Genomic DNA, 57,671 nt, shown 5'->3' on the forward strand with positions numbered 1-57,671 from the left:
AGAATCAGATCTTACCATACTTCGAAACATAATTGCAAGCTTTAATTTCAACTTGTTTTTCGTTTCGACCACCGTGTTTCGCGTTGCTCTCAGCGGCGGAATTAGAATATAACATGATTGTCTACACCGTTGCAACAGGTATTATTTTACATTTGGTATAAACCACAGAAAACACGCGCCTGCATGAACAAGCGCGCATCATCCACGGCTTTCAATCCTGCATTATTTCCATTCTTCGCTGCCTTGAAACGGCATATGACGAGCTTCATCAAATTTCGGGAACGGCAGGTAATCATTAATACCAGGGACAGCTTTGCCGCGCAGCAAGAAAGCCGAAGGCCACTGAGGCACCTTAATTAACGTGCTGGTTGGGATGTAGCGAATCGTCAGGCCGCAGCGGCGCAGCGGGGAGTGATTGGCTTCCGATCCGTGAATGATGCTTGGGTGATGGACGGAAACGCCGCCAGCACGCAAGATGAGATCCACTGCCTTCTCTTCTTCAACCAAAGCAGGATCCACTTCGGATTCCAGCACATTGGCCGTTGTCGTGTTGGCTTTCATTTCTTGAAGCTCCATCGTTTGTGTGCCCGGGATAACTCGCAGACAGCCGTTCTCAGGCAGGGAGTCATCGACTGCAAGCCACAATGTGACGACATTCATCGGTTCAAGCGGCCAATAGCTGCCGTCTTGATGCCAGAGAACAGGGCGGCCATCGAATGGCGGTTTACTAATATAGTGGGAAGCGAACAAAGCGATATCCGGACCAATGTACTGCTCTGCGATATCGAGCAGGCGATCATCGCTGACTAGGCGAAGCCAGAACGGATCATCCGCGAGCAGCGTATGGCCCAGATTCTCCGGGCGAAGCCCTGGATTCTTCTCCATCAGCCACTCCACATGCTGCTTGGCTTCTTGAATCAGCGATGCATCGAGAACTTCCGGATAGACGGCATAACCGTCACGATCGAATTTTTCTTTAGCCAGCTTTAACTGTTCTTGGGACATTGTTGAATCCTCCTCATGAATTTGAGAATAACTACGTGGATCAAGCTTCTTGTACAGCCTCCAGATAAATTCGCTTGTTAAACCCGCCGCGCTTTGCGGATTTCTCCGCTCTTATCGTTTCCAACTGCTCGGCATTGAAGCCATGAACATGTGATAGCGCATGAAGGAGTTCAAGGATATCAGCCAGCTCTTCTAGGGCGCTCGTGTTATCTTCCGTCTCCAAATACTCGCCTAGCTCCTCCGATAATTTAAGGCGCAGTTCTGCGTGATACGATGCTTCATCCAGAATACGAGTCGTGCATGTTTTGCCGTTGTTTGCGATGATTTCCGGAATACGGTCGCGTACAAGCTTATTGTATGTAGGCATACAACGACTCCTTCGTTAGTAAGTAATCATGGTAAGTAATCCTCACTTCGAGCCTATTATACCGTGATGAGGACACAGAATAAAACAGCTCCCGGATAAAAAACAAAGAATCGCAAGGCTTGTGCCCCATGCGGTTTTCCCGATCACTGCGTACGATAAAACATCGGGATTCCATCGCGGGAGGAACAGGCGCATGAAAGTGGTTGTAACAGGAGGGGCGGGTTTTATCGGCTCGCATCTCGTAAAAGGTTTAATTGAACGCGGAGCGGACGTACATGTCATCGACAACCTCTCGTCAGGTTCGGTGGAACGAGTAGATCCGAAAGCAATCCTTCATATAGAGGATGTTCGATTTGCAAGAGCAAAACGAATCATATCGTCCGTCAAACCGGATGTCATCTATCATCTCGCCGCACAAGCAGATGTACAGCGCTCTATCGCGCATCCAAGCAGAGATGCCTCTATAAATGTCGGAGGTACTATTAATATGCTTGAAGCCTGTATACTTGCCGGCGTTCGCAAATTGATTTTCGCCTCCACATCAGGGGTATACGGCAATTTAGAAAGGGATCGCATCACCGAACAAGATCCCACGGATCCGATTTCGTTCTACGCGATGTCCAAGCTGACTGCCGAGCGGTATATTCGCCTCTATAGCCGTTTCTATGGGCTGGGGTATACAATTCTTCGCTACGGCAACGTATACGGACCAGGTCAAACTGCAAAAGGCGAAGGTGGTGTCATCGCGAATTTCATAGAAAGAACGGTGAAGGGTCTGCCGCTTATCATCAACGGAGAAGGTCTCCAGACACGAGATTTCATCTATGTAGGGGACATCGTCTCGGCCAATCTGGCTGCTGCGACGCTCGGAGATCATGAAACTCTTCATGTAAGCACGGGGCTCCGAACTTCTATTAACCACTTAGCAGAGCTGCTTCAAGACCTGCACCCCAATGAAATCGAGGTGCTCTATCGTCCTGCGAAACCGGGTGATATTATGCATAGCTGTTTGTCATGTGAGCGAACAAAGCACACGCTTCAATGGGAGCCGATTACCAGCATAGAACGAGGAGTCGGTGAAACGTACCGATTCTGGACGGAGTCATGAATCATGAAGCAGAACCAAGCAGCCGCGGCAAAACAAAACAACAACAGCCTCGTTCTCAGCTCTGAAGGCATTCTGAGCAAAGAACGGGGCTGTATCATTTTCACGGTGCATAAACGAATCCTTGAAGGGTGTACGGACCTGTAATCCGCGCACGCGCATCATTCGAACGGACGGTCAAATAGTAGCGCCGCTCCGGAACGGTTCCAACGAAGGTCTGCTGTTCTTTTGATCTCCCTTTCGCAAAACAGGATTCCATATTCCAATAGACAACCAATCCATCCGGACTGTCCTCTCGCAGCAAGATCTCCATCTCACCTGAGTCCCATTTGACGATATCCGGATTCTCCCATCCCACCTCAAACTTCAGTACCAGTCGGTCGCCAGGCGAAATGGAAGCAAGTAATAGTGAAGTAAGTACAATCTGCTCTGGACCGATTAGGATAGGCTCGAAGCTGCCGGCATCCGCCATTGCTTTATCCGAGTATTTCATACAGAACCTTCCTTTCCTATTCGTTAAATCGTTTGCAGCATCTGCAAGAAATGTTGACCATATTTTCGAGGAGAAAATTCGACTTGCACGCAGTGCATCGCTTCATTGCGTATTCGTTCACGCAGCTCGAGGTTCTCCATCAGTTCACGCGCTTCCCTTAATGCTTCCGGCACATCGCCTAACGTATAATACTTCCCCGTACGATTATGCGTGATCGAGGTGGATACGCCATCCGAATCCGTCGTCAGCACCGGGCATCGACAGCTCATAGCTTCCAATACCGCATATGGCGCACCTTCTACCTTGGAAGTCGCACATAGGAACCCTCCTGAATCTCCGATCATCGAGAAGCAGTCCGGCATTTCAATATGCGGAACATTAGATCTAATGGTCAGCCGATTGAAAAGTCCAAGTTCACGTACGATCCTTTCGAATGACAGCTGCTCTTCGGGATCGGCTAAATGAGGGTCATGAAACATCCACATTCGCAGACTCCGGTACGTACGGGAAAGTTGATAGCCAATTTGCAGAAACTCTCGCCAATTCTTGTTGTCTTCGAGTCGGCCCAGCCACGCTATAATTGGGAACATAGGTTTTGTCAGCGTGGGACGATAGTAGAACGCAGCTGCGTCAAAGCAATTATTGAAGTGAAACTGCGGCTTATTCGGAAACAAGTCATGAAATATCGAGGCAATATGCGGTGTGCGTGGATTAAGTAGCGCTGAAGCATGGGAATCAATGACCGGCGAAGCCGCCGTAAGCGCCTGCCTTGCATCCTCCTTCGGACCATAGCCTTGAATCTCATAAATGAGCTTCCCATGATAGCCTAACATTCGGAAACGCCGGAGGCTCTTATGGTCAGTCGTGACGATAATGGCTTCATAGCCGCCAGCATCGATCAACTGCTTGATTGCGATGTCGCTATCCGTAATATGCACTTCTGAGGAATCACTCCGATTTTGCAAACCGGCCCCCCACTTGTAGTACAGGCAATGCCCGTACACCCCGAATTCCTGCAGTGCCTTGCACCTTATTCGATTCAGCGTGTCCATGCCTCCGCTTGGCAGGTAGTAGACAAACAGCACCTTCAATCGCTTTCTCCCTCCTCCAGCGGTAATCCAAACCACGATACCTCCCCCTTAATCCAGTCGATCGAAGTCCTTCTCCGTTAATGTCGCAATCACGGTGCCATTATTACGAAGTACCGCTTCAATTCTCATCGGCTTATGAGTCGAATAGTTCGTAACAATCAGCAGACTGAAAGGCGCATAGCTCGGTGTTACAGGGGGTAATTCAATTTGTTTTCGCGATCCCATCTCCTGCAGAGTCTCGTAGAATAAAGTCCCGTTATTATAGACGTGCACGAGACAATCGAATACTTCCTCGCCGGCATTGACTATGGACCACGATATAGATTCAACATACCGGCAATCGATTCTCGCGAAAGCAGCGGCATCCAGCCGGAATATAGCCATGTATTCCCTCCTCCGCACGTCTTCCTTCTACTATCGTATGAGAAGCAGAGACAAACGTAAGGGCCAAACCGCCCCGGACAGTCACCCAAAAACAAAAGTCACTCATCCATTTGTCCAAGCGGAATCCCTATCTCTAGCATTAAATAAATAGAGTCTATCTACGAAAGGAAGGATGTGTGGACGATGCAACTCGTAGACTTGAAGGGGAGCTACGACGCCATCTACAGCCTCGGTGATCTTTGTCTGCCGGCAATCCAAATGGAGCTTAATGAGATCAGGCCATTCGCAGGTCCGCTGGACTGGATGCAATCGCAGAACCTCTCCGATGTCACCAGACTGCTTCGAAACCGTTTCGCCCGCTTCATGGATTACAGCCATTTGGAAGTCATTAGCAAAGCAAACGAGAAGCTGTATTATGTCAAAGAGACCGAATACAACGTGTACTCGAATCATGACTTCTACACACACAACAATTTCCCGCCGCAACTGAACGCTTATCCCGAAGTAAAAGCCAAGTACGACCGAAGGGTCGCCCGCTTCCTGGAAAAGGCCGCGCTGAGCGAACGCATTTTATTCATCCGTACAGAAGCTACAATAGAAGAAACGAAAGAACTGACTGACGTTCTCTCGGCTATGGTAGCAGGCAGTTATCATTTGTTGGTCGTCAACCATGCACCTGTGGACGGCATCGTAGAACAGCACTGGCCTTTGCCGCATGTATGTGCCATTCAACTGCCGAATGAGGAAATATGGCATGGGAACGACCTGCTGTGGAAAGAGATTTTCCAAGGCATCATGCTGCGTGAGGACTAACAAGGTGAAACGGATGCCTTGGTCCTCTGTGCGTAGAAGCGCGCGAGAAAAGGGCATCCTTATCGGATTGCCCTTTTGTTGTTTCGATTATGGCTTCTGCTGCTGGTTATCGACCATCGTTGAAAGTACAGGCCAATCCGGCAGCTTATAGCCGCTGGCGATTCGAAGCCCGGCTAATATTCGGTTCCACACCTCATAGTCAACCATGACCTCGGGATCTGGCGTTTGATCGGCAAAAATACGGTTGTACAAATCGCCCTTCACCATGAATCTCTCATTCGGCATGGATTCCCACCACCTCGCTTCACCCTATTTCTTCTTGATAACCGATTGATACACGTCCAGTACCCGCTCCATCATCCGATCCATCGACCATTGGACGGTTCCCCATGCTTTCGCGTTTCGTCCAAGCTGTTCTCGGAGACTGTCATTGGCAAGCAGCAGCCCCAGCTGTTCCGCAAGCTTAACCGAATCCCGCACAGGGGAGATCAGACCCGTCACTTCATGCTCGACCATTTCAGGCAATCCGCCTGCCGTCGACACTAAGGAAGGAAGCCCTGCCACCTGCGCCTCCATTAAGGAGAAGGGCTGATTATCTTGAATGCAGGAATGAACGAAAATATCGGACATGCGAAGCAATCCGGGAATATCGTCTCGTACTCCTAGAAACAACACATCCTGCTGGAGATGATGAGCGGCCGTTAGCTGTTCAAGCTCAGCCCGCTGCTCCCCATCCCCAACGATCCAGCACACCCAGTCCTGCCGTGTCCATCTGAGCGTGCCAAGTGCGGCGATGAGGATATCAATGCCTTTGACGAAAGAAAGACGGGCAGGGCATATAATGATTTTCTTACCCAGCGGGCGCTGCATCGTCGTTCCTTGGCTCGCCTGCCGCTCGAATGCGTCGATATCGAGGCCATATGGAAACACTTTTATTCGTGATTCAGGAACCCCGAAAGTGCTCATTAGCAGCTGCTTCTGCCAATTGTTCGCCGTCACCGTTACATCGCCTGAAGTAGCACCGTAATGCTCGATGCCGTTAAAATAATTCCACGCCGGCGAGTTCTCCACTACGCCTAACTGGGGATTCAATCGATAATTCATCGTCACTTCAACCGCCACTGAACCATGAACATGCGCAACAAGTGCCGTTCTGGGAGACTTCACCCTTCCGAGCGCCCTGGCAGCGAAAATATCATGGGTATGAATGATGTCATATTGCTCGAGCCCGAAATAGGCGGCTGCCAGCTCCAAATAATAGCGCTCAAACTCGCAATGCATCACATAGGGGTCTACGTGGATCTGAGGAATACGGGACGCACTCAGCTTGGCGGAGATCAAAGGTCGCAGCGCTTCTTTGGCAATCTCCTTGTTCAATCCTGGCATATGCACTTTATCGGGAGCGTTGCCGAGCAGGTCCACTTGATGTCCCATCAGCTCGAGCCGCTCTTTCAGCTGCGTCATATACTTCCAAACGCCGCCGACATGCGGAACTTGCCAAAAGGTTGCCAACAATATTCTCATACTGCCCTCTCTCCCTGCATTCGTCATCTGCCGGGACAGCTGCTCCGGCGCGGAAGTGGTCATACTTTGTCGTAGTACCATCATATTAACGCAGCATTTAAAGAGGCACGACGGTTGAACCCCGCCAATTATCCAAATCAGTGGGTTTGAGTGGAGATCTAGAGAGCATTTGCATATAAAAAAACCTGCTCCCCATTAATTGGGAAGCAGGTTTCTTCAATAGAGAAGCTTATGCCTCAAGCAGCTTGTAAATCACTTTGGCGCTTTCTGCGCGGGTTGCATGTCCTTGCGGCTCGAAGCTGCCTCCGTTCTTGCCCTCGAGGAGGCCAAGCTCCTTCGCTGCTCCGATCGATGCTGCAGCCCAACTGCTGATTGCATTCGCATCAGAGAAGTTCTTCAGCTCGGCAGCGTGATCAGCCGTTAGCTTGCCATGCTTCACTTCATAAGCACGCATTAGCATAACCGCCATCTCTTCGCGCGTAATCGTGCCGTTCGGAGCAAAAGTCGACACGCTGCGGCCGTGCACGATTCCAGCTTCTGCAGCAGCAGCCACGAATGGAGCATACCAAGCGTTTGCAGATACGTCTGCGAAAGCAGCAGGCTTAGTCGCTTGTAGCTCCAGCGCACGAACGAGCAATGCAGCGAACTCGGCGCGGGTAATGCTGCGACTTGGCTCGAAATGATCCGCACTCGTGCCGTTCATGATATGCTTCGCTGTCAGTTCACTAATCATCGATGCTGCCCAGTGCGCAGCGGACACATCAGCGAAGTGCTTAGTAAACTCCAGAACAGCGTAGCTGGAGAAATGAGAAATCAGAACGGTCATCGTTCCGTCTTCATTCAGCTTACCGCCAACAAACTCGAGTTGACCGTTATCTGCGATATAGTAGACGCCGATCCGTTTCGTGTTGGCATTGCTGTTCACTTTGAAGGTAAGAGTGAGCGGTTCTGCAAACTTGCTCAATACGGCCGTTTCCTTGCCAGCTGCATCTACAAGCGCCAGACGGAAATCGTAAATGGCAGAAGCCGCGCTCAGCTCCGCTGTACCTTCTTGCTCGGCTTTAGCCAAGAGTGCTTGCTTAGCTTCCTCATTCAGCGGCTGCAGATGGAGCGCAATTTGCCCACCTTTGCCGGTCGAGCCGTCGCCTTGCTTGGTCAGTTCATTTAGCACGCCTGTCGGAACACCAACTACAACGCCACCTTGGTTCACTTCCAGCGACTTGTCGCCAAGAAGTTCCGCCGTATTAAGCGGCAGGACCAGTTGGCTCTTGCCTTCCGTGTTGATGGTTACTTTGGCGCCTGTTGCTTTGCTGATGGCATCCTTCAGTTGTGGTGCTGAGAATGTTTGGATATCTTCTTCTGTTACAGTGACCGATCCTCCAGACGTAGCAGGCGGTGGCGTAACATCGCCTTCTCTTGTGATCGTAAGCTCAAGCGTCTTCGTTGCTTGGCTCGCACGTCCTGCATCGGTGTACCACGGCAATGCCAGTGTTTCAGCACTTGGCTCAATATGCAGCGTGAAGTGGTTGATTCCCACTGCAAGCGGCAGTTTCTCGACCAACACATTACCTGCCGCATCCATTTCCGATGCAGCAATAGGCTCGTCGTTGATGGTGAAGTTAACGCCATATGGCACGTTTGCTTTTAGCGTAAATTCTTCCTCGGACGTTGTGAATGCAATATCATCTCCATACGAGATGCGCGGCATGGTCACAATCATCGGCATATCGACCCAGCGCAGCACGTAGTCGTCCACGACCATTGTGTTGCCGCCTTGATTCTTGATCGTCAGCTGCATGTTCGTATCCGTCGAGGAGTAGGCGTAGTTGCCGGCATCCTCGGTGTCATTGGCCTTACGAGTATGCGAAGTCAAAGCCTCTGTCGACCAGGCTCCACGTGTATATTTGTATTGAATCGATTTGCCCGCCATCATCTTGAAGCTGTATTCCACTACATCACGCGTCGTTGCACCGCTTGGTACATTCAGCTTATTGCCCGATGCGTTCCATCCATTCAGATCGCCTGCCAAGTAGATATCGTCTTGAACCGGCGTGTAGCTTGGGAGATGAACGCGCAGCTTCACATCCACCATAACAAGCTTCGGTGTAACCGACTGCTCATCGGAATAACCGCGATTGTACGCGCTATCCACTGCCGCTACTTTGTACGTGTATGTCGTATCATTGCTAACCGTAAAGTCGACATACGAAGTAGCTGCGCTGTCAACAACTGCAATGCGCACAAAATCCGTGTCCGCCTTCTTGCGATAAACTTCATAATGATGCGCTGCTTCCTCGGTCGCTGCCGCAGTCCAGTTCAATTGAACGCGGTTCGACTCTGTCATAATATCAGCGAGCACCGGCGCTTCCGGTGCCGTCGTGTCGTTGCTGTCTGCATGCACATCGACACTCCGCTGCGCGGATTCCGTGAACGTATCTCCATTATCGCTCGACACTTTGGCAAAGAAATAATAGGCTCCTGCTTCAATTGGCTCAAATGCAGCCCAGTATACTTTCTTCCCATCCAGCGTGTCCTGCTTATAACGCAGCTTCGTTTCTACCGCTTCAGCTTTACTCGTACCTTCCTTGTAATAAGCAAGGCGCGCAATCAGATTCGGCGCTTCACTGCCCGCATAATCTGCGTTGTCAGTAAGCCCCGGAATGTCGATCGTGACTTGGATTTCGGAGGTTTTGTGCCCTACGCCAAGCGTAACCGCGTCAGAACCTTGCGTAATGTCCACCCCGTTCACTGCAAAAGAAGGCGTCGCCGATGCATACTCGCTCAGCAGGCTCTCGCCGCTTCCAGTAACTGCCGTCACGGTGTAGTAGTACTTCTTCCCGTTCTCGACGTTTACATCTGTCCATTCGTTACCTTCTGCTTGGCCGGCCAATTGCAGCTCAGCACCTTCTATTGCTGCACGGTACACGTTGTAGCCCATTGCTTCGTTAACGGCATCCCATGTCAGCTCAACTTCGCCGTTGCCGCCAACAGCAGCAAGATTCTGCACCTGCGGCACTGTAACAAGCGCAGTCGTCGAAGTCATCATCAAACCGCTCATCGCTTTAACTGAAAGGGAGATAGTGCCTCCTGTAACTGCACCTTCAATCTCGCTGCCCAGCTGATCTGCGAGTTGAATGCCTTCAGGCAGGAATCCAGCTACATTAGCTTCAATTGCCACATCTGTCGTGCCGCGATTCACGACAACGAGTCCTGCTTGATTGTCCGTCTTGCGGGCATAGGCGATCACATCGCCTTGGTTATAGGCTGTCTTCAACTCACCCGTGCGGAATACTTCATTGTCCTCACGTATATTGGCTGCTTTCTGATACGTATCAAACAGCTTCGCGTATTTGCCTACTCCTGCATATTCGCCATCGGAACCCGAAACGCGCTCCCACGGGAAAGTGCGGCGGGAATCCGGATCCTTCGTACCCGTCAAACCAACCTCATCCCCATAATTGATCGTAGGTGCACCTGGGTAACCCAATTGGAAAATCGCAGTAAGTGCCTGCATGCTGAGCGCTTTGTCCGATGCATCAGGTGCAATCGCCAAATGCTCCTCTTCCCACTCCGGTTTGTCATACTTCGTAATGGAACGGATCGTATCATGGGAATCAACAAGGTTCAGCATGACTTGCCATGCTTCTGCCGGATAATCCTCACGAATGGACTCCAGCGCATCATTGAACTGTGCCGCATTGCCGCTGATGATGAAGCTTTGCAGCGCACCGCGGAAACGGTAGTTCATAACGGAGTCAAACTGATCGCCAAGCAGGAAGCGAGTTGCGACGCCCCACTCTTCACCCAGAATAATCGGGTCCGGAATCGTGTTGCCATTGCTGTCCACGCGGCCGGCTGTCGATTTCACTGCTTTGCGGAACTGCTGCCATGTACCGGAGGACACGTCCGGCGCAACGTCAAGACGCCAGCCGTTTGCACCCATCCACTCCCAGCGCTGCGAGTTGGCTTTTTGCATCATCGCATCTGCGTCTTCATCCGTCTTGCCCTTCAGGTCATGACCGATGACGAGATCACGATAGCCCGGTACGTTCCACTCATGGTTGCCCGAGAGTGCATCCGTGTCGCCATCCGCCGCTTGCGGTGCATCGACAACAGGCAGGGAATCGTAGCCCCACCAGCCTTCATATTTGTAGTGGCCGTCTACTTGCTCATTCGAAACCGTAAACCATGTGGTAAAGTCAAAATCAGTCGGATAGGCATAGTGCTCCCCTGTTGCAGGGTTGATCTGTGCCGTGAACGCATCGATGGTCTGCTGTTTGGCAGCTTCTAACGTTGCGCCATCCTCATTCACTTTGTCGTACACTTTCGCCCAGAATTCGTAAGCACCGATCTCCGGATATTTCTCATAGCGGTCAAAATAAATCGAGTCATCGCCGACATGGTTGAACACGCCGTCTACGATCAGCTTGATGCCCATCTCGCTTGCTTTCTTCGTGAAAGCAGTGAATACACGATCGGAAGCAACGCGCGTTGCTTCATAATCAAGTCCCGAGGCCGGGTTGCCAGGCGTATTGTAAACCGGCTCACCAAACATGGGATCCAGATGCTGATAATCTGTCGCATCATATTTGTGATTCGAAGCCGCCCAAGCGACCGGATTGAAGTAGATAACATTGACGCCAATGGACTTCAAATAGTCGAGCTTCTGTGACGCACCTGCAATGTCGCCGCCATAGAATTCGTTCGTCCATAGACCATCTGATTCAGCCTCCGGGAAATACGGCTGCTGCTCCGGTGTCGTCCGATCCGGATTCTCAGGCACGTCACTCCATGAACCCCATACTTGATCCGAAGCAGGATCATTCGTCACGCCGCCATCGAAGTACTGCAGATAATGCCCGTTCTTCTCCGTCAGCGTCTCGCCGGGAAGCGCTTCGCCTCCGCGATAACCGTCCACGATCTTGGCACGATTGTTGGAAGAGTCACCGTCGAAGAAACGATCCGGGAAGATTTGATACACGACCGCATTCTTCATCCAATCCGGCGTTTTGAAATCTTTATCATACACGGTCAGATCATAAGGCAGTACGCCTTCATCCGCAGAAGCGCCGCTGCCGCCGCGCGATCCGTCATCGCCGTATTCCACTTTCGCAGGGCCGTCGATCAGAATGAACTTGTAACCCCACACGCCGATCCCCTGGAATGCAGAAGCCGGAATGGTCACTTCCCAATAATCTTTCTCGTCAAAGGAAGTCGCTTTGCGCATATCGAATGCGGAAGCCAGCCCCTGCGGATTGCTCAGCTCGACACGCACCACCTGTGCGTCCCCTGCCTCTGTCGCAATGCGGAGCGTTACAGCCTCGCTGCCTTCTTTGATTGCGCCAAACGGTTTCTTGTACGTAACCGAGCGAGAGTCAAACACCAGCTTATCGCGGTGGATCATACCGTCAAATTGACTGTCAGCCGGTTTATAGTCCGTTGTAATGGTGCGGTCCGCAAGAACGGTTGTGAATGTCACATCCGCCGGATCCAGTGTCTGCAGCACAAAGTTGTCGCCGCCTGTACCGTAATTGTTTGCATCCCAGTTATTTCCTTGCACGACTTTCATCTCATAACGTGCAGCCGGGAGTGTACGCTGAAGCTTGTAAACCGATCCGTCGAAATGATAATCAACGAACATTTGCTCCGCTTGATCCGGTGCCCATTCCGATTCGCCGAATGCAGCTTGAATGCTGCCGACAAGCCGCGGCCATTCCGCCGCACTTAGTGCAGGCGTATACTGCGGCGCGCCGACTACATCCGGTAGGCTGATGCGCACTTGCCCCAGCTCGTCATTGACATAGAAGTTCACTTTCGTTTGCTCTGTCAGAGTGAACTCGATATTATTGCCGCCATTGGAATAGCCGTCCCACGTGCCTTGATGAACGAATTTAAAGGCGTATTGCCCTGCGTCAAGCACAGTGGAATAGGCATAAAACTCGCCAACAAGATGCTTCATCTGCGTCACGGCCGAATCATTACTCCAGCCTTGGAAGGAACCGACTACAACCCACTTGTGGTTACCGCCGGGCTGCTCGACAAAGGTATCCGCTTGAACCGCAGACACAAGAGGTGTGCCGACTGTAATCTTGTTATTCCCGTCTGCGATCACGCTGTTCGTTGGATCGTTAAACCAAATGCTCGGAAGGTCCGCAGCATCGGAAATGAACTTGTAGGCGTAATTGCCATCCGCGAGTACGTCTGTTTCGAATTCATACGCATCCGTGCCCGGCACAAGATTGTGCTGCACGCCGAAGGCATTGCTATCGAAGCTGCCCGCTACTTTTAACTGCGGTGCGTAGCTGAGATGAATGTTGCTGTCTTGATCAGAGGTTGTTGTGAGATCTGAACCATCCATCATGTTACCGTTTACAAGAAACTTGTACGTATAGTCGGTATTCGGCGCAGCAGCTTGGATATCTGCTGTGAATATACCGTCACCATCGCCATCTGCCAACGCAAGGGCCGGGTCGCTCCAATTGTTGAATTGTCCTTTGGCCGCAATCGTTAATGCAGCCTTTGGCAGTACAAAATGAATTTTTCCGCCTTCAGCATACGTCCCCGTAACAGCATTTGCATTTGCCTGCTGCGGAAAGATGCCTATAATTTGCACAACCATGAGTATGGATAGAAGTAGTGCCCAAACACGAGTCTGACGTTTCCCCTTCATTGCTATCATTCCATAGCCTCCCTAAGATAATATGACTGACGATGTTGTGCTTCTCATGCGATGGAAACCTGATTTTTCGCGCAAACGTTTGCGCAAATACGCATAAAATCCCCTTTCCGCCGATAAAAAAAGAGCTATCCCCATAAGGAAGAGATAGCCGGGTTGTTCCGCTTCGGTTATCGAAGGCCGGAAAGCATTGCCCTTAAATTAGTAGTAATCAGCGTAGTTCATTGCCTTTATGATAGTATGAAAACGCTTTACAGTCAATGATATCCATTAAGGAAAATCATTGGCGATATTCTCGGCAGCCTCCTTATCCTTGCAGAGGTGAGCGCAATCGTTTGCGCTACATGCTGTATGCAGTGATTATAGTTTCTTTCCTACTCGTGTAAGCCTCGCCTCTTCTGCGTATGCATGCAAGCACCACATAATCATTTTAAAATTTCATTAATCGTGTTGTATATTTATACATACTGTCATATAATTATCCATAATAAGATGATGAGGGAGGATCAATAATGTCACTCGTAGTACGCAATGTAGAGTTTGAGGATGTAAATGGCCTAGCAGCCTTGATGCATAATTATATCGTGGACTTCTATCGGAAGGCATGGCCGGGGGAGCGCGTTGTTCGTCAATTGATTCAAACCTTGCTCGAGAAACAAGAAGGCATTCAATTCGTAGCGCTGAAAGATGGAGAAATGGTCGGCTTCGCCACGCTCTATTTTACATATAGCACCATGAAAGCCGAACGGATCACCGTTATGAATGACCTCTATGTTATGGAGCCCTATAGAGACACACAGGTGGAATCACAGCTATTCCTCGCCTGCCAGCGGTATACCCATGATCTCGGCTATGCACGCATGTCGTGGATTACGGCCAAAGACAACACCAGAGCACAGTGCTTCTTTGACAAAATGGGCGGCGTGCAAGATGAATGGGTCAACTATTCGATCGGATAAGGTGAAACAACTGTTACCGTCCTTTGTGGCGGAGATGCGCGTATCGTCGTTAAAAAAGCCGCAGCCCTTATCAGGGATGCGGCTTTCGCTATTCTATAGGGAGATAAACGAGCCGCCGGCATCTGCCGACTTCTGCTCTGCTTCAATAATATCCAGTGTGCGTGCTGCGCTCTCCGGCGTACATACCGTAATCGGCTTATCATTCGCCAGTGAATCGATGAACGAACGAATCTCGAAGTAGTAGCCCATATCATCGGACAGCTCAGCTATGAAGCTTGGCTCTTCGTTTGGATTGACTTTGACTTTATTGTCCGCGAAGATGAGGTTCCCGCCTTCAAAATTAATGCGGTACGTCATCTCAAATCCGAAATCACCACGGAGTGTCCAGTCAGCTTGTGCATTCAATACGAGGCCATTGTCGTATACATAATGCGTTGACACGATATCATAGGCGCTGCCAGGAATAACATTGCGTGCCATTGTAGAAACTTTATCCGGCACACCGAACAACCAGTGCACCATATCCGTATCATGAATATGCATGTCCATCAGACAGCCGCCGCTCTTGCTGCCATCAAGGAACCATTCTGCCGGCAGACCTGAGCCCCGGAAGAACGAGCCGCCAAGCGGTTTGCCATAACGTCCATCCTCAATGCATGCTTTCGCATATTCATAGGCTGGCCAGAAACGCAGACATTGACCGATCATAAGTTTCTTGCCTGTGCGTTCCGCAGTCGCTACCATTCGCCATGCATCCTCGGCGGTGCGAGCAATCGGCTTCTCACACATGACGTGGTAGCCTTTCTCAAGCATCATGCACGTAATATCTGCATGAAGCCCTGTCGGCAGCGTAATGTCGATCATATCCAGCTCTTCATTGGCGATCATTTCTTCAATATTGGTATAGAGATTGAACGGATCAAGATTATACAACTCTTGATTGGTCGCAATATTACCGACTGCCTTGCCGTCTTTCAATTCCTCGATGAGTACATCGCAAATCGCTTTCAGTTGAACCGGCGCGCCTTCTGCCATAAGCCGTGTATAGTTGTCAAAATGCATCCGTCCCATAAAACCGAAGCCAATCAGACCTACCTTAATCATGCTGCTTCCCCCTTTTAGTTGTTGCCTCGTCCCAGGATGGCATCCATCGCGCGGGATGTATTGTAGATGATTTGCTCGCCGTAGTGCGTGTAACCCGGAATCATCTCTGCAATGACATAGTTGTTATAGTCGATGGCGCGAAGCGCCTCCACAACTGCCGGATAGTTCACATCGCCGGCAAGCAGATCAACGAATCCGTGCAATCCGCCTGCTTGTCTGCGGTAGTCTTTGAAATGCACTTTCTTGATACGGTTGCCTAGAATTCGTACCCACTGTTCGGGATATCCATTGCTTACGACATTACCCACATCAAAGTAGGAACCGACATAATCGGAATTAACGGTGTCGATGAATGTCCGCAGCTCAAGAGGGGAAAGCAAGAACTTGTTCCACACGTTCTCGATCCCAATCGATACTCCCGCTGCCTTAGCATCAGAAGACAGTGTGGTGATACATTCAAGTGCGCGCTCATAAGCACGCTCGTAGTCGACTACTTCAGCGTCTGGAATGAAATCAACGCCTACTGCTCCTGGAATGACCAAAATTGTATCAACGCCAAACGATGCCGCTAGCTCCAATTGCTTGCGTGTAATATCCATTGCTTTCGTGCGGTTAGCCGCCGATTCGCTTGTCATGGAATAGGACCAGTACAGGCCTGTAGCAAGGCCGCAAATTTCAAGTTCAGCCTGTTCCAATTGGGACTTGATGTCGCGAACCTCTTGCTCTGTAGCTTCCAAACTAAGCTCGCCCGTTTCGTTCAAGGACAACTCGATTCCTTCGAATCCAGCGTCTTTGGCAATGCGTATCGATTCGGCAATCGTCGTCCCTTGTGGAAATGACCAAATGTTTACTCCCTTTTTCATCAGACTAGCCTCCTAAGTGATTTGTATTTTTCCTGTTTATTACGAGATCATCATCATTTATAATGAAACTGCCAACAATAATCAAATTATAGTAGAAATGATGCAAAAAATATTTAGCGGAAACAGATATAATTTGAACTTTTCCGAGATCATAATCGGTGATGAAGAGTGAGGTTCGTTCAGATGGAGCAGCTGCATGGAGAAAATAGTCGTCAACTTGCCCATGTGCATTTTCGTGAGTGGTCGCCAAGCATCCATTATGCCAAGTATCAGAGCCTTCCCCCCGGGAAGCTGCCCAGACGGCGGCTCTATGACTATGAAATTCTATACGTCAGCCAAGGGGAAGCCGCGACGACAATTGGGGAGACGCGCTATGAATGGAAGGCCGGACAGCTTATCTATCTTCCAGCGGGCTTGTTTCACCAGAATGAGGTTGTCTCTCAGCCAAACGCCCAATTTCTCGGCATCCACTTCGATTACTTCGATGAGCTGGAGGTTGGTTCTGACGAGGATATGGTTGTGAATGAGGCGCATCCACTGGAGGAGAAGTTTTGCCGCGAGGCTGCGAACGAGACCTTCCCCCCACTGTCGGAGCAAATTATCTATACCCCCTCCCTGCTCTGTGTGCAGCTTATGGAGCAGCTAGTCGAAGAATTCACTACACGTCCTCCTGGCTATGAGCTGGCGTGCAAAGCGCTGATGCTGAACATTCTATCCCAGCTGCAGCGTTCCAGATCCTCGCTCCATCAACGCGCGGCCGATACCGTTCACGGTCAGCGTCTCTTGTCGCTCATGAAGCAGATGGAGTCAACCCTATCTGAAGCATGGAGCAACAAACGGTTAGCCGATTTGCTGCTCATGAATGAGGATCACGCCGCGAAGCTATTCAAGCAGGTTGCCGGCCAGCCACCCGGCGAATACTTGCGTTCTATTCGGCATCGCGAAGCCCGTAGACTGCTCCGAGAAACCGACCTGTCCGTCGAAGAGGTCGGCGAACGCACGGGATGCCCCGACATCCACTACTTCAGCCGGCAGTTCCGCAAGCAGGAAGGACTTTCGCCGAGTATGTACCGCAAGCTCTCGCGCGTGCTGTAGGAGGTACGTTGTGTTGTGTGGCGGGGCGGGTAAGCTGAGAGTGCGAAAGTTGAACTCTCAGCACTGAAACCACTTTGAAAAAAGACTGAGAGTCGAGAAATCGAACTCTCAGACCCCAAACTAACCAATCTGTACCCTCATGAGAAGCTGAGAGTGCGAAAATCGAACTCTCAACCTCAAAACCACCTCGAAAAAAGACTGAGAGTCGAGAAATCGAACTCTCAGTCTTTAAACTAACATGGGATTGCGTGGGCTGGGTCGAGTTCGGGTGCTGGTGCTAGTTCGGGTGCGAATGCTGGTACGGGGTCGGGATCGGGTTTGAGTGTAGGTGCTGGTGCCGGTTTGAGTTCAGGTGTTGGTGTTGGTGTTGGTGTTGGTGTTGGTGTTGGTGTTGGTGCTGGTGCTGGTGCTGGTGCTGGTGCTGGTGCTGGTGCTGGTGTTGGGGTTGGTGTTGGTGTTGGTGCTGGTTCGAGTTCGCTTGCTCGGGCGGGTGCGGGTGCGGGTTCGAGTGCGGGCGAGGTTGAGATCTGCGTCGGAGCGCTAACGAACCGTACAGGTCTTATTCGGGCGAAATTGGCCCCGAATTTATTCTAACGAATCGTAGGGGGCTTATTAGGGGGAAATGGAGTGAAAACATGCCATTCTGCACCAAATAAGACCTGTAGGGTTCGTTAGAATTTCAAACCCAGCCATTTGGCTGAAATAAGGCTTCTGACGTTCGTTAGAGTTGAACCTCCGCCGGTATTGATGCTTTTCACCACGTGAAATCCATATTACAGAAGCGAAGTCGCAACCGCCGTGCCTCGCCCCCAGCCCCCGCACGCGTCACCGCTCCCACACACAAGAAAGCTGCCCCACAAGTCGCATAAACGCGCTTGTGAGACAGCTCTAATTCTAACTATGAACCGTTGGCACCACCGGTGCCCTCGGGATTCTTCGTTCCTTTGCTTGTATACGGCTTTGGCGCGCTCTTCTTCCGGTTCTCGGCAGCCTGCCAGCGATTCCAGCCTTTCTTGCCTGTGCCGCGGCCTGTGCCGCCGCCTTTACTCTTCGCCATGACTAGTCTACCTTCTCGAAAGCGAAGCCCAAGTGCTCTCAAGCCACTTATCGAAATCTGCTTCTTTATCGCCTTCGTAGATATCGTAAACGTCGGATCTCATCTTCTGAAGCTTCTCTTTGAACTCTTCAAAAGTGTGGCCGTCCGGCAAGCTCTTCTTGATCCGCACCAGAATCTTGTTCAAGCCTTTGACCAGCTCGCCTGTCTTGCGTGCCGGCAATTCGACCTCTTCGCCAAGCTCCTTCAGCACACGATGAGCTGCAGCCTGCACTTGATGCACCGTATCGCTTTGCGCAATCCGCTTCAGCAGCTGTGTAGCCTGCTCTTCGCCTAATTGTCCAAGCTCCTCAACAGCACGAAGGCGTTCACGCCAGTTTGACATGCGGCCAGCAGCCTTCTTCAAGTCTTCATAACTAACGGGTTGTTCCATTACTTCTTCTTCTGTATGTTCCAATTTCGATCAAGCTCCCTCGATTAACTATTCTATACACGCTACTAGAATGATTCAGGAAAGTCAATGTTTGGCTTGTCGGTATAGCCGAATTGCTTCGCATTCAACCGATATTGACTGGGCGTTAAGCCATATGCCTTCTTGAATTGGGTGAAGAAATGGCTGCGGCTCGCAAAACCCGACTTATCCATAATATCCGTTATCGTATCCGTCGACGTCGCAACCAGCTGACTGGCATACGCGAGCCTAACATTATTGATGAAATCCGACACCGACACAAGCCTATGCTTCTTATATAGTTTGCCCAGATAAGGCGGTGACAGATCAACTTCATCCGCAATGTAGTCCAGCGACAGCGCCGGATTCGCCAGCTCACGGTGAACAATCTGATTCACCATGTCGAGCAGCTTCAAATACTTATTGTCTTTCTTCGCTTCAAGCTCCTGCGCCAAACGGTCAAACAGTGCAGAGAAGTCCGCCATGATTTGCTCGATCGTTTCCATTTTCTGCAGCTTCATGAGATAGGCGTTGAAATGAAAATCCACCTTCATCGCATGATTGGTCTCCAGCACCTCAATGGCATGCCGAATGAGCAGCAGGATCCGAATAAACATGGAGCTCAGCGCCGAATAGCTGTATGCCGAAGCGTCCTTGAGCATGGCCGACAACGCATCCTTCGCCTCTTGAAAATGTCCCTGGATGAGCGCCTCCTTCAATTCATCATCTTTCTCTTGCGACGATTTGAAATCATCTGTTCGGACCGTGATGTTCTCGCTGAAAATCATACTTTCATGACCGTAAATCAGTCGGTAATAAGACAAATCAAGCGTCTTCAAATAATGAAAATTCAGCTGGGAGAGGGTTTCGAACGGTTCGCTGAACGTAACCGACACGGCAAGGCGCAAATACTGCTTCGTATGCTGTTGAATCTGCTGCATCCATTCCACAAGCGCTTGCTGTTCGGAAGGTGCGCCAAGCGAATCCACATTGAGCAGCAGCATGACCTGATCCTCTTCAAGCTCCAAGCATTCATGAGCGGCCTTCTGCTGCATCAGCTCAGTAACAATATTGACGATGCCAAACTTTAATAAACTTCGGTCTCCCCTGCCGTATGTTGCACAGAAGTCTGAGAAGTGATCGATTTTGAACAGCACGATGAGAAAAGCCGCGGAAGGATCAAGAGAGATATCATATTTGAGAAATTGCTTCCTTAATTCATCTGCAGACAATGGCCCTTTGGAATGCATGATTTTGCGCAGAAACTGCTGCTTCCGATCGTATGATTCGCCTCGCTTCTCCATCTCCAGCTGGTTATATTTCTGAATGACGAGTGACATCGGCACAACCAGTCTTCGCGAGAAATAGAAGGTGAGTAGAATGCTGCCGACGATGAACAAGACGACGAACAGGTACGTTTTCTGCTTCATCCGTTCCACATCTTTGACGATGTCGTGATACGGCGTAATGCTGACGAGATTCCAATCGAATGCATCCGTGCTCGTATAGGTAACGAACGAATCGACGCCATCCACATTCATGCGGAAATTACCGGCTTGCTCCTTAGAGCCATTGATCCGCTGGATATACGGCTTTGCTGACAAATCAGCGAGCAAGGGATGCGCCCCGTCTTCGGATAACAGATCGCCTTTACTGTCGGTCACGAAGATTCGGCTGCCGCCCGCACCATTCTGCGAATGGATGCTTTGGTGAAGCCACTCCTCCGATATGTTCAGAATGATCGCTTCATTAACTTTGCCGCTCGCGACTTGGGAGTCGAAAAACAAGTACGAGTAGACATACATATCCTTGACGGCGCCTGTGGCTATGCCAGACATGATATTCGGAATTTTGCGCAGCACGATGCTGTGTGAAGGGTGGTTCTTAATGTCATCGAGAATCGTGAAGATCCCTTGATCGTCAAAGGTGGTGCGGTCATAGATGAATTGGGCTCGGGGGACGGCATAGATTTGTTCACCGTTATAGATGTAGATCGATTGGAGAAACGGATAAATATTTTTGTACGATTGCAGTTTGATTTGGTATTTCACGTAGTCATCGGAATCAATATCCGAGTAAAGCAGGTCCGTAATGATGTCATCGAAGAAAGCCGTAGTCGACACCGATCTTGCCGTTTGTTCAAGCGTGCTTACATTTCGGCTCGTATATTGAAGGTCCGCGAGCTGCTCGCGATAGACCTGTTTCAATGCAAAGTTCTCGAAATTACGGCTCAATAAGGAGGATTGAACGAAGAGCAGCAGAACGGTACTGACCAGGAAGGGAAGCAGAATCGTCAGAAAGAGCTGAAACGGGTTCTTCAGAACAAATTTCTTGAACATTATGCATGCAACTCCTCTACCTCCAAGACTATCACACAACGCGAAAATGATTCAATTTGTTTGGTATTTCACCTGCAAAAGCCTGTTTTCAGAACAAAAAGTGATTTTGAGAACTGCTCGATTCGTTCGAAAGTGAACTGAATTGGCATTTTAGAAATTGTCAGCTCCCGGTCTGATCAACTATGATCAAGACAGACATTGATAGCGTTTACATTCTTACCTGAAGGAGGCCTGGCTACAATGAATAAGATTCCATTCTTAGCTTCATCGCGCCATCTTAAGAAGAATCTGCAGCTGGCGCTGCTCGCACTGCCCGCATTCCTCGTGATCTTCGTTTTCTCTTACCTTCCGATGGGCGGGATCTTCATTGCCTTCAAAAATATCAACTATACCGATGGCATTCTGCACAGTCCGTGGGTCGGGTTTGATAACATCAAGTTCTTCTTTACCTCCAGCGACGCTTGGATGGTCGTCAGAAACACGCTTCTATATAATAGCATCTTTATCGCAGTTGGCACGTTCTTATCCGTCGTATTCGCCATCCTTCTTAATGAAGTCGTAAGCCGCAGATGGGTCAAAGCGTACCAGACGGTATTCTTCTTCCCTTACTTCTTCTCCTGGATCATCGTAGCCTACATGGCCTACTCCTTCATCGGTCCATACGGCGTCCTTACCATGTTAACCGAGAAGCTGGGCTTCGCGGCATTCGACTTTTACTCCACGACTTGGGTTTGGCCCATTCTGCTAACCCTCATTAATATTTGGAAAGGGCTTGGTTATGTCAGCATTATTTTCTACGCCGGCATTCTGGGCATTTCACAGGAATACTTCGAGGCAGCTGAGATCGACGGCGCTTCCAAACTCCAGATTATCCGCAACATTACCATACCGCTCATCATGCCGCTCATCACGATCATGACCCTGCTTTCCATCGGCAAAATATTTTACTCCGATTTCGGCTTGTTCTTCTTCGTCCCAAGAGAAGTCGGGCAATTATTCCCGGTCACCCAAGTTATCGATACGTATGTGTATCGGATGCTCAAAGTTTCAGGCGACATCGGCATGTCCTCGGCAGTCGGATTATTCCAATCCGTTATGGGCTTTATCGTCGTACTGGGAAGCAACTATATCGTGAAGAAAATCGATGATGACAATAAATTATTTTAGAAGACGTCTGGAGATGAGCCTATGCCACAGATGACAAAGAAGCTCTCACAGCTTCTCATCCACTTGATCTTTATTCTCTTTAGCCTATGTTGTATCCTGCCGCTTGTCTCGATCTTGTCCATCTCCTTAAGTAATGAAGTGGATATCCTGAAGAACGGGTACAGCTTAATTCCCAGAATGTTTGATTTGAAAGCCTATTCCTACGTCTTATACCGCCCTATCCAGCTTCTAGGCGCATTCAAGGTTTCCATTATGGTCAGCTTCATCGGTACCTTTCTTGCCGTCTTGTTCATGGCCGGCATCTCCTACACGCTCTCCCGTGACGACTTCAAGTTCAAGAACAGCCTCAGCTTCTATGTCTTCTTCACCTTGCTGTTCAACGGCGGCTTGGTGCCAACCTACATCTTGATCAGCAACTACCTGCATCTCAAAAACACCATTTGGGTGCTTATCCTTCCGTATTTGGCCATACCTTGGTTCATTCTGCTGCTGCGCTCCTTCATGCAGAAGATCCCTTTCAACATTATTGAATCGTGCATGATTGACGGAGCGAGCGAGTTCCGGATCTTCTTCCAAATCGTTATCCCGCTTGCCAAACCCGGTTTAGCGACGGTCTCCTTATTCACCATGCTGCTGTACTGGAACGATTGGTGGCTCAGCTTGCTCTACATCGAGAATGAGCACCTTGTTCCGCTGCAATACATGCTCTACCGCATGATGAACAACATTGCCTATCTCACCAGTTCGACCAATATGATGCCGCCTAGTATGAAGAATGCCGAGCTCCCTTCGGAATCCGCACGGATGGCGATGGCGATCTTAGCAGCCGGACCGATGCTCGTTGTCTTCCCGTTCTTCCAGAAGTATTTTGTCAAAGGGCTTACTGTAGGTGCAGTCAAGGGATAGCTTAAACATGGATCCATGATCCAATTTAAGATAGCAATTCAACTATAAAAAGGGAGGATTCACAATGCAAAGAGCAAGAGCATTCCGATTGTCCAAGTTAGGCCTTCTATGTACGATTGTGCTTCTTGTATTCAGCATGCTGGCCGTTGCTTGCGGCAACTCCAACAACAATGGAGGTAACTCCAACACGTCAGGCAATGCAGCGAAGAACGATTCATCTAACGCTGCAGCCACAGACAATTCAACCGCTACAGACAATGCCGCTGCTACGGATGGAAACACGGCTGCAGATCTTCCCGAGGTTAAGCTGACGTGGTATTTCCCAGGAAACTTCCCACAACCCCAACAAGATAAGATTTTCGCTGAAGTCAATAAAGTAATCAAAGAGAAAATCAACGCGACGGTTGATTTCAAAGCGATTCCGTTTGGTGATTATGATCAGAAAATGCAAGTCGTTATTGCTTCCGGCGAGCCTTACGATATTACGTTCACAGCCGGTTGGATTAACAACTATACGCAAAATGTAGCGAAAGGCGCCTTCCTCCCGCTCGATGACCTGCTTGCCAAGCACGCACCGAAAACATTAGGCTCCATGCCTGCTTCCTTCTGGGATGCTACGAAAATCAAAGGGCAAATTTACGGTTTCGTGAATCAGCAAATTTCAGCAAGAACACCGGCTGTGGCCGTTCCAAAAGCACTCATTGATAAATACGGTCTGGACATGAATGCGATTGGCGGAAAAATTGGCTACAACAGCCTCGACCTGCTCTTGCCGTTCATTCAAGCCGTACAGAAAGATAATCCTCAGAAATACCCGGTAATCGGGATTGACCCGGACTTCTTTAACATGGAGGCCATCGTTGGCTTCAATATTCCCGGCGTCGTCAAATTCGGCGATGAATCCCTCACCGTTGTGAATCAGTTCGAATCCGAGGAAATGAAAACATTCGCAGCGACTCTGCGTGATTGGAGCGCGAAGGGCATCCTGCATTCGAAGGAACGGATCTCGAAGAAAACGGATGACTGGACAGACGGCAAAGCCGGTAAATGGGTACTGAACATCGGCGGCGCATTTAAGCCGGGCGGCGCTAACCTTGACTCCGCGCTTGGAGGAGAGCCGTACCTTGAAGTTCCTGCCGGTACTGCGCATTTGACGACAGGCGGTATCACAGCAACGATGCAAGCCATTAACCGCAATTCCAAAAATCCGGACAGAGCCATGATGCTGCTTGAATTGCTCAATACGGACAAAGATCTGTATAACCTCTTGAACTTCGGTATTAAAGGCGAGCAATACGACTTCGATGCTGACGGCCTGATGATCCCAGGACCTACGCAAGCCGACTACAACCCGCAAGTGCCTTGGATGTTCGCTTCCAACTTCTTGGCTAACGTAGAGAAAGGCATGCCTGCAGATGTGTGGGAGCAAACGAAGAAAGTGAATGCAGAAGCAGAACCTTCCTTGCTGCTGGGCTTCACGTTCGATGCTGAGCCTGTAAAAGGCGAAATCGCGAAAGCATCTGCGGTGAGCGACGAGTACACTCGTGCGATTAGCCTTGGCGTCACTTCCGAGGAGAAATACAATGAGTTCGTAACAAAAATGAAAGATGCCGGTGCGGATAAAATTATCGCGGAAATGCAGAAACAAATCGATGCTTGGAAAGCAGCGAAATAACGTTTAATTGAATAAAGAAGTCGTGCAGAGTAATCTGCACGACTTCTTTTTCTATATGGTGATGAGTGCTGCGCCTCGCTAATCCTGAAGCAAGAACCGATACCCGATCCCCGGCTCGGTCTCAATGAATACCGGTCTTGTCGGGTCTTCCTCCAGCTTCTTGCGCAAATGGCCGATGTAAATGCGCAGATAATGGCTGTCTGATTCATGGTGATGACCGCCCCAAACCTGCTGCAGCAGCTGCCGCTGCGTAATGACCTTGCCCGCGCTCGAGGCTAATACTTTGAGCAGGTCGTACTCCGTAGGCGTCAGCTTCACTCGATTGCCGTCAAGCTCAACGACCCGCTGCGCCAGATCAATCATAAGCCGGCCGAACTGAAGAACAGGTTCATCGGCAGATTTGGCTGCATGACGAAGCGCAACGCGTATTCTCGCGAGCAGTTCCCCCATGCCAAACGGCTTGGTGACGTAATCGTCCGCCCCGCTGTCGAGTGCCGCAATCTTATCGTCCTCCCGGTCCTTGGCCGTCAATACAATGATCGGTATACGCGACCACTCACGAACGCGGCGCAGCACCTCCATACCGGATATATCCGGCAAGCCAAGATCGAGCACGATCAAGTCGGGATGAGTAATGCTCGCTTGATAAACGCCGTCCTCTCCCGTTGCTGCCGTATGAATATCAAAGTGATGCGCCTGCAGCGTGACTTTCAGCAGCTTGCAGATCTGAGGCTCATCGTCGATGATCAGTATTCGAGCTCCGGTTGTTGTTGTCATATGGTTTCACGGTCCCCTTCCGGAGTCATTTGATCGAGAAAGCTCTGGTCTCCCAGCGGCAGCGCAATTTGGATAACGGCCCCTATCGGAAGGTTAGGTTCTGCAATGATGCTTCCCCCATGCGCTTCAATGATTCCTTTGCAGATCGCCAGCCCAAGCCCTGTTCCTGGTACATGCCTTGTCGCAGCGCCGCGGTAAAATTTATCGAATATCCGCTCAAGGTCAGCGGCAGGGATGCCTAGACCGGAATCGGCTACTCTGATCCTAACATGCGATTCATCCTGCCCGACGGAAATCACGATAGTGCTCCCATCCGGTGAATACTTAATCGCATTGCTGACCACGTTAACCAGCACTTGCTCCAGCAGCACCTCGTCGCCAAGCACAATCGGAATTCGCTCCGGCAGGCTCACCCGTATTTCCCGATTACCCTGAAAATCCTTCACTTGGGACAAAACAACGCCGATTATGTCTTCGACGTCGCACCAATTCTTACGCAGCCGCAGCATACCGCTTTCCAATTGGACCATGCCAAGCAGGTTCGTGACGAGCCGATTCATGCGCAAAGCCCCGTCTCTAATGGTCGCAAGCAGTTCCAGCCGATCCTCCGAAGAGAACATCCGATCACCTTCGATGAGTCCCGTTGCTGACCCAATAATCGTTGCGAGCGGTGTCCGCAGTTCATGGGAAACGGAGTCCAGCAGCGCCGTTCGGAGACGCTCGGATTCAGCCGTCAAATGGACAAGCTTCGCCTCTTCGCCTAACTTCACCCTTGCAATGGCACTCGCTGCGAGTCCTGCGAAGGCCTCCAGCAGCCTTTTATTCTCCGAGGATAGAGTAGTCGAATTGCCATTACTCGCAAGATTCACGGCCAATACGCCGTATACCCGCTCCTCCGTTAGCAGCGGCATATACAAGCCGGGAAATTCTCTTAATGTGCCAGAACCCCGTCCTGCCATCTCCCCGTGTGAATATACCCATTTGGCGATAGCCGTCTCCGATTCTCCCTTGCCCCAGTCCCCGCTTGCGGAAGAAGCAGCTAAGGTAAGCTCATCCAGGCTGTCTGGCAAATAGAGCGCCACCTGCGAGTGAATGGTTGCAGAAACTTGGCGGCAAACGTTCTCTAGCAGCGATTGAAGATCGGCTATAGCCGTCATTTGCTGGCTTAGTGTGTAGAGCGATGCCGTATGGGCTTCTCTTTGCTTCGCCAGATTCAGCTGCTGCTTGAGCCTTGCTGCCAGGCTGGCCGTAAGTGCCGCAACCGCAAGGTAGACGACGAAGGAAAAGAGATATCGCAGATCCGCTACCGTAAAGCTGAGAAAAGGCGGGACAAAGAAAAAGTCAAAGGCAATCACGCCTAATGCTGCTGCATAAAACGAAGGTCCAAGTCCCCAATAGACGGCACTGAACAATACGGGAAATAAATAGATAAGTGCAATGTTAACCATGTCGAAGGCCAGCTCAAAGGAATGGAGGACGATGGTTAACAAGGTGACGCATAGGGTAACCCACACATAAGGCTTCATGGAAAAAGCTCTGATTCTATGGGTTAGATTCATTCTCATCACATCCTATATACGACGACTATATGCCATAGTTATTAGGTTTGGGCATCAAAGTCCGCCACAATCAATACGTCCATATGCCTCGTAAGCCGAATCAACTGATTGACAACGGAACCTTTCCGTAGTGATTCCCAGAACGATAGCTTCGGTTGACCAATTACCAACTGCGTAGCTTCTACTTGGTCCGCTTTCGAAGCAAGTACATTGGCAATTTGTTTGGAATGATGCCCTTCATGAATGATAAACTTCCCGCCTAAACGCTCCGTCAATTTCTCCATAGCGGACAGCCGTTTCTTCAGTTCATCCGAGCAGCTGTCTCCAACATGCACATAATTGACGTACCATGCGGCTTTAAGCCGGTATGCAGTCCGGAAGCCACGCCGTATCAACCTTTCGGCATGCGGCGTACTGTTCACGCAGACAAAGATCACTTCTTTCCTTCTCCACGGTCCACGCAGTGAACTCTTGCGCTCCAGCGATTCCAATCTCTCATCGACATCGTCGGCGATTTCTCGAAGTGCCAGCTCACGCAGAGCAATCAGGTTTCCTGTTTTGAAAAAATTATTTAGCGCCTGATCGACTTTCGTCATCGCATAGACTTTACCTTCCCGCATCCGATGCTGAAGAGCTTCCGGAGAAACATCAATAAGCTGGACCTCATCGGCCAAATGAAGAATACTATCGGGTACCGTTTCCCGAACGCGAACCCCTGTAATTTGTTCAACGGCATCATTCAAACTCTCCAAGTGCTGCACATTGACCGTTGAAATAACGGAAATGCCGGCATCCAATATTTCCAGCACATCTTCATAGCGTTTCTTATACTTGCTACCGGGCACATTCGTATGCGCAAGCTCATCGACCAATACAACCTCGGGACATCTTCGAATGATCGCTTCGGTATCCATCTCTTCAAGGGTAACCCCTTGATACACCATACGCTTTCGATCAATGACATTCAAGCTGCCGATTTGCTGGATCGTATCTGCCCGGTTATGGGTTTCCAGCAGTCCAATCTGGACATCAATCCCCTTCCTCAGATGGTCGTTGCCTTCTCGCAGCATCATATAGGTTTTGCCCACGCCGGGAGCAGCGCCGATGTAGACTTTAAATTTACCGCGTCTGATTTGGTCAATCTTCTCCGCTACTTCCTGCTGGCTAAGTCGTTTATATTTCTGCTGCTCATTGGCCGCTGTCATTTGGGCAGGCAGAACCCGCTCTCCCTCATTAGCCGTGGAATCGGCAACCAGAAACAGATCGATATTCTTCGTGATCTTGAGAAGCTCACCTATGATAGACCCCTGCCAAAATTCCTGCCAACGCGTTTGCTTCGAATGCCCCATCACGATACGCGTCACATTATGCTGGGTCGCGTAGTTCACTAATGTCCTTGGAATACGCCTTCGTTTCGGGAAAGGCAGTTCTTCAAATGTACCGTCCACTTTCTCTACAAGTTTAATCGTGCTCCTGCGGAAGGTTGCCGCTTCTTTCGATAAGGGCTTCTTCAAGTTGCGAAACGTGATCACCACAAGATCGCCATTCAGTCGTTTGGCGATTTGCTGACCCCGCCTGACGTAGATCGAACCATTCCAATGGTATTGCGTCGTGACAAGGATGCGCTCCGCCGCGCCTGATGGGCCGATCAGTCCCATTTCTTCGCGATGCGATTTCAAGGATTCATTCACATCCTCTGCAACCAGACGAAGTGCCAGCTCACGCAATACACCCAGGTTGCCTCGCTTAAACACCGTCGCATCCTTATTCCCTTTCAGATGTCCCTCGGCGAGACGATTTAATACCGTTTCCGGGGTGACGTCAATCAGCCTCACCTCATCGGCCAGCTCAAGCGTATCCGCAGGAACCGTACATGCCGCTTCAATCCCCGTCAGCTTATGGGCGATTTCCGTATAACCCTCAAGCTCATATACGTTCACCGTAGTAATGACGCTTATCGCATGCGAAAGCAGAAATTTGATATCCTCCAGCCTAGTAGGAAACCGGGCATCCGGACGATTGCGGTGAGCAAGTCCGTCTACGAGGACAACTTCCGGATTCCGCTCTATTAGAGCATCGAGGTTCAAATCTTTGAACTCAGCTTCGTCTTTAAACCAATGAATACTAGGGACTCGCTCCAAATCACCGAGCTGCTCGACCGTCTCCGGTCGCTGCAGCGTCGACACTGCGCAAATAACCACATCGATCCCTTGCTGCTTCAACGTCTGCCCTTCACGCAGCATATGATAGGTTTTACCTGAGCCGCTCACAGGACCAATATAGATCTTCAGCGTACCGCGGTGAAGCTTCGAGATGGAATGCAATATATCTTCCGGTGTTTTGCGTTTAAAGCTTTCCACTGGCGATTCCCCCTCCCTCTATGTGAATGATGAATAAAACCGAGAAAGCCACCCCCACATGAAATGGAGGCGGCTGCTTGATGATCACTTCACTTGCTTCATTAGTTCCATATTGATTTCCGTTACGTTCACGCGCGGTTCCCCGAAAATGCCTAGCTGGCGGTTTGTCGTGTTCGCATCCACGAGCTCATTCAGTTCCTGCTCCGAAATCCCCGTCTCTTTGCTGATTCTTGGCACTTGCGCTTTAGCTGCTTCCGGGGACAAATCCGGATCAAAACCGGAGCCGGAGATGGTTACCAAATCGGCGGGGATGTCCGTAAGGCTTGGATTTTCTTGGCGCAGTGCATCGATTCGCTCCTTCATCGCTTTCACGTAATCCGGATAACCGACTGCCATATTGGAGCCCGCCGTGGCAGTGGGATCAAATTTAGCATTTGAGGCTCGTGGGTGAAACCATTTCGGCGATTGAAAGTCCTGAGCGATTAGCTCCGAACCTACAACCTTGCCGTTTATTTCAATTAAGCTGCCCCCGGCTTGTTTGGGGAACAGAGCCCCGGCAACACCGGTCGTGACTAAAGGATAAAGGAGCCCGCAAAGCAGCATAAGCACTACGGACAGTCGGATCGCGGTCAGTGTCATCTTCATATGATTAGCTCCTTAAACGAGTTGAAGACCATGAAGGATCAGGTCTATGAGTTTGATACCGATGAAAGGGACGATGACCCCGCCAAGGCCGTAAATCAGCACGTTGCGAGTAAGCAGCGTATCTGCTGTCATGGCACGGTATTTCACGCCTTTCATCGCAATCGGAATGAGCAGCGGTATGATGACGGCGTTAAAGATTAGCGCCGAGAGAATCGCCGATTTGGGCGAAGCCAGATGCATGATGTTCAGCGATTGCAGCTGAGGCATCGCAATGATAAACATAGCCGGGATAATCGCGAAATACTTGGCGATATCATTGGATATCGAGAACGTTGTAAGCGCCCCCCGGGTAATGAGCAGTTGTTTGCCGATTGAAACAACGGACAACAGCTTCGTTGGATCGGAATCCAAATCGATCATATTGGCCGCTTCCTTCGCAGCCATCGTTCCCGAATTCATGGCTAGACCAACGTCGGCTTGCGCCAGCGCCGGAGCATCATTCGTACCGTCACCTGTCATCGCAACGAGCTTGCCCTCTTGCTGTTCCTTCTTAATGGCAGCGATTTTATCCTCCGGCTTCGCTTCGGCAATGAAATCATCGACGCCCGCTTCAAGGGCGATCGTAGCCGCCGTGAGCGGATTGTCACCGGTACACATGATCGTCTTGATCCCCATTGCCCGCATCTCTGCGAAGCGCTCCTTCAAGCCGGGCTTCACGGTATCTTTCAAGTAAATGACACCGAAGATACGATTGCCTACGGCAGCAGCTAGCGGCGTGCCTCCTGCCCTGGCAATCCGGTTCGAGGCTTCTTCTAAGTCAGTCGGAATACTGCCGCCACTCGCGGAAACAAATTTCTTAATGGCGTCGACCGCGCCTTTACGGATCTGAACGCCGCCCGCCATGTCGAGTCCGGACATTCTTGTTTCTGCCGTAAACTCGACGATTTCCGCACTTGCATATTCAGTCTCCGCCCAAGATTCGCCGAGTTTACCGGCAAGCTCTACGATGGAACGACCTTCAGGCGTTTCGTCCTTTACAGATGCCTGCAGCGCAGCGAACGTCATTTCCTTGGCGGTGACACCTTTCACAGGAATGAACTCCGCAGCCATCCGATTTCCGTATGTGATCGTCCCTGTCTTATCCAAGATCAGCGTATCGATATCGCCGGCAGCCTCTACAGCTTTACCGGACATGGCAAGTACGTTATATTGCGTTACCCGGTCCATACCGGCAATCCCGATGGCCGATAACAGCGCACCAATGGTCGTCGGAATTAAACAGACAAGTAGGGCGATGAGTGTGGCGATATCTAGATTGACATTGAGATAAGCCGCCATTGGAACCATGGTGATGATGACAATTAGGAAAATGATCGTTAACACGGCAAGCAGCGTCGTTAACGCCAGCTCGTTCGGTGTTTTTTGCCGTTTGGCGCCTTCTACGAGTGATATCATGCGATCCAGGAAAGATTCACCCGGATCTGTCATGACCTTCACAATAATATAGTCTGAAGCAACTCGCGTTCCCCCTGTAACCGAGGAGAAATCGCCGCCGGCTTCCTTGATTACTGGTGCAGATTCACCTGTAATTGCTGACTCATCGATGGATGCCAGACCTTCAATAATTTCACCGTCTGTCGGAATCAGCTCGCCGGCTTCCACGCGGACAATGTCGCCTTTCTTCAACTGCGTGGAAGGCACCTGCTTAAAGGATCCATCCCGCTGAACAAGCTTCGCCATCGTTTCGGATTTTGTTTTCCGAAGGGTATCCGCCTGTGCCTTGCCTCGGCCTTCCGCGAGTGCTTCAGCGAAATTACCGAACAATACGGTGAAGAGCAGAATGAAAAACACGGTCACATTGTAGCCTCGGCCCACAGTATCCGTACCAAACAGATCTGGCTGTATGGATAGCAGCAATGTGATTACCGTGCCTACTTCCACGATAAACATGACCGGGTTCTTGATCATGACCGCAGGGTTCAATTTCTTAACAGCGCCGATCATGGCTTGTAGTGCAATTTCCTTCGTTATCGTTTTTCTGCGTGCAGCAGCCATTATGATCTCTCCTTAAGTTTATTGCGGCATGGCCAGATGTTCAGCAATTGGCCCCAGTGCAAGTCCAGGGAAGAACGTAAGCGCTCCGATCACGAGAATGATCATGATGAGAATCCCCGTGAACAATGGTGTATTCGTGCGCAGCGTCCCCGTCGTTACCGGTACAACTCGTTTAACCGCAAGAGATCCGGCAATCGCAAGCATGGCAATGATTGAAATATAACGGCCAAACAACATCACCAAACCAATCCCTACATTATAGAAGTCGGTATTCGCGGTCAGACCGCCAAATGCGGAACCATTGTTTGCCGCGCCGGATGTAAAGGCATAAAGCACTTCAGATAGCCCATGTGTACCAGCATTCGCTATGGACGCGACGGCTGTCGGTGTAGCCAGAGCAAGTGCTGTTGGAGCAAGAATGATTAAAGGATGGATAAGCAGCGCGATCGCAGCCAGCTTCACTTCCTTGCCTTCAATCTTCTTACCGAGGAATTCCGGCGTACGTCCAACCATCAGACCGCAAATAAATACGGATAAGATGAGATACAATAACCCATTGAGGAGCCCGACACCTTTCCCGCCAAATACGTTATTCAGCATCATTTCGGCTAGCGCAACGAACCCGCCCATCGGTGTTAATGATTCGTGCATATTGTTCACAGAACCCGTCGTTGCTGCCGTTGTCACCGCTGTAAACAAGGCGGACTGCGATTCGCCAAACCTGACTTCCTTGCCCTCCATATTTCCGTGATAGCCTGCGGCATCAAGAGCGGGAACGCCTTTGTATTCCGATACAAATACGACTGTAAGCATAACCAAGAAGATGAGTCCCATAGCCCCAAATATGGCCCAGCCCTGCTTCTTGTTCTTAATCATCAGACCGAAAGCATACACAAGCGCCGTTGGAAGCAGCATCATGCAAATAATTTGCACCATATTGGTAAGCGGCGTTGGATTCTCGAACGGATGCGCCGAGTTTGTACCGAACCATCCCCCACCGTTCGTACCGATATGTTTGATCGATTCAAGCGTTGCAACCAGGCCTCTGGTTATCGTCTGCTGTGCTCCTTCAAGCGTGGTCGCATTTACAGCACCTTGGAATGTTTGCGGAACGCCTTGGAATACTAGAAATAATGCGACTAGGAAGCTAAGCGGCAGAAATACACGCGTAATCCCGCGAACCATATCCACATAGAAGTTACCCAGGTTATCCTGACGGCCGACGAGTCCACGAATGAACGCGATCGCTATTGCGAAGCCGGTTGCTGCCGACGTGAACATCGGAAACGTAATTGCAAGCAATTGAGACAAATAGGAAAGTCCATTCTCCCCTGAGTAAGACTGCCAGTTTGTATTCGTAATAAACGATACAGCTGTATTAAATGCCTGCCCCGCAGGCATATTGCCGATCCCATCCGGATTAAGCGGCAGAAAGCTCTGAAACCGCAGGACAAGATACAGCAGGAGCATCATAACGAAGTTGCTAAGCAGGACGGCTGCTACATACTTTTTCCATCCCATTGCTTCATCCTCGCGCACTCCCATTAACCGATACAGCATGCGTTCGAACGGACCAAACACACGATCCAATCCTGTTTTCTCATGCTGAAACACTTTTACAAGATAAATGCCTACCGGCTTAACCAACAACATAATGATGATCAGCGTAATGGCTACCTGTACGAACCCCATACTCATGTCATGAATCCTCCGCCCTGGCCATTTAGAATTTTTCTGGTTTTACTAATACAAAGCCTAGATACAAAATGAGAATACCTGCAATAATACCGACGATTATCATAGCGTTACCTCCCTAGGCTTTCTCACAGAATTTAAGGAATCCCCAGAATATAGCGAATGCAGCAACAAACAATATCACCATTGTAAAATCATTGATCATAACCCCTTACTACCTCCCATAGCTGCATGCCGTGAATTGAGAATATTTTCCCCTGCCGGATGGAAACTATACTTGTCTTTCAGTGTGCTTAAAGTTTAGTATGCTGCTTATCAGTTCCCCCTCTTCGGTATAAGGAAATCTTAATACGGGTTGCCGTAAAAAGGGGGTAAAGAAACCTCCTGTCAGGTGTAAAAAAAGTATAAAAATCGGTCGTTATCGACGTTTAGAACGAGACGTAAGCCTGCGAGTGGTCGAATAAATACGTGCGATTCCATACTGCGCAGCTTTGGCCTTTGTTTCCTTTAGCTGTATGATCCAGCTGCTCAGCCAAGCTCGTTAATGCGGATTCCATTACATGTGTGCGTTCCGTTCCCCATGCTTCTTGCTTCTGATGGATATAATCCAGACCTTCCTCAATTGTCAGTCCTTTTATTCGCTGGTAAATGGCCGTCCACTGCACAATGTCGCCCTTCAGGTTACAGCCGTGCATCTGGAATTCAATGAGGCTGCAGCCTCCGTCATTCGTAGTGATGGCGAGTAAACCGCAAATGCAGTCTTCACTATGTCCAGGCAGCCGTTCATCTGTGAGCTCACCATCAAATTGAAACAGCTCAATCGCATTAATCTTGCAATCTTTCACAATACTCACTCTCCTGATCGTTGGTTGATAGTAGACGGTAGACAGCACAAAGAGGCCCGGGAAGCAGAGAAACTCTACTCCCGGGCCTCATCACAGCGTAAAGAAACAAGCTGCGCAAGCTCGATTGAATGGGTTCTCTCTCATACGCTTACGAGGTTAGCTGTCGGATTCGGGCTTGAGAGTACCCTACCTTAACAATTAACACCTGTTATGGATTCACCCCAAGAAACCGTTCTGATCGAAGTCGGCTTCCAATTGGTTCCCCCGTTCCTCTTGCGAGGACTCAGCGTGTAAAGCAAGATTTGAAGTTGTTGAATCAAATCTTATTCCTGCGAGAAGAGAATGTAAAATCTGATTTAAGTGCTAATTACGCCAATTCTATCGAATTGAGCGCATAATTGCGCTTTCATCCTGAGCACTCATTCTTTTCAATTGGGTTTTCATAGGTTTGCTTCCAAACCTTTCTGTGAATAGCAAAGGAGCTAAGCACATTCATCATGTCGCTTAGCTCCTTGTTTATTCCTATTATTTTGTTTTTGTAAACCTTACTTCGTAAAGCTAACTGCCTCCAACATACGTGTAATCAGAGCCGCGCTCTCTGCACGGGTCGTCATCGAGCTCGCGTTAAATTTGCCCGAAGCTCCTTTGATCAGCTTGGCTTGCTCCAATTTCGTTACGGCATCCAGCGCCCAGCTGTGAATACTGCTCACGTCGCTGAAGCCGGACCCCGCAGTCGCTTCGTTAAAGTGATATCCTGCCAGCCCCATCGCTCTGAACAGGATTACCGCCATCTCTTCCCGTGTAATCGTTGCTGACGGGTTGAAATTGCCTGCGGCGTCACCTTTCACGATGCCATAGCCCACTAACGATTGAACGGCAGCTGCGTACCAAGCATTCGTACTGACATCGTGGAACAACGAAGTCGATGCTGCTCCTTGTGTTTTCATGCCAAGCGCTTTCGCCATCATGAGCGCAAACTCCGAGCGGGTCACCTGTTCGTTCGGTTTAAATTCGTCTGCATTGAAGCCTGCAATAATCATCTTGCCTGCTGCCGCTTCGATATCAGCACGCGCCCAGTGCGTTGCAATATCCTTAAACGTATGCTCGCTGTTTAGAACGAGGTAGGTGCTGTTGGAAAGACTGTAGATATGGATCACTTTCCCATCTGTGGTAAACGGTACAGGCTCGTACGACGTTTTACCGTCAGCTCCTTTAACTTCTCTGACAACAGCAAGTTTGCTGCTATCGGCTGCAGTATCAAGCACTATCGTTCTCGCTACATACTGCGTAAATGTAGACAGTACTTGCTGCTTACCGCCTGCCTCAGTAGCCGTTATCGTGAATTCAAGGGCAGCGAGAACCTCATGACCCTGTTCATCAGCCGTCCGCTCTGCTTCTTTATTCACGGCTATCGTCAATTCAATAGCTGCATCTTTACGGTCATTGAGCAGCTTACTGAGTTCATCAATCGGCAGCGCGTACTCGCCGAGCGAAGTCTTCACTGTCAAAGCTGTACTTGACGAATCCGCCAGTAATTGACGAACAACATCAGCGTTTAGAGAAACTTGGATTTCATCCACTTTCTCAGTAGTCGTTGCATCGACGATTACTGATCCGTCTGCTGATGGCTTCAACGGTTTCTCGACCTTCAGATCTGCGATCTTATTGCCAGCTTCATCCGTTGTTACAACAGGTTTGCCGGATGAATTGTCCGTGTCACCCGGATAACTCGGTGGCGTTGGCGTGCTTGGATTACCGGAAGTAGCAGACAGCTCACGGGTATCGCGCACCCTGATCCGCACACCTTCCGAATACTTACCTGCAACACCAACCGCTTCGTACGTATCGCCCGCCACCATCTGCGGAACGGGAACGTCGTTCTGCAGCGCGATGTAGCCGTCTGTAAATACGAGCACAGGACCTGTTCCATCATTGATCACATACGAGTTGTCGTCGTATTTGGAAACAACTGTCCCTTTTACCTTTACGAGCTGGCCCTGGGCGGCCTCCTGCGCTGCGTCGTGTGTAGAAATCAATTCAGGTTCGATTGGGTTCACATGACCGATCTTGATGACGTCACCGGCAAATGTATCAAAAATAAGTTCACGGTTCTGCTCGAACGTTTGCAGCTTGCCATAAACGCGAACACGATCGCCTGCTTCCAGACTGTCAGCCGGCACTTCCTGGAAAGCCATGATACCGCCAGTTGCATCCTGGAGATAGAAGGCATCGAAGAATACGCCAGCGCCAGTCGTAACCGTACCTTCCACGACAACGGAAGTGTCGTCCGCATGCGCCTTGGCATCCGCAATAGAGCTTACTACTGCTTCATGTCCTGCCAGCCAATTGAACAGGTTAATGCCCAGTTCATCATTGCCTTTGGCGTTGTAGGTCTCATCCAATTGTTTATCGTTAATGAAATTCATACCCGACACGACAATTCGACCTGAGCCGATTTGCTCGGATGCAATCGCCGGAATAGCAGAACCGCCTGTTGTATCGGATACGGTATCATAGGCATGATAGTCGCTAGTTACATTGTCTTGATAGGTCGTTTCGTTACCGGATACAAGCACCGTCACCGTGTCGCTGTCTGTTAACGGCAAATGCCCGACTCCCTCAAGGCTTGCGCCGCTGTAATATTCAACGGTTGCAACGTGATCCGTCAACAAATTGCGAACCGGAGTAGGATGCAGCCTGACCGAAAACAGCGAAGTGGCCGGTGTCGTCCAGAAGTTGCCTTCCTTCGATGCATCAAAAATACCGTCATGGTTGACTTGAATCGTCGCGCCGATTTCCGTCAGCAAATCATTGTTAATCGTCGGATTGTTGCTGTGATTGCTCTTATCCGCCAGGAACAAGGAGCCTCCGTTTTTCACAAAATCAGCAACCGCCGTATTTTCCGCTGCTGACAAGTCTGTTTTCGGATGCGTGATGAGAAGTACCTTCACCCCGCTTAGAACATCTGCTGAGATCGTCGACTTGTTCTCCACAACCGTATAGCCCAGCTGTCTCAGCTTCTGCGTGATGGCTTTGAGATTGTCCTTGTACGTACCGCTGTCTGTCGTCGTATTCTCGTTGCCGTGTGCGGCATCGATCATAATCGTAATGCCGAGCGTCGGCTTCACGACAACATCCTTCGAGTAGCGGTTGTCAGCCGTATCATCTGAGGCAGGCGTTCCTACCAGATCGACAATGATTTGATGGTTGCCAAGCAGGGGATTCGCCCATGTCAATTTGGCATTAAAGGTAGATCTGCCTGCCAAGTCCGGTACAGGAACGCTGCCGATCAAATGCGCTTCGTCCACAACGTCATAGTAGAATTTCGCCGTAAACGCAGCAGCCGTCATGCTTCCCATGTTGCTGATGCCAGCTTGAAGCTCGACCGGATTGCCTGCAATCAGTGCGCCTCCGATGACATCGAAGCTGCTCACTTTCGCATCAACCGATACCTCTTGCGACCAGATCGGCGAGGAGTAGATTTGCTCGCCGTCTTGTTGCGTGACTTTGATCATGTACCACTGCTGACCGCCGGTCACGGCTACGGATGGTGACCATGTAAAATCCTTCGTATCCGGCGTGTAGGTTTCCAGAACCTTGCCACCGTTAGAAATCAACTCTACCTTAGCGACACTATCATTGGATTGATAGCTATCCGAGAGATAGGAATAGCTCGGCATCGACTTTGCTTCGGCAACAGTATCACTGCCGTTCACTTCAAAGTTAAGCGTATCGCCTTCAACGATGGCGCCCATATAATAGCCATTCGCCGAGAAGTCGAGCGTAAAGTTCGCATCCTCCGACATATACACTCTGCGTTTCTTCATGGAGTCAAAGAGGGATGCTTGGGATAGATCCTTCGCGACAATTACGGTCCGTTTCGTCGTTTGACCCCATGTTCCGTCATGGTTGTCTTCCCCGAAGGTAGGCGAAACATGCCAGCCGAGATCAAGCGCGTTGTAGTATGTTTTCTCCGCATTGGCGTAGGCATAATGACCTGAGCCGTTACCTACTTCCAGCATCGTGAAGCGTTCATCGACCGCTCTTTGGTAAGGCTTGAAATTGTTAAATGCATTGGCCGACATATCGGGGTGATTGAATTGACCGACGACATTATCGTACGTTAGCACCCATGCATAGTATTGGTTCAAATCCTGGTACTTGCCGCCGTCTTGCTTGCGGTCAATAAAGTTCTCCGATCCGAAAATATTGGAGTGACCCCAAGTAGTAGACGTCATCTCAAAAGCAGGGAATACGACGAATTGATCGTTCTTCGTGTATTCTTTGGCCAGATCCTTGGTCAGTTGCCAGTTGTCTCCGCCAGTGCGCTCCGGCATGCCGTTATGTGTGGTGCCATCGGTTGCGCGCGATGAATCATCGATGTCATGCGAGTGATCCGAGAATGCAAACCAATCGTAATCATGCGCGATTGCCGCTTGGAGCGCTTCCTCCGGTGTACCTGCAGCATCGTGCGAAAGATTCGTATGGTTATGCGTCGTTCCTCTGTAGTGGCTGCCGCCTGTAAATACTTCGACCACCTCAAAGGACCAGTCCTTCACCGATGCATTGCCGCGAATATCTTGAACGGTTACTTGCACATCGTGCCCGCCAAGCGCCATATTCGTCGAAGGCTGGTAGCTCACGCCGCTTGCGCTGATCGTAGATTGAGCCGTTACGTCGGCACCATCTACTTTAATCTGCACGGAAGCAGGGTTAATGCCGCTTGGATCCGAATATTGCAGCGAGATCGTCGGCTTGAAATTCTCGACTCTTGTCGTTGCTTCAGGCTTCTCTACGCCAAAATCTGGTCCTACCGCATCGTTAATAACGCTGACGGAGTAAGGGGCAGCAGACGTACCTGCTTGTTTCGTTCTATCTCCGTTGACCGCTTCGATATAGTACTCGATACCGGCATCCGGCACCGAAGCAGCCGGTAGTGTTGCTGTATAGTCTGATTGATTCGTGCTGCTCATTGGAAGAGCTGTATAAGCCGTATCGCCTGCTGCTCTATAGTACACCGTTACGCTTGTGGCACCGGATGCTTTTGCAGTAAAAATGGCATCTGCACCTTTGTACGTTTCCGTTATCGGAGTGTGCATAACAGTAAGTGCCGCAACGATATCTGCAGCATTCCTTGGGAACAGCTGATACCCCGTCGTAAAAGGAGAGGAGGAGTCGTATTGACCTACAATTCCTGTTACCGAATAGGATTGATTCACCGCAAGCATCGTAACCACATCAATACCGGTTGTGCTGATCACACGTACGGTAATCGATTTGGAGGAATCGGCAGCATCCTGGAATGTGACATTATAGTGGGCTCCGCTTGCCGTTACCGCGGATACGGTGCCTGTCACTTCAACAAGCTTACCCTCTACCGGCTCGGCCGACGCGTAAGCCGTCAGTTCGGTTACGGTTTTCGAAACGGGAGCTGGAAGCGCCTGCGTTCCAAGCTTCTCGGTAGCAGATGGAACAAATTCCAGCAAGCCGTTATAGAACGCCAATTTGCCTGTCAGCCTTACGTTATCTCCGGCAGTGATTGCCATTCCCGGCGCTGTTCCGCCAAAAATATTAATGCCGCCTGTTGCATCTTGAATATAGTAATTGTTCGCTTGCGTGCCCAACACCTGATTATTGACAGTTACAACACCCTCAATAATAAAATCCTGCAGCAAGCTGGAGGTAGGTGAGCCATTGGCATCCGACGCGCGAAGCGTCTGGATCGGCGTCGCACCGACTGGATCAGCTGCCTTCGTTACTGAAACTGGCGTGCTCTCCAGCTTCTTACCTGCATCCGTCACCTCAACCTGCGACACATAAACCGTGTCCGGAGCGTTGGTAATCGGGAAGCTGAAGGATTTATTGCTACCGGAGATGACGTAGTCAGCACCAGTCGAAGTTTGCAAACGGTTGGCCGGAATCGCTTCACTTGCCGAGTAGACATGTACCCGTGCGTTAGCAAAACCCGCTGTTCCCGTTAGAGTCCCGTTCGTACCCGATTTCACATAGGTAAGCTCGGCACCGTTTAGCGCTGCACTTGCTGTCGCCGCACTGATTTGAATGCGGTTGCTCTCCGATTTCCCTGCTGCAGTCGCAGATATGTACACGCTGGCTAGTCCAGCCAATTGGCTGCTGCTCACCGTGAAGGATCCATCCGCGCCAGCTGGTAGAGTCTCAAGCGCCGTATTGCTGCTATCGTCGGCATATACCTTAATTGCCGCATCGTTTGCTGCCGCTCCCGCTTCAGCAATCAGGGTACCGTTCGCCCCATCCGCGTTGTTGAACAGCAGCTTCGCGCCGGTCATATCAGCTGTCTGCACCGGGCCGCCGCCTAGCGGCGGTTCTATCGGTGAGGCTGTGTTGCGCGGATTTGGAGTGTCTAATACAAAATCACTTCCGTTGTTATCCTCATCCCAGCCATTGCCGCTGCCATCAGTCGCAGGAGATGCATTATTGTTCGATTTCCGCTGCAAGCTTTTCGTATTCGATGGAGCTAAAGCCGCTGCGCCTTCGAACGCATTTGCCGTCGATCCTGAGCCCACTAAATCAATTGCACCGTCAGGTTTACCGGTACCGGTAAGCTGCGTCTGATTGTTCATCAGAGCTACCTTAAAGCCAGTTGCACCCATCGTTATAGTTCCACTGACATCAAATGCTGGCATCGCACTACCTACGGATATATTCCCGGATTCCTGTACTAAAAAATAGCCATGCGGCTGAATCGTGCCGCTCAAATTGGTCGATGAACTCCATGCTCCAGCAGCTGACGCGTACTGAACCGACCAACCTTCTAAACTGACAGGCGACTCGGTAGGGTTATACAATTCAATAAAATCGTGCGTGAGTGGCGCACCGGAATTGCCGCCTCCACCATAGACCTCACTTATAACCACATGTCCCGCAACAGCTGCCTCAGCCTTCTCCGGCTGCATAACGGGCAGCAACTGCCCAACACTTAGCGCAGATGCCAGAATTATGCCTGTCCATCTTTGCCTTCTTTTGCTCCATATTCCCACTTAACAAAATCCCCCTCGTAGTTATGAATAAGTCCAAAATTATGACAACCTATCACAATTAATAATTCTACCATTATTTAATTTGATGAATTATTAAATTTTCCAATAGTTATATTAATAGTTTGTAAAATGTTTATTTTCGTGTGCATATCCATTACACTAGGGAAGTTAGTCTCACATCTTGGAGGTTTCTTCACATGAATAGGAATTTTTTCCATAAAACCATTCTTCTCTTTGTGCTGCTTCTATCGCTAGCACCACTTTCCATTGCTTCCGCTCATCCTTACAGTGTCAGTTATACGGACATAGAAGTGACGGATGACGCCACCTTTGTCCAATTTTCCATGGATACGTTATCTGTCATTGAACAGACCAAAGCCGATCTCAACGCAAACGGTGCTTTAAGTGCGGAGGAGTTGAAGGAGCATGAAGCTCAAATCAGCCATTTCTTGGAGGACAGCCTGATTTTTGAAATCGATGGCGTCACCCATGAAGCCGAGACTGTCAACGCCGCTCTGGAGACGAAGGCAGATAAAGACATGGCCACCTTCACCTTCAAACTGCCGAAGCTGCTTCCGGGTCAAACGCTGAAATATGAAGATGACCTGTATGTTCAGGATGAGAATACGAATTATGTGGATTTTGTCTCGATGAATTTTTACGAGCAATCGACGGAGAGTGTTTTGCGCGGCAAGGACCGCAGCTTCGTTCTGCTGGTTACGGAGAATCAAGGCGAGCAGCAAGATCCGAGCGCCGGCGGAAGTGGATCTGAGCATGAGCAGCCCGCTGGCACCACGCCTGAATCGACTTGGCTCACCTTCTTCAAACTCGGAATGGATCATATTCTGACTGGGTATGATCATCTCTTGTTCCTGTTCGCTTTACTGCTCAGCCGCCAATCCTGGAAGCAGTATTTTACCGTGATTACGGCATTTACAATTGCTCACAGTATTACCCTTTCATTAGCCGCACTTGGTATTATTCACGTTCCGTCTCAGTGGGTGGAATCCATTATTGCCCTCAGTATCTGCTATGTCGCACTTGAAAATATTTTCCGCAAAGAGGTTCGTTACCGCTGGTCTGTCACCTTCCTGTTCGGGCTTGTCCACGGAATCGGTTTCGCCGATATTCTGATGGAAATGTCGCTGCCGAAGTCCAAGCTTGCAGTCAGCTTGATCAGCTTTAATGTGGGTATTGAGACGATTCAGCTGCTGCTTATGGCACTGATCGTACCGTTACTTAAACTCATGCAAAACAAACGTTACTACCCTACAGTCGTCAAAATCGCTTCCGCTGCCGTATGCGTAATGGGAGGCATTTGGTTGTTTGAACGGTTGGCCGGATAATTGAGGCGAAGGAGATTGGATCATTGTGCAGATTTTGCACCAGGAAAGCAGCGAGCAGAACGAGATTACCGTTTACGATACGAATGAGTACGGCGGGGAGCATGGGCGATTTCGCATCCTTCAGTTCTCAAACAGCGCCATGCAGGGTGCTATTGATTTGAATCAACCGGAACGGATTCTGTTTGAATATCCGCAGGCTATGCTTCACCTCATGAATAGCAGCAACCCGCCCTATCAGCGTGTGTTTATCATTGGACATGGCGTTGGGACAATTGCTCGACATAGTACAGGAACAACTATCAAAGTTGCGGAGTTGGACGAACGGGTTGTGGCATTAAGCAGAGACTATTTTGGCTATAGCGACGATAATGTGGCGGTTGGGGATGGCCGCGAGCTGCTCGCTGGCGAGGATGAGCATGCGTATGATTTTATTGTGCTTGATGCCTTCTCTGATAAAGGGACACCGCGGCATTTGACTTCGAAGGGGTTCTTCGAGCTTACTGCCGCCAAGCTGGATGAGAGCGGCGCCATCCTTATCAATCTCATGGGTAAGCGTGAAAATGATGCATACATGGACGCCATCCATACGACGCTTCGAGAAGTGTTTCGATTTGTGAAAGCTTTTGCCTTACCGGCTGAAAGTGCGTCCGATCGTCGCAATTACATCCTGACGGGCAGCAACATCCCGCTTTCCTACCAGACGCGCCGAATGGCCGGGTTTATGGAGATTGAATTGGGGCAAGGCTATATCATCGAGGATCGTGAATACTAGGTCCGCATACAAGACGTACTAGCGTAGAACTTCCTCACCAGGAAGCTCTGCGCTATATTTTCGAGAAGAGAGGTTGCTATTAGCTTATGAACACACCTGCCGCCTCGGAGCAGACAGTCCGCTTGTTCGCTGCCGTCTCTGTTCCGGATTCCATCAAGCAGTCACTTTCAGCAAGTTGCGAGGACATTAAGTCCGGGCTTCCATTTCGCAAATGGGCACATCCTGACGATTATCACATCACGCTGCAATTCCTTGGCGATACGCCAGTCACGCTTGTCCCTGCCATCTCGGCAGCACTTCGCGAAGCAGCATCGACTGTTCATGCCTTCGAGCTAAGCGTGACCTCGCTCGGCGTATTCGGCCGCCCGATCCGCCCATCCGTTCTATGGGCAGGCGTCGATGGAGATATAGAGCAGCTGCACAAGCTGCAGCAGAATGTTGCCCGGGCGTTAAAGCCTCTCGGGCTTATACCGGAGAGTCGCTCCTACAACCCGCATCTCACGCTTGCGCGAAACTATGCGGGCGAGGAATCGTTCGAGCTTTCGCAGCTTGACGGCTGGAAGGTGCCGGGATTGCCGGCCGAAGGCCCGCCACAGTGGCCAGCCGATGCCATAACACTCTATCAGAGCCATCTGCAGCGGCGACCGATGTATGAAGCCATTTCGGTTGCTCCACTCCTTCGCTAAATCTGCCCCTTCAACCTCCAACATTTACGTTATACTGGTTGTATACGAACCATTTTGGAGGTAGATATGCCCCTATGGAATCAAGTTACTTAATAGAAAACACCACCTATCAAGACTGGCCTGCTGTCCTCATGGAATCTAGTGAACTGCGGCTTATCGTCATCCCCGAACTGGGAGGCAAGATCGTCTCCCTGCTGAACCTCCTAACCGGTAAAGAGTGGATCATCGGAACCGGATCTCGTCCGCTTGCCAAGGTCAAGCACGGCTCTAACTTCCTCGCAGCAGATATGAGCGGCTGGGATGAATGCTTCCCCACTGTTGCGGCATGCCCATACCCAGAAGACGGTGCCTACTCCGGACATCCTATGTCTGATCACGGCGATGTATGGTCGATCCCTTGGGAGGCCTCATTTGAAGAACAGGATGCACTCGTATGCAAAGTAATGGGCCGAGCTCTCCCTTACGAAATGACAAGAACCATCCGCTTCGAGGGCGATCAGCAGCTGCGTTTCGAGTATACAATTCGTAACATCGGCTCTGAGATGCTGTCTGCATTTTGGCTCGCCCATCCTCAATTCGTCGCTACGCCGCATACAAGGATTTTGCTGCCCGAGGACACCAAACAAGTACGCTGTGTAGGTGGAGGTCGTTTGCTACAGAAGGGAGAGTTGTATGATTGGCCGGAAACGGTCATTGACGGCTCGAAGCTTCGTTTGGACTCAATCGGCCCCGCTTCCGCCAAGGATGCACGTAAATTCTATGTCGATGGTGTCGTCAATGCGGCTTGGACCGGCCTATACGAACAAGGCAGCGAAGACTTTCTGAAGCTTACTTGGAATGCTGAATTGGTGCCCTATCTCGGCATTTGGATTGATGAAGGTTTATGCAACGAGCATGCCGTCTGTGCATTAGAGCCGTGCAATGGATACTACGACAGCCTTACGAAAGCAGTTGAACAAGACAAGCTTCTTCGCATCGCTCCTCAGGCTGCGAGTGAATGGTATTTATCGGTTAAGCTTGGCTGCGGCTCGCTCGACACCGTGTAATTAGTACTCTTCAATTAAAGCGCCGTTTCTCGCGAGTTAACGCTCTAGAGAGACGGTTTATTTTATTTTACATGTGACTTTAGAACTAGGAGGAATTGCGACGTTCTGTGTCGAACACATACAGTAAATGTGCAATAAGCGAAGGGACCCGTGATTGCTTATGAGAGCAGCCAATCGGCAGCATCCATCTAGAGAACCATCCAGAGAAGGCGGATTTACCTTAGTCGAAATATTAACCTGCCTCATCGTCCTCTCCGTTGCCGGACTTGCGATGACAGGTTTTTTTGTCCATGCCCTCTCCTATGCCAAGGGCAATCAGAACAAGACCGTCATGATCAATCTGGCGCGAAACACGCTCTTCTATATGCAGAAGCAATCCGACTTTGACGAGATGTCTACATTTTTCAAGATCGGACAGCCGCTCGGCCCTGGCGAGGATCGAAATATCATTGATTCAGATGAATGTTTGAAGGACAGCGGCTCTTGCTTGCAATATGAGAAACTCTTTACCGACTCTCAGTCACTTTACTATATTCTGAATCCGGAGATTAACGGGATGGCTTACCGAGTGACGATTAGTTATCAGGATCGCTTGTATGAAGAAATTAGCTCAACCGAGGCAACCAATGAAGATCCTGATGGCGATACGCCGGTTGGAAATATCGGCAAATACCTGCTCCCGATCAAGGTTGAAGTGGTCGCAGCTCAATCAAACAGCGACGATGGTGAACCGAGTAAACGTGAAAGCACGGAAGTGGAGGGGTATATAACCGATGAATCGATTCGTTAACCATGTACGGCAGCGGATGAAGTTTGGTCAACAAGCAGAAGGCGGCTATACATTGGTAGAGCTTATCGCTACACTGGCGTTACTGTCTGTCGTTATGGGTGTTATCTACTCCTCCATTACATTTGGCCTTAATACATATAACAAGGTTCGCATTGAGAATACGCTGCGAGACGAAGGCGATCTGCTCATGTCTTCCATAATTACGGAATTGTACCGCGTCGGGCCAAGCCGGATCTCCCAAGTACAGACAAACGCTAACCTGAGACAATCCATTACACTAACTCTCCCAAAGGTTGCCACAGAAGACAGCACGGGTTCGGGAAATGCCCCGCTTCAAGAAGTCATCACGATCAAGTCGAATGATTCTGGCAAGAACGCCTTGTTTATCGGGGACCGCGAGGTTGCGATTGAATCCGTAGTTGTACCCAATTCCGTTCCCTTGGATCTGGGTCAGGAGGCTACATCCCATAATGACTCCTTCATCCGATTAAAATGCTTGAACGATCAGTCCGGCTGCAGCAGCGGAATGCTGGAGATTAAACTGAAACTTCGCCAACCTTACGGCGGCAGAGACTACGATCTCGACCTCGAAAGTCGTTTCGGATTCTAGAAAAGGAGGCAGATGACGCATGATTCGTGAAGAAAAAGGTTCTGCCTTTCTCCTTGTCGTCTTTATGATGCTGCTCTTCACCTTGATTGGGGTCGCCGTACTCGGCGCAACAATTGGGGGAGCGACACGGACACAGAAGTCAGAGGATAATCTACAGACCATCCATCTCGCAGACAAAGCGCTTAGTGAAGCGATGGCACACGTTATGGCACGCTTCGATAACCAATCGATCAGCCCGTCGCAGTTGACGATGAATTTAGAACAATTTGTGATGGATTTCAACTATGAGGTACGTGGCACCGATGGCTCCGAGCTGGATCCTGCCAAGAAGGCAGAATATCGAATTCAAAACATTTGTATCGTCGGGACAACCGAGGACCCCATTAAGAAAGATACGTATTGTCCGAATCAAACAAGCGAATCGGGTCAAGCCGATGATGAGCCTTACCTCACTACACTCAGAGTAACCGCAGATGCCGAGGTCAATGGAGTCAAACGCGATCTCGTTCAAGACGTGACGCTGGATACCTTCCCTGATTTCCTCAAATATGCAATGGGCTCCGAAGGTGATGTCATTATTAACGGCGCACCTGCTTTTAGAGGTAACATTTATGCAGGCAATCAGCTGCTAATCCAGAATTTTGCGGAATACACCTACAACGACGCAGATCTCATTGAACAAACGCAATTTCTATATGTCGACCCGGCAGACTCATCAGCCTTAGATGGGATTTATGTGGCGGAAGGCGATGACATCGGCAATGGTAAAATCCAGATTAAGTCGCAAAACAAAATTAAATATCGCATCTATCCCGACAACGGTGATCACCAAGAGCTTCTGAACTTAGATGATCCTCAGTTTCACGAACTGGATTCCAAGATCGAGTTAACGGAGACGAAGAAGTTTATCTCCATTGACGTAGCGCAATCCTTCGTCGATAAAGCGTTTGACTCACTTGGTTCGGGAGTCCCTTTATCATCGCGCAAAATAATGTCGGATGCCTACGAGAAAAGCCCTACTCCTGAAGACGCGCTGCTGAATCAACTGAGAAGCTTCAATTCCCTCCAACTGCTAATCCCTCCCACGGCTCCGTCATTGCCAGCTGGCAGTGCTACGAGCGAGGAAACGGATGCTTACAATTTGGAGAAAGCCAGATACGATCAAGCGATGAGCGACCTTAATGGTCAGTTAAGCGGATTATCAGGCGCATACTTCGTAGAAGGTAATTTAACGATTGGCGATCAGTTAAAGCAAATTAACTATAATAGCAAAGGCACCCATGACTGGCTCGTCGTTAACGGCGACTTGACCATTCAGAACAATAACCCGCATTCCACGATTCCGATCCGGGCCAATATTCTTGTCAAAGGCAAGGTGATTTTGAAAGGCAATCTGGAGATGGACTCTACCATTTTCTCGTTGGAAGAGACCGAAACGAACGAAATTATGGATGCCCAGATACGTGGAATGAACGAGAAAGGGCTAGTCATGATCGCCAACGGCCCAATTGATATTTATCGGGTCGATTCCTTCCAGCAGCTCGGCAGTGGTTATTCTAATTCAAGCCTTAATACGTTGGATGCCTTCTTCTATACAGATAAGAAAGCTGAACTGTATGGCGTAGGATCACTCTTCTGGATACATGGCGGCTTCTTCGCCAAAGATGGCATTACGATAAATGCAGTGCTTGGAAATACCACCGATCCCAACGGGATTTCACTAGACTTCAAGGATCAGAGAAATCTCGAAAAGGAACAGGCGCGCTTCGTTATCGATTACGATCAGAATGTTTTTAAAAACCAATTAACCGGACTACCGCGCGTTAACAAAATAAGAGTAAACATCGGCCAGAAGAAGCTGCTTCCGGTACATGATTAATCGTCTCATAGAAAAAGCCTTATCGCCCAGCATACGCTGGCGATAAGGCTTTTTCTATCTTAATAATCTTAATATTTATCACTATTCATTACGGTTACAGTGACGGTACGTTGAATGCCATACGTGCTATCAAACATAGTGATGGTCGTCGTGCCTTTACTTTTTCCTGTTATGACCCCATCTTGCGTTACAGTCACGATATTGTTGTTAGCAGATTGCCACTCCAATCCAGGCAATATCGTACTTCGCAGGTTAGGAGGTAGGATCTTGAGCACCTTACTGTCTTCCAAATCCATCGTACGTCCCTGCTTCAGCTGCGGCACGGAATCCGGAAGTAAGATATTCACGATATTGATCTGCTTCTGAGCTGTTAGTTCGACTCCAGCCGGTGTCATGACCTTCACAACAACGGTTACCGTCGCTCCATCATTCCAGCCTGTCGTTAAGCTCGCAGTATCATTGCTCTTAGCTGTAATGTTCGTTGAAGCTGATTCGTCGGCCAGCGTCCATTGCGGCGTGTACGTGAAGTCTGGTTTACCAGCAGCACCCACCCAATTAATGACAAGATCATTAATGGAATTGCCCGCTCGAACGTTTGTACTTCCGCCAATGCTTGTAGCACGGTTCTTAATTACGATTGGCAGTTCTTTCTTAATCGGCGGCGTGTCGTCGAGCAGCTCCACAGAAACGACGACAGTAATATCACCTGATGCAAGCGCACTGAGCTTTCTCTTATACAAATCTCCTGCAGAAGCTAAACTGCCGAATTCCTCTGCGTCCGACTCCTTCAAACTCCATGTTACCTTCTTAATGACACTGTCATCCGTTATCTTCGTGTGATTAATCGGTGATAGTGTTAATACCGCACCTAAGTTAACGACATCGCCTTTTCCAATTGAGCTTGAATCTGTCGTCAACGTTAGGACCGGTTCATCGATCGTGATCGTAAGCTTCGCCGGGAACTCTCGATCGTTGAGCAGCTTCACGGTTACGGTTACGGTTACTTCTCCTGGAGAAAGTGCCTTAAGCTCATTCGTAAACACTTTGTCTGTTGGGGTAACGTCATTAATCTTAGCATCCGTCCCCGGTGGACTCCACGTAACACTCTTAATGACACTATCATTAGTAATGACCGCCGAATTCGTCGCTGATTTGTGCAGTTCTGCTGTCAGCTGCTGCTTCTCACCTATACCAATCGCACTACTTGGTCCCTTTAAGGTTAGGACCGGTTCCTGGATGGTGATGATTAAATCCGCGGTTAGCGGTGTACCATTGAGCAGTGTCGCCGAAACTCTAACCGTTACTTGACCAGGGGCTTTGGCCTTCAACGTATTCACGGTCTGCTTAGCTGCGGCAGTGGATAACTCCACCAACTTATCTGCACCTGGCCCAATCAAGTTCCACGTGATATTCCCCTGCACCATACTGCCCCAGTCCGAAATCGTCGAGGAATTCGATAACGACTTCTGCAAGTCAGCAGTCAACTGCGTTATATCACCTACGCTAACGGTTCTTTCTCCCCCTGACAATGACAATGAAAGAATAGGGTTATCAATGGTAATCGCCAATTCTTTCGTGAGCACGGTATTGTCGAGCAGTCTTACCGAAACGACGACAGTGACGCTACCAGGAGCAAGTGCCCTAAGCTCATTCGTAAGCTGCTTCCCTGTAGAAGAAGGAAGACTTACAAGATTTTGCATCGTAGAATCTGTAACCCCCCATGTCACGCTCTGTATCGCCCGGTCATCCGTAATGCTCGTATTATTGGTTAGTGACTTCTTCAAGGCTGCGGTAAGCGTGGCAGTATCGCCTACTGTCAGCGAATTCGCACCTGTTAAGGATAGGACCGGATTCGTGATCGTGATATCCTTTGTCGCTTCATAAGCGGTCGTCACCTTGGATCCATCGATCGTCGAGTCGTACGTGGTCGTCACTAGTAATGTGACTGTGACTCTCCCTGCTTTGAGACCCGTTAGCACGGTTTGCCAATTATCACTTGTGCTCAGTGACCCATCCTCTGGACGGAATACAGTCCACTTGATGCTGCTTACCGTTTCACGGCTTGGTTTAATGAGACCGCCTGAGAGGTTGATCCCCATACCGGCTGTTACCGTATCATCGCCGATGATGTTCAGACCCGACTCCAATACAGTGACCTGCGCGGTCGCTGTCCTCCCCGTAATCATATCTGTTACCGTTACGGTTGTTACGCCTCTAGATACCCCAGTGACATAGCCATTTCCTGCAACTGTCGTAATGATGGTCGCGACATTCGGATTCGATGAGGTCCAATTGAATTTAGGCGTTGCGTCCGTAGGCGAGAAGGTTGGGATGATAGTCGCCGTGTCATACACGGTGGCGCCGGAGCTATCCCTCTTATTCACCAGTGTAATATCATTGAGACCTATGCTTAAGTTGGTAAGTCGAACAATGGAATTGATGGAATACGTATCGAAAGGAAGCGTCGTCGACTGAGTTCGACCTACATCCTTGAACGTAAGGCTTGAATTGTTCAGCGGCAGCGTGCCTGTAACCATCGGTTTCACAGTAATATCAAAAGTTAAAGGCGAAGCCGTGTAGCTCTGTCCATTTGCAGCAAGTGCGTACGTAATGGTGCTTAAATTACCGCTGAGCCTATACCCGCTGTTAATATCGCCGCTCTTCGTTAAACCTGTAGGCAGCGTGCCCACAATTTCAAGTCCTGCAGGCAGCGTCTCCGCGAAAGCAATCTCCTTAATTTTCAAAGCGTTCACATCGACAGAACCGGATTTCGCAATCGCATTAGGCGTTGCCGTATACGTCATCGTTGTCGATGTTCCCTTATCCAGCATCAGCTCCGAACCAGAGGTCAGTCCGGAAATCGTACGTTTGACGGTTAAGTTGGAAGAAACCTTCTTCACTTTTACCGGGATCGACTTCGTAATCTTTGCGCCGGTCTTGTCCGTAACCGTAATTTCAATGGTGAGATCACCATCTTCAGTGAAGGGGTTCACAATCTCTTTGTTGATCGTGGAACCTGAGACAGCCGTTGTATTCGGCAGCGTTACCGTCCTCACTCCCGAACCGTCATTATACGAATATTTGATCGAAACCGTTAAGTTGCGATCCACAAAATCGTAATCCTCCGGCATAAAGCTGAGGTTAATATTTTGATAAGTCGGTATGAAGTTATCCTTCGAAGACGAGTAATCAAGCGGGTTGTACACTGTCAACATTGGCGCATGGTTGGAACCCATATAAGCGCGATACATCGTATTGACGAACAACTTCTGTTCCCACATTGGAAAGTTGGTGTTCGTGTGCCCTGTACCGGAGTACGTCACATTCCCTTTGGAATAGGTGTAATAGTGGTTCCAACTGTCATCCTCATCACGGTTTGAGCCAATGATGTTGTACCACGGCACAACCGTCTCATCTTCCAGGTCAAGCGTGAAGTATTGATTATGCGTTAGTGCTACCTCTGGTGTCGAGGCATTCAGATTAAACGGGAATTGATTGAGCAGCCCGTCATTGACCTTCTTCACGGCTCTCGACGTGTTCGGCGCACTAAGACCAAGATTCGTCCAAGGCTCAATTTGTCCGGTCGTTTGCTGGAATTGGTCAATCCAAGTATTTCGATCCGTCTCGCTGCTTGAGAATACAGTATCATGCGTGAACATTACGCTTTGGCCGGTTCTAATAAAATTATTGACGGCATTCGCTGTATCCACGGTAATACTGGCACTTGAATTATAGGTATCTGCAAAGCCAAAAATCAGCATATCATAGGTTCCGTTTAGACTGCTTTTACTCATGGTATTGAAAGTATTAAACGTCGTCGTCGTGATGTCAATCTCGTATTCATCGGTTGATTGCAAATACGATTGGGTCAAGTTTGTACTCTTCTTCAAGCTGCTCGTATCCGAATTATTCGGCATGACTTGGAGCACGCGCACCTTAGTCAATTGATCGCGATACCTGAAGACACCTGTCTCATAGCTCTTTAATTTAGTAGTTTGATCTACGATTTCGAGCTTCCAATAATAGAGACCCGAATAGCCTTTAGGCAACACGTACGAGATTTCACTATCCACATTGTTATTCGACACAATTGATGAAGCAACAATTTGGTCATTGCCGAACGTTATTGCTTGGTCAAGACCAAGATATAAATTTGCCGTTAATCTGCCGTCTCCGAATCTATCATAGTTCGGAACGTTGAACTGAAAGGACAACGTATCTCCGGCATGATATAGAGTGGAAGAGTTGATGAGATATGAGGTTGGTTGACCGCTTAACACAAGATTTGGTCGTTGCTTCAGCAAACCATTTGTTTGATTGCTTAGGTCGGCCAATCTGGACAATTCAGTCGGTTTCAGAAAGACAACATTATCTCTGCCAGCTGATGAGTAAGGCGCAAACGTTTTGTACAAATTCCCCGTTGTATTCTGGAATAACAGACCGCTCCTATTAACGGAATCATTATAAATATAAACAGGCTGTCCTTTGGTAATAAAATCATCAACAATCTCGCTTGCCTTAAGCATTGTAATATCGTTCTCCAAGCCCTTCGTCTCATGCGCAGCGGCTCGTCCGCTCGAAGTTGTCTTCGCTACTTTAGTCGGGTTGAAGGTGCCTTTGCCGATATAGATTCCATCGTACTTGCCATCAAGCTCGCCGCGCAGTGCGACAAATCGTTTCATGCTCATGGTATCGATTGAAATATTCGGCAGTGATCCAAGTACGGGCTGAAGGTCAGACGTTCCGCCGCCATCTGTAATCTCAAGAAACTTAGTTACATTTTCGGTGAAGCTCAGCTTCGTTGCCGTACTTTTCTCTGACTCGGAAACAGAAGCATAGAGCTCCTTCGTAGTCGAATTCAGCTTCACATACCTTTTAGTGCTAGATATAGTAGCTGCTAAATAGCCATCAACAATGCTGAATTTCTCACTTGAGCTAATTGTAGAAGCGGTTGCCGCCAAGGCTCTGTCCGTCCTTGTAGCGGTCACATATCTGCCGGTCGATTTGGATTTTATCGAATATGTACCGTCACTGTTCTGGATCCGCTCGAATTGCTCTGCTGACGTGCCAATGCTTGTCACACTAGCGGATAACACATTATCAATACCTATCGTTATGAACTTCGTATCGGCTTTGATAGCATAATAGACCGTCCCGTTCGCATACGCATCCTTCAAATAAAGTCCTGGTATGATAATTAGAGCCGTAATCATGCCAATAAAGAGCAGCCTGATTACTAGAGACCTCATCTTCAGCCTCTTAGTTACTCTCCTATTCATCCTAGTACTCTTTCTCGTATCCATAGCTTTCTCCCCTGTCCTAGGTATTCCTTTGCTACAATTTGATACAGTTCTAAAGGACTACGCTCAGTTGACTATATTATACATAGAATTCCGGAAGAAAAATAGATAAATATGTTAAAAAAAATCCCATATTGTCTAATAGAACTAGGTGTGTGTATAATTACCTTATCAGAAGCAAAATTTGCTAGATTTTCTCATACCAACGGCACGAATCGGTAGTCATTAGGCCTCCTTTTATAGGTACCTAGTCCTATTTTCTGTCGCAAAAAGAGAGATTTTGATACAGTTTGTCATGAGGGGATGGGTAGAGATGAGTACCGTGAAGAAGAAGCGGCTGGGCGACCTCCTCATCGAGAGCAATGTCATTTCCGAAGAACAGTTGCAGCAGGCATTGCGGGAACAGAGCAAGACGAAGCAGAAGCTTGGCGACTTGCTCATTACACAAGGATACATAACTGAACAGCAGCTGTTCGAGGTATTGGAATTTCAACTGGGCATCCCACATGTCAGTTTGTTCAAATATCAGATTGAACCTTCAATTACGCAGATTATTCCCGAGAGTATGGCCCGCAGATATCAAGCCATACCACTTCATAAAGAAGGCGGCAAGCTGCTCGTTGCCATGGCCGACCCGCTGGACTATTTTGCCATCGAAGAGCTTCGAATGTCTACCGGATTCCGAATTGAACCGGCAATCTCCGGCAGAGACGAACTGCAACGGGCGATTGCAAGGCATTATGGCTTGCAGGACTCCATGTCACAGCTTATGGGCGAGCTGCCTACTGCCGATGAAATACGTGAGACCGAAATTACGGATGAAGACTCACCCGTTGTTCGTCTTGTAAACCAGATGATTCAACAGGCTGTACAGCTTCAGGTTTCCGATATTCACGTTGATCCGGGTGAGACCAATGTAAACATTCGCTACCGGCTTGACGGCGTGCTGCGAACCGAGAGAGTGATCCCTAAGCAAATGCAAGGCTTCATTACAGCGAGACTTAAGATTATGGCGAAACTAAACATCGCCGAACGTCGTTTGCCGCAAGACGGCCGAATGAAGATGCAGGTTGACTATAAGACAATCGACATTCGGGTATCCTCGCTGCCAACCATCCACGGCGAGAAAATCGTACTTCGTATCCTCGATCTAAGCGTTGGCGTAAAGGCGCTCGATCAACTTGGCTTTAGCAAGCATAACCACAATGTTTTTAAACAAATGATCGAGGTTCCCTACGGCATTATTCTCATCACAGGGCCGACAGGCAGCGGTAAAACAACAACGCTCTACTCTGCCCTGCAGCATCTGAATAATGAGGACACTAACATCGTTACTGTTGAAGATCCGGTGGAATACCAGCTTGAAGGCATTAACCAAGTCCATGTAAACCCACAGATCGGACTTACTTTTGCAACCGGCTTACGTTCCATTCTCCGTCAAGATCCGAACATAATCATGGTCGGTGAGATTCGGGATTCGGAGACGGCAGAGATCGCCATTCGAGCCTCACTCACTGGACATTTGGTTCTGTCGACGCTGCATACGAACGATTCCGTCAGTTCCATCACAAGATTCCGAGATATGGGTATCGCACCATACCTAATTGCATCTTCATTGGTCGGTGTAGTCGCACAGCGGCTCGTAAGGCGCGTCTGTCCGGACTGCGTGAGCGAGTATGCACCTTCTGAACAGGAAACCATTTTCCTGCAAAATCACGGCCTTCACGCGGACAAGCTATACAAAGGAACAGGCTGCGGTACCTGCAATCAAACCGGCTATCGCGGCAGGGTCGCGATTCATGAAGTGCTCGGCATCAATGACATCATTCGCCAGCAAATCGGTCAAGAGAGTTCCATCGAAGACTTGCGCAAAGCGGCAGAGAAGAACGGATTGATCCAGCTCATGGATGATGGACTGGAGAAGGCGGTCAGAGGCATTACTTCCCTGCAGGAAGTGCTGCGAGAGACAGTATCCCATTCATAAGGAGGCTGGACTATGACCCAGGCCTTAGAACAGATTACAAACTTGCTGAAGCAGGCGCATGAGAGCAAAGCATCCGATCTTCATATTTCAGTCGGCTCACCGCCTGTTATGCGTGTACATGGCACGCTCCATCGACTGGGAGAGGGCGAGGTTACCGTTGAGAGTTCAAGAGCTATGGCAACGGCCCTGCTCAGCACGGAGCAGCTGGAGCATTTTGACCAAGCCGGCGAAGTCGATTTCTCATATGAGCTGGAAGGCTACTCACGGTACCGCATCAATGCATTCCGCCAACGAGGCAAAGTCAGCATCGCGATTCGCACGATTCCGACCCGCATTCCTTCACTAGAGCAGCTGCAGCTTCCACCTATTATTGAGTCGTTGGCCAATAAGCATCAAGGGCTTGTCCTTGTTACCGGCCCGACGGGCAGCGGCAAATCTTCAACTCTGGCAGCCATGATAGATTACATAAACCGCACACAGAAGAAACATATCGTTACGCTGGAGGATCCAATAGAGTTCCTCCACACCCATTCTGCTTCCGTTGTCGATCAGCGTGAAGTCGGCAACGATACGAAGAGCTTCAGCAATGGGCTGCGCGCCGCGCTTAGGCAGGATCCGGACGTTATTCTCGTCGGTGAGATGCGCGACCTGGAGACAATATCAGCAGCAGTGACTGCGGCGGAGACGGGCCATTTGGTTTTTGCAACCCTACATACAACGGATGCACCACAAACAATTGACAGAATCATCGACGCCTTCCCTTCCCACCAGCAAGGGCAGATCCGAACGCAGTTAGCGGCTGTTCTGCTCGGAGTTATCTCGCAGCGACTGCTGCCACGCCCCGGTGGACAAGGCAGATCATGTGCAACGGAAATTATGATCAATACGCCTGCTGTCGCGAACCTGATTCGTACCGAGAAGATTCATCAGATCAAGAGCGTCATGCAAACAGGCCGTGCACAAGGCATGCATACACTCGACGCCTCGATCAAAGAGCTCTTGCAATCAGGACGTGTTGACCCTGCCGCAGCGAAAGTGTACATGACTGAAGGTGCCTACTAATGGCTCAATTCGCTTATCACGTCAAGACTGGCAGCGGCAAGATGCTCAAAGGCAAGATGTCTGCGATGGACAAATCGACCGCGGTCGAAGAGCTTCGTAAACGCGGACTTGTCGTCCTCTCGGTAGATGAACATCGCAACACGATTATGTCGATGGACATCTACATCGGTAAT

General features: G+C 49.6%; 41 protein-coding genes and 1 riboswitch (1 of these 42 running past the window's edge). Of the genes, 18 read left to right on the forward strand and 23 right to left on the reverse strand.

Going from position 1 to position 57,671, the window contains the following annotated elements:
* Positions 1 to 222: 222 nt before the first annotated feature.
* Both AC506A_RS30065 and AC506A_RS30070 read right to left on the reverse strand, forming a co-directional pair.
* Entirely contained in the window at positions 223 to 1,005 is a 783-nt protein-coding gene (locus AC506A_RS30065; RefSeq protein WP_494822236.1) for a phytanoyl-CoA dioxygenase family protein, read from the reverse strand.
* 40 nt (positions 1,006 to 1,045) lie between these two features.
* Complete coding sequence (locus AC506A_RS30070) at positions 1,046 to 1,372, reverse strand: nucleoside triphosphate pyrophosphohydrolase (RefSeq protein WP_495464682.1); 327 nt, start codon at positions 1,370 to 1,372, stop codon at positions 1,046 to 1,048.
* Positions 1,373 to 1,565: 193 nt separating this feature from the next.
* Here AC506A_RS30070 and AC506A_RS30075 point away from each other — a divergent pair, with 193 nt between their 5' ends.
* Entirely contained in the window at positions 1,566 to 2,480 is a 915-nt protein-coding gene (locus AC506A_RS30075; RefSeq protein ID WP_495464683.1) for an NAD-dependent epimerase/dehydratase family protein, read from the forward strand.
* Between the two features lie 100 nt (positions 2,481 to 2,580).
* Here AC506A_RS30075 and AC506A_RS30080 read toward each other — a convergent pair whose 3' ends face one another.
* Genes AC506A_RS30080 through AC506A_RS30090 form a run of 3 tightly spaced genes read right to left on the reverse strand, consistent with a single transcriptional unit; the run spans position 2,581 to position 4,445 of the window.
* Complete coding sequence (locus AC506A_RS30080) at positions 2,581 to 2,970, reverse strand: hypothetical protein (protein ID WP_495464684.1); 390 nt, start codon at positions 2,968 to 2,970, stop codon at positions 2,581 to 2,583.
* A gap of 23 nt (positions 2,971 to 2,993) precedes the next feature.
* Positions 2,994 to 4,097, reverse strand: coding sequence for a glycosyltransferase family 4 protein (locus AC506A_RS30085; RefSeq protein WP_495464685.1), 1,104 nt, complete (start codon positions 4,095 to 4,097; stop codon positions 2,994 to 2,996).
* A 12-nt stretch (positions 4,098 to 4,109) separates the two neighbouring features.
* Positions 4,110 to 4,445, reverse strand: coding sequence for a hypothetical protein (locus AC506A_RS30090; protein WP_495464686.1), 336 nt, complete (start codon positions 4,443 to 4,445; stop codon positions 4,110 to 4,112).
* A 183-nt stretch (positions 4,446 to 4,628) separates the two neighbouring features.
* On the opposite strand from AC506A_RS30090, the gene AC506A_RS30095 reads away from it, so the two are divergent.
* Positions 4,629 to 5,258, forward strand: coding sequence for a DUF1796 family putative cysteine peptidase (locus AC506A_RS30095; RefSeq protein WP_495464687.1), 630 nt, complete (start codon positions 4,629 to 4,631; stop codon positions 5,256 to 5,258).
* Positions 5,259 to 5,345: 87 nt separating this feature from the next.
* On the opposite strand, the gene AC506A_RS30100 is transcribed toward AC506A_RS30095, so the two are convergent.
* The 3 genes from AC506A_RS30100 to AC506A_RS30110 form a co-directional block, all read right to left on the reverse strand.
* Entirely contained in the window at positions 5,346 to 5,543 is a 198-nt protein-coding gene (locus AC506A_RS30100; protein WP_495464688.1) for a hypothetical protein, read from the reverse strand.
* Between the two features lie 24 nt (positions 5,544 to 5,567).
* On the reverse strand, positions 5,568 to 6,782 hold the full coding sequence (locus AC506A_RS30105; RefSeq protein WP_495464689.1) for a glycosyltransferase family 4 protein: 1,215 nt from the start codon (positions 6,780 to 6,782) through the stop codon (positions 5,568 to 5,570).
* A gap of 229 nt (positions 6,783 to 7,011) precedes the next feature.
* The gene (locus AC506A_RS30110) at positions 7,012 to 13,461 is read right to left on the reverse strand and encodes an alpha-amylase family glycosyl hydrolase (protein ID WP_495464690.1); all 6,450 of its coding nucleotides are present in this window, start codon (positions 13,459 to 13,461) and stop codon (positions 7,012 to 7,014) included.
* A gap of 509 nt (positions 13,462 to 13,970) precedes the next feature.
* On the opposite strand from AC506A_RS30110, the gene AC506A_RS30115 reads away from it, so the two are divergent.
* Positions 13,971 to 14,417 (forward strand): GNAT family N-acetyltransferase, encoded by a 447-nt coding sequence (locus AC506A_RS30115; RefSeq protein ID WP_495464691.1) that lies wholly within the window; start codon positions 13,971 to 13,973, stop codon positions 14,415 to 14,417.
* 93 nt (positions 14,418 to 14,510) lie between these two features.
* On the opposite strand, the gene AC506A_RS30120 is transcribed toward AC506A_RS30115, so the two are convergent.
* Both AC506A_RS30120 and AC506A_RS30125 read right to left on the reverse strand, forming a co-directional pair.
* Entirely contained in the window at positions 14,511 to 15,521 is a 1,011-nt protein-coding gene (locus AC506A_RS30120; protein ID WP_495464692.1) for a Gfo/Idh/MocA family protein, read from the reverse strand.
* A 14-nt stretch (positions 15,522 to 15,535) separates the two neighbouring features.
* Positions 15,536 to 16,384, reverse strand: a complete 849-nt coding sequence (locus AC506A_RS30125) for a sugar phosphate isomerase/epimerase family protein (protein WP_495464693.1) — start codon at positions 16,382 to 16,384, stop codon at positions 15,536 to 15,538.
* A 183-nt stretch (positions 16,385 to 16,567) separates the two neighbouring features.
* Between AC506A_RS30125 and AC506A_RS30130 the strand changes: the two genes are divergently transcribed.
* A complete protein-coding gene (locus tag AC506A_RS30130) occupies positions 16,568 to 17,479 on the forward strand; it encodes a helix-turn-helix domain-containing protein (RefSeq protein ID WP_495464694.1) in 912 nt (303 codons plus the stop codon).
* 364 nt (positions 17,480 to 17,843) lie between these two features.
* Complete coding sequence (locus tag AC506A_RS30135; protein ID WP_495464695.1) at positions 17,844 to 18,023, forward strand: hypothetical protein; 180 nt, start codon at positions 17,844 to 17,846, stop codon at positions 18,021 to 18,023.
* A gap of 354 nt (positions 18,024 to 18,377) precedes the next feature.
* Here the strand turns inward: AC506A_RS30135 and AC506A_RS30140 are convergent, their stop codons facing one another.
* From AC506A_RS30140 to AC506A_RS30150, 3 genes are all read right to left on the reverse strand, one after another.
* Positions 18,378 to 18,536, reverse strand: a complete 159-nt coding sequence (locus AC506A_RS30140; RefSeq protein ID WP_495464696.1) for a DUF3934 family protein — start codon at positions 18,534 to 18,536, stop codon at positions 18,378 to 18,380.
* A gap of 7 nt (positions 18,537 to 18,543) precedes the next feature.
* The gene (locus AC506A_RS30145) at positions 18,544 to 18,966 is read right to left on the reverse strand and encodes a HEAT repeat domain-containing protein (RefSeq protein ID WP_495464723.1); all 423 of its coding nucleotides are present in this window, start codon (positions 18,964 to 18,966) and stop codon (positions 18,544 to 18,546) included.
* 65 nt (positions 18,967 to 19,031) lie between these two features.
* Positions 19,032 to 21,323 (reverse strand): AraC family transcriptional regulator, encoded by a 2,292-nt coding sequence (locus AC506A_RS30150; RefSeq protein ID WP_495464697.1) that lies wholly within the window; start codon positions 21,321 to 21,323, stop codon positions 19,032 to 19,034.
* A 240-nt stretch (positions 21,324 to 21,563) separates the two neighbouring features.
* Between AC506A_RS30150 and AC506A_RS30155 the strand changes: the two genes are divergently transcribed.
* From AC506A_RS30155 to AC506A_RS30165, 3 genes are all read left to right on the forward strand, one after another.
* Entirely contained in the window at positions 21,564 to 22,490 is a 927-nt protein-coding gene (locus tag AC506A_RS30155; RefSeq protein ID WP_495464698.1) for an ABC transporter permease, read from the forward strand.
* A 21-nt stretch (positions 22,491 to 22,511) separates the two neighbouring features.
* A complete protein-coding gene (locus AC506A_RS30160; RefSeq protein ID WP_495464699.1) occupies positions 22,512 to 23,396 on the forward strand; it encodes a carbohydrate ABC transporter permease in 885 nt (294 codons plus the stop codon).
* Between the two features lie 64 nt (positions 23,397 to 23,460).
* Positions 23,461 to 25,071 carry a DUF3502 domain-containing protein gene (locus AC506A_RS30165; RefSeq protein WP_495464700.1) on the forward strand — a complete coding sequence of 537 codons (1,611 nt, stop codon included), beginning with the start codon at positions 23,461 to 23,463 and terminating at the stop codon, positions 25,069 to 25,071.
* A 78-nt stretch (positions 25,072 to 25,149) separates the two neighbouring features.
* Here AC506A_RS30165 and AC506A_RS30170 read toward each other — a convergent pair whose 3' ends face one another.
* The 9 genes from AC506A_RS30170 to AC506A_RS30210 all read right to left on the reverse strand — a co-directional run bounded on the left by AC506A_RS30170 (position 25,150) and on the right by AC506A_RS30210 (position 42,023).
* On the reverse strand, positions 25,150 to 25,848 hold the full coding sequence (locus AC506A_RS30170; protein WP_495464701.1) for a response regulator: 699 nt from the start codon (positions 25,846 to 25,848) through the stop codon (positions 25,150 to 25,152).
* Complete coding sequence (locus tag AC506A_RS30175; RefSeq protein ID WP_495464702.1) at positions 25,845 to 27,407, reverse strand: ATP-binding protein; 1,563 nt, start codon at positions 27,405 to 27,407, stop codon at positions 25,845 to 25,847. Before AC506A_RS30175 ends, AC506A_RS30170 begins: the two co-directional genes overlap by 4 nt.
* 41 nt (positions 27,408 to 27,448) lie before the next feature.
* The gene (locus AC506A_RS30180) at positions 27,449 to 29,767 is read right to left on the reverse strand and encodes a histidine kinase (protein WP_495464703.1); all 2,319 of its coding nucleotides are present in this window, start codon (positions 29,765 to 29,767) and stop codon (positions 27,449 to 27,451) included.
* A gap of 84 nt (positions 29,768 to 29,851) precedes the next feature.
* Positions 29,852 to 30,412, reverse strand: coding sequence for a potassium-transporting ATPase subunit KdpC (kdpC, locus tag AC506A_RS30185; protein WP_495464704.1), 561 nt, complete (start codon positions 30,410 to 30,412; stop codon positions 29,852 to 29,854).
* 12 nt (positions 30,413 to 30,424) lie between these two features.
* On the reverse strand, positions 30,425 to 32,467 hold the full coding sequence (gene kdpB / locus AC506A_RS30190) for a potassium-transporting ATPase subunit KdpB (protein WP_495464705.1): 2,043 nt from the start codon (positions 32,465 to 32,467) through the stop codon (positions 30,425 to 30,427).
* An 18-nt stretch (positions 32,468 to 32,485) separates the two neighbouring features.
* The gene (gene kdpA / locus AC506A_RS30195) at positions 32,486 to 34,159 is read right to left on the reverse strand and encodes a potassium-transporting ATPase subunit KdpA (RefSeq protein WP_495464724.1); all 1,674 of its coding nucleotides are present in this window, start codon (positions 34,157 to 34,159) and stop codon (positions 32,486 to 32,488) included.
* A 31-nt stretch (positions 34,160 to 34,190) separates the two neighbouring features.
* Positions 34,191 to 34,268 (reverse strand): potassium-transporting ATPase subunit F, encoded by a 78-nt coding sequence (locus AC506A_RS30200; RefSeq protein WP_495464725.1) that lies wholly within the window; start codon positions 34,266 to 34,268, stop codon positions 34,191 to 34,193.
* A 322-nt stretch (positions 34,269 to 34,590) separates the two neighbouring features.
* Entirely contained in the window at positions 34,591 to 35,007 is a 417-nt protein-coding gene (locus AC506A_RS30205; RefSeq protein ID WP_495464706.1) for a hypothetical protein, read from the reverse strand.
* Positions 35,008 to 35,137: 130 nt separating this feature from the next.
* Positions 35,138 to 35,306: riboswitch (cyclic di-AMP (ydaO/yuaA leader) on the reverse strand.
* A 246-nt stretch (positions 35,307 to 35,552) separates the two neighbouring features.
* Positions 35,553 to 42,023 (reverse strand): DUF4350 domain-containing protein, encoded by a 6,471-nt coding sequence (locus AC506A_RS30210; RefSeq protein WP_495464707.1) that lies wholly within the window; start codon positions 42,021 to 42,023, stop codon positions 35,553 to 35,555.
* A gap of 197 nt (positions 42,024 to 42,220) precedes the next feature.
* Between AC506A_RS30210 and AC506A_RS30215 the strand changes: the two genes are divergently transcribed.
* The 7 genes from AC506A_RS30215 to AC506A_RS30245 all read left to right on the forward strand — a co-directional run bounded on the left by AC506A_RS30215 (position 42,221) and on the right by AC506A_RS30245 (position 49,152).
* Entirely contained in the window at positions 42,221 to 43,369 is a 1,149-nt protein-coding gene (locus AC506A_RS30215) for a HupE/UreJ family protein (protein ID WP_495464708.1), read from the forward strand.
* Between the two features lie 25 nt (positions 43,370 to 43,394).
* Positions 43,395 to 44,141 (forward strand): spermidine synthase, encoded by a 747-nt coding sequence (locus AC506A_RS30220; protein WP_495464709.1) that lies wholly within the window; start codon positions 43,395 to 43,397, stop codon positions 44,139 to 44,141.
* Between the two features lie 86 nt (positions 44,142 to 44,227).
* Positions 44,228 to 44,827 (forward strand): RNA 2',3'-cyclic phosphodiesterase, encoded by a 600-nt coding sequence (gene thpR / locus AC506A_RS30225; RefSeq protein WP_495464710.1) that lies wholly within the window; start codon positions 44,228 to 44,230, stop codon positions 44,825 to 44,827.
* A 74-nt stretch (positions 44,828 to 44,901) separates the two neighbouring features.
* Positions 44,902 to 45,873, forward strand: coding sequence for a hypothetical protein (locus AC506A_RS30230; protein ID WP_495464711.1), 972 nt, complete (start codon positions 44,902 to 44,904; stop codon positions 45,871 to 45,873).
* 154 nt (positions 45,874 to 46,027) lie between these two features.
* Positions 46,028 to 46,663, forward strand: a complete 636-nt coding sequence (locus AC506A_RS30235; RefSeq protein ID WP_495464712.1) for a type IV pilus modification PilV family protein — start codon at positions 46,028 to 46,030, stop codon at positions 46,661 to 46,663.
* A complete protein-coding gene (locus AC506A_RS30240; protein ID WP_495464713.1) occupies positions 46,647 to 47,273 on the forward strand; it encodes a pilus assembly FimT family protein in 627 nt (208 codons plus the stop codon). The genes AC506A_RS30235 and AC506A_RS30240 overlap by 17 nt, the downstream gene beginning before the upstream one ends.
* A 19-nt stretch (positions 47,274 to 47,292) precedes the next feature.
* Positions 47,293 to 49,152: a hypothetical protein gene (locus AC506A_RS30245; RefSeq protein WP_495464714.1), complete on the forward strand. Its 1,860-nt coding sequence runs from the start codon at positions 47,293 to 47,295 to the stop codon at positions 49,150 to 49,152.
* 68 nt (positions 49,153 to 49,220) lie between these two features.
* Here the strand turns inward: AC506A_RS30245 and AC506A_RS30250 are convergent, their stop codons facing one another.
* On the reverse strand, positions 49,221 to 54,401 hold the full coding sequence (locus AC506A_RS30250) for an Ig-like domain-containing protein (protein ID WP_495464715.1): 5,181 nt from the start codon (positions 54,399 to 54,401) through the stop codon (positions 49,221 to 49,223).
* A gap of 364 nt (positions 54,402 to 54,765) precedes the next feature.
* On the opposite strand from AC506A_RS30250, the gene AC506A_RS30255 reads away from it, so the two are divergent.
* The 3 genes in view from AC506A_RS30255 to AC506A_RS30265 are tightly spaced (at most 12 nt apart) and all read left to right on the forward strand, a layout consistent with a single transcriptional unit that may run on beyond the window.
* Complete coding sequence (locus AC506A_RS30255; RefSeq protein WP_495464716.1) at positions 54,766 to 56,436, forward strand: GspE/PulE family protein; 1,671 nt, start codon at positions 54,766 to 54,768, stop codon at positions 56,434 to 56,436.
* A gap of 12 nt (positions 56,437 to 56,448) precedes the next feature.
* Entirely contained in the window at positions 56,449 to 57,498 is a 1,050-nt protein-coding gene (locus tag AC506A_RS30260; protein ID WP_495464717.1) for a type IV pilus twitching motility protein PilT, read from the forward strand.
* Positions 57,498 to 57,671, forward strand: partial view of a type II secretion system F family protein gene (locus AC506A_RS30265; RefSeq protein ID WP_495464718.1) — the 5' portion only. The gene runs 1,035 nt beyond the window's last position; only the first 174 of its 1,209 coding nucleotides appear in the window; its start codon is at positions 57,498 to 57,500; its stop codon lies off the right edge, out of view. The genes AC506A_RS30260 and AC506A_RS30265 overlap by 1 nt, the downstream gene beginning before the upstream one ends.

It is taken from the genome of Paenibacillus sp. N22P23, assembly GCF_059383735.1.

Excerpts from the sequence above, each read along its gene's own strand:
- AC506A_RS30065 (WP_494822236.1), bottom strand. The coding sequence starts at position 1,005 with ATGTCCCAAGAACAGTTAAAGCTGGCTAAAGAAAAATTCGATCGTGAC.
- AC506A_RS30070 (WP_495464682.1), bottom strand. The coding sequence starts at position 1,372 with ATGCCTACATACAATAAGCTTGTACGCGACCGTATTCCGGAAATCATC.
- AC506A_RS30075 (WP_495464683.1), top strand. The coding sequence starts at position 1,566 with ATGAAAGTGGTTGTAACAGGAGGGGCGGGTTTTATCGGCTCGCATCTC.
- AC506A_RS30080 (WP_495464684.1), bottom strand. The coding sequence starts at position 2,970 with ATGAAATACTCGGATAAAGCAATGGCGGATGCCGGCAGCTTCGAGCCT.
- AC506A_RS30090 (WP_495464686.1), bottom strand. The coding sequence starts at position 4,445 with ATGGCTATATTCCGGCTGGATGCCGCTGCTTTCGCGAGAATCGATTGC.
- AC506A_RS30095 (WP_495464687.1), top strand. The coding sequence starts at position 4,629 with ATGCAACTCGTAGACTTGAAGGGGAGCTACGACGCCATCTACAGCCTC.
- AC506A_RS30100 (WP_495464688.1), bottom strand. The coding sequence starts at position 5,543 with ATGCCGAATGAGAGATTCATGGTGAAGGGCGATTTGTACAACCGTATT.
- AC506A_RS30105 (WP_495464689.1), bottom strand. The coding sequence starts at position 6,782 with ATGAGAATATTGTTGGCAACCTTTTGGCAAGTTCCGCATGTCGGCGGC.
- AC506A_RS30110 (WP_495464690.1), bottom strand. The coding sequence starts at position 13,461 with ATGATAGCAATGAAGGGGAAACGTCAGACTCGTGTTTGGGCACTACTT.
- AC506A_RS30115 (WP_495464691.1), top strand. The coding sequence starts at position 13,971 with ATGTCACTCGTAGTACGCAATGTAGAGTTTGAGGATGTAAATGGCCTA.
- AC506A_RS30120 (WP_495464692.1), bottom strand. The coding sequence starts at position 15,521 with ATGATTAAGGTAGGTCTGATTGGCTTCGGTTTTATGGGACGGATGCAT.
- AC506A_RS30125 (WP_495464693.1), bottom strand. The coding sequence starts at position 16,384 with ATGAAAAAGGGAGTAAACATTTGGTCATTTCCACAAGGGACGACGATT.
- AC506A_RS30130 (WP_495464694.1), top strand. The coding sequence starts at position 16,568 with ATGGAGCAGCTGCATGGAGAAAATAGTCGTCAACTTGCCCATGTGCAT.
- AC506A_RS30140 (WP_495464696.1), bottom strand. The coding sequence starts at position 18,536 with ATGGCGAAGAGTAAAGGCGGCGGCACAGGCCGCGGCACAGGCAAGAAA.
- AC506A_RS30145 (WP_495464723.1), bottom strand. The coding sequence starts at position 18,966 with ATGGAACAACCCGTTAGTTATGAAGACTTGAAGAAGGCTGCTGGCCGC.
- AC506A_RS30150 (WP_495464697.1), bottom strand. The coding sequence starts at position 21,323 with ATGTTCAAGAAATTTGTTCTGAAGAACCCGTTTCAGCTCTTTCTGACG.
- AC506A_RS30155 (WP_495464698.1), top strand. The coding sequence starts at position 21,564 with ATGAATAAGATTCCATTCTTAGCTTCATCGCGCCATCTTAAGAAGAAT.
- AC506A_RS30160 (WP_495464699.1), top strand. The coding sequence starts at position 22,512 with ATGCCACAGATGACAAAGAAGCTCTCACAGCTTCTCATCCACTTGATC.
- AC506A_RS30165 (WP_495464700.1), top strand. The coding sequence starts at position 23,461 with ATGCAAAGAGCAAGAGCATTCCGATTGTCCAAGTTAGGCCTTCTATGT.
- AC506A_RS30170 (WP_495464701.1), bottom strand. The coding sequence starts at position 25,848 with ATGACAACAACAACCGGAGCTCGAATACTGATCATCGACGATGAGCCT.
- AC506A_RS30175 (WP_495464702.1), bottom strand. The coding sequence starts at position 27,407 with ATGAATCTAACCCATAGAATCAGAGCTTTTTCCATGAAGCCTTATGTG.
- kdpC (WP_495464704.1), bottom strand. The coding sequence starts at position 30,412 with ATGAAGATGACACTGACCGCGATCCGACTGTCCGTAGTGCTTATGCTG.
- kdpB (WP_495464705.1), bottom strand. The coding sequence starts at position 32,467 with ATGGCTGCTGCACGCAGAAAAACGATAACGAAGGAAATTGCACTACAA.
- kdpA (WP_495464724.1), bottom strand. The coding sequence starts at position 34,159 with ATGGGGTTCGTACAGGTAGCCATTACGCTGATCATCATTATGTTGTTG.
- AC506A_RS30200 (WP_495464725.1), bottom strand. The coding sequence starts at position 34,268 with ATGATAATCGTCGGTATTATTGCAGGTATTCTCATTTTGTATCTAGGC.
- AC506A_RS30215 (WP_495464708.1), top strand. The coding sequence starts at position 42,221 with ATGAATAGGAATTTTTTCCATAAAACCATTCTTCTCTTTGTGCTGCTT.
- thpR (WP_495464710.1), top strand. The coding sequence starts at position 44,228 with ATGAACACACCTGCCGCCTCGGAGCAGACAGTCCGCTTGTTCGCTGCC.
- AC506A_RS30230 (WP_495464711.1), top strand. The coding sequence starts at position 44,902 with ATGGAATCAAGTTACTTAATAGAAAACACCACCTATCAAGACTGGCCT.
- AC506A_RS30240 (WP_495464713.1), top strand. The coding sequence starts at position 46,647 with ATGAATCGATTCGTTAACCATGTACGGCAGCGGATGAAGTTTGGTCAA.
- AC506A_RS30245 (WP_495464714.1), top strand. The coding sequence starts at position 47,293 with ATGATTCGTGAAGAAAAAGGTTCTGCCTTTCTCCTTGTCGTCTTTATG.
- AC506A_RS30250 (WP_495464715.1), bottom strand. The coding sequence starts at position 54,401 with ATGAGGTCTCTAGTAATCAGGCTGCTCTTTATTGGCATGATTACGGCT.
- AC506A_RS30255 (WP_495464716.1), top strand. The coding sequence starts at position 54,766 with ATGAGTACCGTGAAGAAGAAGCGGCTGGGCGACCTCCTCATCGAGAGC.
- AC506A_RS30260 (WP_495464717.1), top strand. The coding sequence starts at position 56,449 with ATGACCCAGGCCTTAGAACAGATTACAAACTTGCTGAAGCAGGCGCAT.